This window comes from Paenibacillus sanfengchensis (assembly GCF_036864765.1).
In the GTDB taxonomy this organism is placed as follows: Bacteria; Bacillota; Bacilli; order Paenibacillales; family Paenibacillaceae; genus Fontibacillus; species Fontibacillus sanfengchensis.
Window position 1 is genome coordinate 461,373 of the sequence record NZ_JBAGJC010000003.1, and the last position, 55,869, is coordinate 517,241.

71 protein-coding genes and 2 pseudogenes (2 of these 73 running past the window's edge) are annotated in these 55,869 nt (G+C 42.9%); 10 read left to right on the forward strand and 63 right to left on the reverse strand.

The annotated features are described in order from the left end of the window. Window positions 1-162: the 5' end (the start) of a helix-turn-helix domain-containing protein gene (locus V4U84_RS08365; RefSeq protein ID WP_334073580.1), read on the reverse strand. The gene continues 648 nt to the left of window position 1, outside the view; 162 of the gene's 810 nt are visible here — the first part of the coding sequence; the start codon lies at window positions 160-162; its stop codon lies beyond the left edge, outside the window. Window positions 163-330: 168 nt separating this feature from the next. Between V4U84_RS08365 and V4U84_RS08370 the strand changes: the two genes are divergently transcribed. Continuing rightward, complete coding sequence (locus tag V4U84_RS08370; RefSeq protein WP_334073579.1) at window positions 331-855, forward strand: GNAT family N-acetyltransferase; 525 nt, start codon at window positions 331-333, stop codon at window positions 853-855. A gap of 452 nt (window positions 856-1,307) precedes the next feature. On the opposite strand, the gene V4U84_RS08375 is transcribed toward V4U84_RS08370, so the two are convergent. Beyond that, entirely contained in the window at window positions 1,308-1,862 is a 555-nt protein-coding gene (locus V4U84_RS08375; protein WP_334073578.1) for an SUKH-4 family immunity protein, read from the reverse strand. Window positions 1,863-1,911: 49 nt separating this feature from the next. Continuing rightward, window positions 1,912-2,037, reverse strand: coding sequence for a hypothetical protein (locus V4U84_RS08380; protein WP_334073577.1), 126 nt, complete (start codon window positions 2,035-2,037; stop codon window positions 1,912-1,914). 103 nt (window positions 2,038-2,140) lie between these two features. Between V4U84_RS08380 and V4U84_RS08385 the strand changes: the two genes are divergently transcribed. The 3 genes from V4U84_RS08385 to V4U84_RS08395 all read left to right on the forward strand — a co-directional run bounded on the left by V4U84_RS08385 (window position 2,141) and on the right by V4U84_RS08395 (window position 3,889). Next, complete coding sequence (locus V4U84_RS08385) at window positions 2,141-3,043, forward strand: copper amine oxidase N-terminal domain-containing protein (protein ID WP_334073576.1); 903 nt, start codon at window positions 2,141-2,143, stop codon at window positions 3,041-3,043. Between the two features lie 229 nt (window positions 3,044-3,272). Continuing rightward, the gene (locus tag V4U84_RS08390) at window positions 3,273-3,476 is read left to right on the forward strand and encodes a helix-turn-helix transcriptional regulator (protein ID WP_334073575.1); all 204 of its coding nucleotides are present in this window, start codon (window positions 3,273-3,275) and stop codon (window positions 3,474-3,476) included. Beyond that, window positions 3,473-3,889: a DUF2178 domain-containing protein gene (locus V4U84_RS08395; RefSeq protein ID WP_334073574.1), complete on the forward strand. Its 417-nt coding sequence runs from the start codon at window positions 3,473-3,475 to the stop codon at window positions 3,887-3,889. Before V4U84_RS08390 ends, V4U84_RS08395 begins: the two co-directional genes overlap by 4 nt. 125 nt (window positions 3,890-4,014) lie before the next feature. Here the strand turns inward: V4U84_RS08395 and V4U84_RS08400 are convergent, their stop codons facing one another. The 10 genes from V4U84_RS08400 to V4U84_RS08445 all read right to left on the reverse strand — a co-directional run bounded on the left by V4U84_RS08400 (window position 4,015) and on the right by V4U84_RS08445 (window position 13,160). Then, window positions 4,015-6,831 (reverse strand): alpha-amylase family glycosyl hydrolase, encoded by a 2,817-nt coding sequence (locus V4U84_RS08400; RefSeq protein ID WP_334073573.1) that lies wholly within the window; start codon window positions 6,829-6,831, stop codon window positions 4,015-4,017. 393 nt (window positions 6,832-7,224) lie between these two features. Next, window positions 7,225-8,268, reverse strand: coding sequence for a LacI family DNA-binding transcriptional regulator (locus V4U84_RS08405; protein WP_334073572.1), 1,044 nt, complete (start codon window positions 8,266-8,268; stop codon window positions 7,225-7,227). A 135-nt stretch (window positions 8,269-8,403) separates the two neighbouring features. Next, window positions 8,404-8,907: a hypothetical protein gene (locus V4U84_RS08410; protein ID WP_334073571.1), complete on the reverse strand. Its 504-nt coding sequence runs from the start codon at window positions 8,905-8,907 to the stop codon at window positions 8,404-8,406. Between the two features lie 273 nt (window positions 8,908-9,180). Then, window positions 9,181-9,627, reverse strand: a complete 447-nt coding sequence (locus V4U84_RS08415; RefSeq protein WP_334073570.1) for a DUF6630 family protein — start codon at window positions 9,625-9,627, stop codon at window positions 9,181-9,183. Window positions 9,628-9,664: 37 nt separating this feature from the next. Next, window positions 9,665-10,645 carry a hypothetical protein gene (locus V4U84_RS08420; RefSeq protein ID WP_334073569.1) on the reverse strand — a complete coding sequence of 327 codons (981 nt, stop codon included), beginning with the start codon at window positions 10,643-10,645 and terminating at the stop codon, window positions 9,665-9,667. Between the two features lie 121 nt (window positions 10,646-10,766). Then, entirely contained in the window at window positions 10,767-11,093 is a 327-nt protein-coding gene (locus V4U84_RS08425) for a DUF6572 domain-containing protein (protein ID WP_334073568.1), read from the reverse strand. A gap of 119 nt (window positions 11,094-11,212) precedes the next feature. Next, window positions 11,213-11,665, reverse strand: a complete 453-nt coding sequence (locus V4U84_RS08430; RefSeq protein WP_334073567.1) for an SUKH-3 domain-containing protein — start codon at window positions 11,663-11,665, stop codon at window positions 11,213-11,215. 133 nt (window positions 11,666-11,798) lie between these two features. After that, complete coding sequence (locus V4U84_RS08435; protein WP_334077024.1) at window positions 11,799-12,407, reverse strand: hypothetical protein; 609 nt, start codon at window positions 12,405-12,407, stop codon at window positions 11,799-11,801. Between the two features lie 4 nt (window positions 12,408-12,411). Continuing rightward, window positions 12,412-12,681, reverse strand: a complete 270-nt coding sequence (locus V4U84_RS08440) for a hypothetical protein (protein WP_334073565.1) — start codon at window positions 12,679-12,681, stop codon at window positions 12,412-12,414. After that, window positions 12,678-13,160 (reverse strand): SUKH-3 domain-containing protein, encoded by a 483-nt coding sequence (locus tag V4U84_RS08445; protein ID WP_334073564.1) that lies wholly within the window; start codon window positions 13,158-13,160, stop codon window positions 12,678-12,680. Before V4U84_RS08445 ends, V4U84_RS08440 begins: the two co-directional genes overlap by 4 nt. A gap of 105 nt (window positions 13,161-13,265) precedes the next feature. On the opposite strand from V4U84_RS08445, the gene nfi reads away from it, so the two are divergent. Further along, a complete protein-coding gene (gene nfi / locus V4U84_RS08450; RefSeq protein ID WP_334073563.1) occupies window positions 13,266-13,949 on the forward strand; it encodes a deoxyribonuclease V in 684 nt (227 codons plus the stop codon). A 27-nt stretch (window positions 13,950-13,976) separates the two neighbouring features. Here nfi and V4U84_RS08455 read toward each other — a convergent pair whose 3' ends face one another. From V4U84_RS08455 to V4U84_RS08475, 5 genes are read right to left on the reverse strand one after another with little or no spacing between them, the layout of a single operon-like run. After that, window positions 13,977-14,309: an MmcQ/YjbR family DNA-binding protein gene (locus V4U84_RS08455; protein WP_334073562.1), complete on the reverse strand. Its 333-nt coding sequence runs from the start codon at window positions 14,307-14,309 to the stop codon at window positions 13,977-13,979. Window positions 14,310-14,336: 27 nt separating this feature from the next. Continuing rightward, window positions 14,337-14,771, reverse strand: a complete 435-nt coding sequence (locus tag V4U84_RS08460) for an SUKH-3 domain-containing protein (protein WP_334073561.1) — start codon at window positions 14,769-14,771, stop codon at window positions 14,337-14,339. Window positions 14,772-14,798: 27 nt separating this feature from the next. Beyond that, on the reverse strand, window positions 14,799-15,236 hold the full coding sequence (locus V4U84_RS08465) for an ATP-binding protein (RefSeq protein ID WP_334073560.1): 438 nt from the start codon (window positions 15,234-15,236) through the stop codon (window positions 14,799-14,801). Between the two features lie 2 nt (window positions 15,237-15,238). After that, window positions 15,239-15,976, reverse strand: coding sequence for a tRNA(His) guanylyltransferase Thg1 family protein (locus V4U84_RS08470; RefSeq protein WP_334073559.1), 738 nt, complete (start codon window positions 15,974-15,976; stop codon window positions 15,239-15,241). 24 nt (window positions 15,977-16,000) lie between these two features. Beyond that, window positions 16,001-16,255 (reverse strand): DUF7660 family protein, encoded by a 255-nt coding sequence (locus V4U84_RS08475; RefSeq protein WP_334073558.1) that lies wholly within the window; start codon window positions 16,253-16,255, stop codon window positions 16,001-16,003. A gap of 649 nt (window positions 16,256-16,904) precedes the next feature. Between V4U84_RS08475 and V4U84_RS08480 the strand changes: the two genes are divergently transcribed. Then, window positions 16,905-17,927: a DcrB/PsbP domain-containing protein gene (locus V4U84_RS08480; RefSeq protein WP_334073557.1), complete on the forward strand. Its 1,023-nt coding sequence runs from the start codon at window positions 16,905-16,907 to the stop codon at window positions 17,925-17,927. Window positions 17,928-17,988: 61 nt separating this feature from the next. Here the strand turns inward: V4U84_RS08480 and V4U84_RS08485 are convergent, their stop codons facing one another. Next, on the reverse strand, window positions 17,989-18,312 hold the full coding sequence (locus V4U84_RS08485) for a hypothetical protein (protein ID WP_334073556.1): 324 nt from the start codon (window positions 18,310-18,312) through the stop codon (window positions 17,989-17,991). Between the two features lie 75 nt (window positions 18,313-18,387). Here V4U84_RS08485 and V4U84_RS08490 point away from each other — a divergent pair, with 75 nt between their 5' ends. Further along, window positions 18,388-19,059, forward strand: a complete 672-nt coding sequence (locus V4U84_RS08490) for a hypothetical protein (protein WP_334073555.1) — start codon at window positions 18,388-18,390, stop codon at window positions 19,057-19,059. Window positions 19,060-19,143: 84 nt separating this feature from the next. Here the strand turns inward: V4U84_RS08490 and V4U84_RS08495 are convergent, their stop codons facing one another. The 11 genes from V4U84_RS08495 to V4U84_RS08545 form a co-directional block, all read right to left on the reverse strand. Continuing rightward, complete coding sequence (locus tag V4U84_RS08495) at window positions 19,144-20,544, reverse strand: M56 family metallopeptidase (RefSeq protein ID WP_334073554.1); 1,401 nt, start codon at window positions 20,542-20,544, stop codon at window positions 19,144-19,146. A gap of 25 nt (window positions 20,545-20,569) precedes the next feature. After that, window positions 20,570-20,923, reverse strand: a complete 354-nt coding sequence (locus tag V4U84_RS08500) for a BlaI/MecI/CopY family transcriptional regulator (protein ID WP_276508727.1) — start codon at window positions 20,921-20,923, stop codon at window positions 20,570-20,572. A gap of 220 nt (window positions 20,924-21,143) precedes the next feature. Further along, complete coding sequence (locus V4U84_RS08505) at window positions 21,144-21,695, reverse strand: hypothetical protein (protein ID WP_334073553.1); 552 nt, start codon at window positions 21,693-21,695, stop codon at window positions 21,144-21,146. A 20-nt stretch (window positions 21,696-21,715) separates the two neighbouring features. Beyond that, complete coding sequence (locus V4U84_RS08510) at window positions 21,716-22,300, reverse strand: hypothetical protein (RefSeq protein ID WP_334073552.1); 585 nt, start codon at window positions 22,298-22,300, stop codon at window positions 21,716-21,718. A 23-nt stretch (window positions 22,301-22,323) separates the two neighbouring features. Continuing rightward, window positions 22,324-22,470 carry a hypothetical protein gene (locus V4U84_RS08515; protein ID WP_334073551.1) on the reverse strand — a complete coding sequence of 49 codons (147 nt, stop codon included), beginning with the start codon at window positions 22,468-22,470 and terminating at the stop codon, window positions 22,324-22,326. Window positions 22,471-22,553: 83 nt separating this feature from the next. Further along, the gene (locus V4U84_RS08520; RefSeq protein ID WP_334073550.1) at window positions 22,554-22,817 is read right to left on the reverse strand and encodes a hypothetical protein; all 264 of its coding nucleotides are present in this window, start codon (window positions 22,815-22,817) and stop codon (window positions 22,554-22,556) included. Between the two features lie 223 nt (window positions 22,818-23,040). Then, the gene (locus tag V4U84_RS08525; RefSeq protein ID WP_334073549.1) at window positions 23,041-23,277 is read right to left on the reverse strand and encodes a hypothetical protein; all 237 of its coding nucleotides are present in this window, start codon (window positions 23,275-23,277) and stop codon (window positions 23,041-23,043) included. Between the two features lie 271 nt (window positions 23,278-23,548). Beyond that, window positions 23,549-24,085: a 3'-5' exonuclease gene (locus V4U84_RS08530; protein WP_334073548.1), complete on the reverse strand. Its 537-nt coding sequence runs from the start codon at window positions 24,083-24,085 to the stop codon at window positions 23,549-23,551. 268 nt (window positions 24,086-24,353) lie between these two features. Further along, window positions 24,354-24,827, reverse strand: a complete 474-nt coding sequence (locus tag V4U84_RS08535) for a hypothetical protein (RefSeq protein WP_334073547.1) — start codon at window positions 24,825-24,827, stop codon at window positions 24,354-24,356. Window positions 24,828-25,022: 195 nt separating this feature from the next. Further along, window positions 25,023-25,550: a hypothetical protein gene (locus V4U84_RS08540; RefSeq protein WP_334073546.1), complete on the reverse strand. Its 528-nt coding sequence runs from the start codon at window positions 25,548-25,550 to the stop codon at window positions 25,023-25,025. 4 nt (window positions 25,551-25,554) lie between these two features. Further along, window positions 25,555-27,852: a nucleic acid/nucleotide deaminase domain-containing protein gene (locus V4U84_RS08545; RefSeq protein WP_334073545.1), complete on the reverse strand. Its 2,298-nt coding sequence runs from the start codon at window positions 27,850-27,852 to the stop codon at window positions 25,555-25,557. 191 nt (window positions 27,853-28,043) lie between these two features. On the opposite strand from V4U84_RS08545, the gene V4U84_RS08550 reads away from it, so the two are divergent. Then, window positions 28,044-28,385 carry a winged helix-turn-helix transcriptional regulator gene (locus tag V4U84_RS08550; protein ID WP_148456725.1) on the forward strand — a complete coding sequence of 114 codons (342 nt, stop codon included), beginning with the start codon at window positions 28,044-28,046 and terminating at the stop codon, window positions 28,383-28,385. Window positions 28,386-28,394: 9 nt separating this feature from the next. Here V4U84_RS08550 and V4U84_RS08555 read toward each other — a convergent pair whose 3' ends face one another. Then, the gene (locus V4U84_RS08555) at window positions 28,395-28,676 is read right to left on the reverse strand and encodes a DUF6809 family protein (RefSeq protein WP_334073544.1); all 282 of its coding nucleotides are present in this window, start codon (window positions 28,674-28,676) and stop codon (window positions 28,395-28,397) included. A gap of 180 nt (window positions 28,677-28,856) precedes the next feature. Between V4U84_RS08555 and V4U84_RS08560 the strand changes: the two genes are divergently transcribed. Then, the gene (locus V4U84_RS08560; protein WP_334073543.1) at window positions 28,857-29,060 is read left to right on the forward strand and encodes a helix-turn-helix domain-containing protein; all 204 of its coding nucleotides are present in this window, start codon (window positions 28,857-28,859) and stop codon (window positions 29,058-29,060) included. Window positions 29,061-29,714: 654 nt separating this feature from the next. Here V4U84_RS08560 and V4U84_RS08565 read toward each other — a convergent pair. The 22 genes and pseudogenes from V4U84_RS08565 to V4U84_RS08670 form a co-directional block, all read right to left on the reverse strand. Beyond that, window positions 29,715-30,008 (reverse strand): hypothetical protein, encoded by a 294-nt coding sequence (locus V4U84_RS08565; RefSeq protein ID WP_334073542.1) that lies wholly within the window; start codon window positions 30,006-30,008, stop codon window positions 29,715-29,717. Window positions 30,009-30,011: 3 nt separating this feature from the next. Further along, the gene (locus V4U84_RS08570; protein ID WP_334073541.1) at window positions 30,012-30,839 is read right to left on the reverse strand and encodes a hypothetical protein; all 828 of its coding nucleotides are present in this window, start codon (window positions 30,837-30,839) and stop codon (window positions 30,012-30,014) included. A gap of 223 nt (window positions 30,840-31,062) precedes the next feature. Next, a complete protein-coding gene (locus V4U84_RS08575; RefSeq protein ID WP_334073540.1) occupies window positions 31,063-31,632 on the reverse strand; it encodes a suppressor of fused domain protein in 570 nt (189 codons plus the stop codon). 4 nt (window positions 31,633-31,636) lie between these two features. Then, on the reverse strand, window positions 31,637-32,083 hold the full coding sequence (locus V4U84_RS08580; RefSeq protein WP_334073539.1) for a hypothetical protein: 447 nt from the start codon (window positions 32,081-32,083) through the stop codon (window positions 31,637-31,639). Window positions 32,084-32,262: 179 nt separating this feature from the next. Continuing rightward, window positions 32,263-32,514 carry a hypothetical protein gene (locus V4U84_RS08585; protein WP_334077025.1) on the reverse strand — a complete coding sequence of 84 codons (252 nt, stop codon included), beginning with the start codon at window positions 32,512-32,514 and terminating at the stop codon, window positions 32,263-32,265. Window positions 32,515-32,686: 172 nt separating this feature from the next. Then, complete coding sequence (locus tag V4U84_RS08590) at window positions 32,687-33,241, reverse strand: hypothetical protein (protein ID WP_334073537.1); 555 nt, start codon at window positions 33,239-33,241, stop codon at window positions 32,687-32,689. A gap of 92 nt (window positions 33,242-33,333) precedes the next feature. Beyond that, window positions 33,334-33,612: a hypothetical protein gene (locus V4U84_RS08595; RefSeq protein WP_334073536.1), complete on the reverse strand. Its 279-nt coding sequence runs from the start codon at window positions 33,610-33,612 to the stop codon at window positions 33,334-33,336. Between the two features lie 75 nt (window positions 33,613-33,687). Continuing rightward, window positions 33,688-34,020 carry a hypothetical protein gene (locus V4U84_RS08600; RefSeq protein WP_334073535.1) on the reverse strand — a complete coding sequence of 111 codons (333 nt, stop codon included), beginning with the start codon at window positions 34,018-34,020 and terminating at the stop codon, window positions 33,688-33,690. 86 nt (window positions 34,021-34,106) lie between these two features. Further along, entirely contained in the window at window positions 34,107-34,760 is a 654-nt protein-coding gene (locus V4U84_RS08605) for an SMI1/KNR4 family protein (protein ID WP_334073534.1), read from the reverse strand. Then, window positions 34,741-35,547 (reverse strand): SMI1/KNR4 family protein, encoded by an 807-nt coding sequence (locus V4U84_RS08610; RefSeq protein WP_334073533.1) that lies wholly within the window; start codon window positions 35,545-35,547, stop codon window positions 34,741-34,743. Before V4U84_RS08610 ends, V4U84_RS08605 begins: the two co-directional genes overlap by 20 nt. 234 nt (window positions 35,548-35,781) lie before the next feature. Next, window positions 35,782-36,285, reverse strand: coding sequence for an SMI1/KNR4 family protein (locus V4U84_RS08615; RefSeq protein WP_334073532.1), 504 nt, complete (start codon window positions 36,283-36,285; stop codon window positions 35,782-35,784). Window positions 36,286-36,497: 212 nt separating this feature from the next. Further along, on the reverse strand, window positions 36,498-37,856 hold the full coding sequence (locus V4U84_RS08620; RefSeq protein ID WP_334073531.1) for an IS4 family transposase: 1,359 nt from the start codon (window positions 37,854-37,856) through the stop codon (window positions 36,498-36,500). Between the two features lie 125 nt (window positions 37,857-37,981). Further along, window positions 37,982-38,587: an Imm3 family immunity protein gene (locus V4U84_RS08625; RefSeq protein ID WP_334077026.1), complete on the reverse strand. Its 606-nt coding sequence runs from the start codon at window positions 38,585-38,587 to the stop codon at window positions 37,982-37,984. A 157-nt stretch (window positions 38,588-38,744) separates the two neighbouring features. After that, window positions 38,745-39,022, reverse strand: a pseudogene (locus V4U84_RS08630) (transposase); the annotation flags it as partial. A 400-nt stretch (window positions 39,023-39,422) separates the two neighbouring features. Next, window positions 39,423-39,905 (reverse strand): hypothetical protein, encoded by a 483-nt coding sequence (locus tag V4U84_RS08635; RefSeq protein WP_334073529.1) that lies wholly within the window; start codon window positions 39,903-39,905, stop codon window positions 39,423-39,425. 339 nt (window positions 39,906-40,244) lie between these two features. Continuing rightward, complete coding sequence (locus V4U84_RS08640) at window positions 40,245-40,682, reverse strand: hypothetical protein (protein WP_334073527.1); 438 nt, start codon at window positions 40,680-40,682, stop codon at window positions 40,245-40,247. A gap of 20 nt (window positions 40,683-40,702) precedes the next feature. Next, window positions 40,703-40,911, reverse strand: a pseudogene (locus tag V4U84_RS08645) (ankyrin repeat domain-containing protein); the annotation flags it as partial. Between the two features lie 95 nt (window positions 40,912-41,006). Beyond that, window positions 41,007-41,279 carry a DUF6809 family protein gene (locus V4U84_RS08650; protein WP_334073960.1) on the reverse strand — a complete coding sequence of 91 codons (273 nt, stop codon included), beginning with the start codon at window positions 41,277-41,279 and terminating at the stop codon, window positions 41,007-41,009. Between the two features lie 679 nt (window positions 41,280-41,958). Beyond that, window positions 41,959-42,816, reverse strand: a complete 858-nt coding sequence (locus V4U84_RS08655) for a barstar family protein (protein ID WP_334073526.1) — start codon at window positions 42,814-42,816, stop codon at window positions 41,959-41,961. A 61-nt stretch (window positions 42,817-42,877) separates the two neighbouring features. Next, the gene (locus V4U84_RS08660; RefSeq protein ID WP_334073525.1) at window positions 42,878-43,435 is read right to left on the reverse strand and encodes a hypothetical protein; all 558 of its coding nucleotides are present in this window, start codon (window positions 43,433-43,435) and stop codon (window positions 42,878-42,880) included. Window positions 43,436-43,632: 197 nt separating this feature from the next. Then, entirely contained in the window at window positions 43,633-44,211 is a 579-nt protein-coding gene (locus V4U84_RS08665) for a hypothetical protein (RefSeq protein ID WP_334077056.1), read from the reverse strand. Beyond that, on the reverse strand, window positions 44,142-44,738 hold the full coding sequence (locus V4U84_RS08670) for a hypothetical protein (protein WP_334077027.1): 597 nt from the start codon (window positions 44,736-44,738) through the stop codon (window positions 44,142-44,144). Before V4U84_RS08670 ends, V4U84_RS08665 begins: the two co-directional genes overlap by 70 nt. Window positions 44,739-45,100: 362 nt before the next feature. Here V4U84_RS08670 and V4U84_RS08675 point away from each other — a divergent pair, with 362 nt between their 5' ends. Next, window positions 45,101-45,544 carry an IS3 family transposase gene (locus tag V4U84_RS08675; RefSeq protein WP_334073522.1) on the forward strand — a complete coding sequence of 148 codons (444 nt, stop codon included), beginning with the start codon at window positions 45,101-45,103 and terminating at the stop codon, window positions 45,542-45,544. Window positions 45,545-45,622: 78 nt separating this feature from the next. On the opposite strand, the gene V4U84_RS08680 is transcribed toward V4U84_RS08675, so the two are convergent. From V4U84_RS08680 to V4U84_RS08725, 10 genes are all read right to left on the reverse strand, one after another. Further along, window positions 45,623-46,078, reverse strand: a complete 456-nt coding sequence (locus tag V4U84_RS08680) for an SUKH-3 domain-containing protein (RefSeq protein ID WP_334073521.1) — start codon at window positions 46,076-46,078, stop codon at window positions 45,623-45,625. 14 nt (window positions 46,079-46,092) lie between these two features. Next, on the reverse strand, window positions 46,093-47,685 hold the full coding sequence (locus V4U84_RS08685) for a hypothetical protein (RefSeq protein WP_334077028.1): 1,593 nt from the start codon (window positions 47,683-47,685) through the stop codon (window positions 46,093-46,095). A gap of 243 nt (window positions 47,686-47,928) precedes the next feature. Beyond that, window positions 47,929-48,852, reverse strand: a complete 924-nt coding sequence (locus tag V4U84_RS08690) for an ankyrin repeat domain-containing protein (RefSeq protein ID WP_334073519.1) — start codon at window positions 48,850-48,852, stop codon at window positions 47,929-47,931. Between the two features lie 155 nt (window positions 48,853-49,007). Then, window positions 49,008-49,616 carry a hypothetical protein gene (locus V4U84_RS08695; protein WP_334073518.1) on the reverse strand — a complete coding sequence of 203 codons (609 nt, stop codon included), beginning with the start codon at window positions 49,614-49,616 and terminating at the stop codon, window positions 49,008-49,010. Between the two features lie 296 nt (window positions 49,617-49,912). Further along, on the reverse strand, window positions 49,913-50,596 hold the full coding sequence (locus V4U84_RS08700; protein ID WP_334073517.1) for an Imm3 family immunity protein: 684 nt from the start codon (window positions 50,594-50,596) through the stop codon (window positions 49,913-49,915). A gap of 16 nt (window positions 50,597-50,612) precedes the next feature. Next, complete coding sequence (locus V4U84_RS08705; protein WP_334073959.1) at window positions 50,613-53,591, reverse strand: deaminase domain-containing protein; 2,979 nt, start codon at window positions 53,589-53,591, stop codon at window positions 50,613-50,615. Window positions 53,592-53,653: 62 nt separating this feature from the next. After that, window positions 53,654-54,049 carry a DUF4280 domain-containing protein gene (locus V4U84_RS08710; protein WP_334073516.1) on the reverse strand — a complete coding sequence of 132 codons (396 nt, stop codon included), beginning with the start codon at window positions 54,047-54,049 and terminating at the stop codon, window positions 53,654-53,656. 29 nt (window positions 54,050-54,078) lie between these two features. Continuing rightward, the gene (locus tag V4U84_RS08715) at window positions 54,079-54,603 is read right to left on the reverse strand and encodes an imm11 family protein (RefSeq protein ID WP_334073515.1); all 525 of its coding nucleotides are present in this window, start codon (window positions 54,601-54,603) and stop codon (window positions 54,079-54,081) included. Continuing rightward, the gene (locus V4U84_RS08720) at window positions 54,603-55,241 is read right to left on the reverse strand and encodes a hypothetical protein (protein WP_334073514.1); all 639 of its coding nucleotides are present in this window, start codon (window positions 55,239-55,241) and stop codon (window positions 54,603-54,605) included. The genes V4U84_RS08715 and V4U84_RS08720 overlap by 1 nt, the downstream gene beginning before the upstream one ends. After that, window positions 55,238-55,869 carry the end of a phage baseplate assembly protein V gene (locus V4U84_RS08725; RefSeq protein ID WP_334073513.1) on the reverse strand. Its footprint extends 778 nt past the window's final position, so the window shows 632 of its 1,410 coding nt (coding positions 779-1,410); the start codon falls outside the window, past its right edge — the gene reads right to left on this strand; the stop codon is at window positions 55,238-55,240. The genes V4U84_RS08720 and V4U84_RS08725 overlap by 4 nt, the downstream gene beginning before the upstream one ends.

Consider the following 55,869-nt stretch of genomic DNA (forward strand, 5'->3'; position numbering starts at 1 on the left):
AATATGAGCCAACCGGTAAATTTCGGTCATGCCGTACATTCTATACTGATTGCTGTCGGTGTAAGCGGGTTGCAGTACTCCTTTCTCCTCAAAATAACGAATTTGATGAACTGACACATTCATCAGTTTGGCTAACTCACTAATCGTGATCTCTTTTTTCATGGGATTCACTCCTAATTGCTGAGGCTTGGCATAGGTCTACGTTACACCTTAGGTCTGACCTAAGGTCAAGCGCAAAATTTTATAAAGGAGAGCGGGGCGATTCGGGGGGAAGGGGATTGAGGTATAATAAAGACAGACAACCAAAGTAGAAAGGGAAGTTTGTTAACGATGAAGCATGACGTATTTGATCAAATTTTCGCCATCATGGAGGCTTCTTTTCCGGAAAGCGAACGAAGAACCTATGCCGGACAACAGGAATTGCTGGCCGACCCGCACTATCGGCTGATCACGGAAACGAATGACCATAACCGGGTCATTGCCTTCATGGCCATATGGGAATTTCCGTCGTTTCGCTTTGTGGAACATATTGCCGTGGATTCAGCCATCAGGGGAGGCGGCTTAGGCAAAAAGTTAATGACCGCCTATATCGGGGAATCATTCAAACCGATTCTTTTGGAGGTGGAGCCTCCCGACACGGAGCTGGCGGGGCGGAGGATCGGCTTTTACGAACGTTTGGGATTTCATCTCAATCCTTTTGAATATGTGCAGCCTCCGCTTCAGGAAGGACAGCCCGATTTGCCGCTCAAGATCATGAGCTACCCCGAACCGCTAGCAGAGGCGGCGTTTAATTTATATAAAGATGTCTTATATGAAAAGGTGTATAAACTGGCGAAGCGGGCGTTTCGGAGTTAGGCAAAAGGGCATCTAGTGTCCCATCAGACATCCAAATCCGTATTAAGCCCACGGACTATCAAGGTGCCGAGCTCACTTCCAACTCCAAAAGATGCAAATCTGCAGGTATTTTGACCGATCCACGAGGGTATGCGAAAAAAGATGCAAATCTGCAGGTATTTCTAGCGGTTTTAGAGAAACGAGCCTATTTCGTCGAAAATTCCTGCAGGAATTGCAGGAATTTTGAAATTTTTGTTCCGAACAGGAAAAAAACCTGCAGATATGCAGGAATTCTATGTTAATCAAGGATTGTCTGACGGGGCACTAGTCGAAACGACTCCGATTCAACCGGGCGGCCCAGCGAAGCGTACGCAGGGCCAAATCTCGCGGGATGGCGAACGAACCCGCCCCATGTTGTTGCATTCTCGCTCTAAATTCATAACTAATTTGACCATCCAGAGATTTACTTCCTCTCACTTCGTAAAGTCCGCAATTTCTTCTCCCCAAAATGTCCCCTCCGTTAAAGACAGTGGATCCACCTGACGAAGACGGTCGGAAACCCAATCCAGGCATTCTTTGGGGGCATTTTTGTCAAGGTAGGCGCCCCTTCCATTGATGGTATTTATTTTATTGATAAATTCCACATACACCAATAGCGATTCCGCGAGCTGCGGAATAGAGCTATTTATAAATACTCTGGCATTCTCGTTATCCCCATCTATAAAAACAACCTCGCCATTGGATTCATCGATACAAACCGGGGAGCCGCTCCCCGTAAATCCCAGATAGATGTACCGCTCGTACGCCTCGCCCAATAGGTCATTATATTGGGTTAACCGGACTCCCCCTCCCTCAGCCGTTGATTCGAACGTGAGAAATGGCGGAGCCGATTCGGGCAAACCGGCTTGAAGCAGAAAATTCCTGGTCTCCTTAGGTAAAAAGAACGGCTGCAAACTCGATTCGTCATATTGAACCAAACCGTAAATCTCACTGTTCCACTTGTCCAAAAATGCTTGCGGTGAAATCATCTGTCTCTCTCCATTCATAAATTGAATTCATTGCCCCTCCAATCACGGGCTAAAAGCCGTGCTCAAAATCTATCTTATAAAGATCTATCCAATTCACATTGATCTCTTTCAAGAACTCATCATCGGGGTTCATCATCGTTTCACCGGTAGGCCCATGATAGGTTACCAAGCTCATTCCTTTCCCTCCCTAATTGGTGTGTCATTTTCCGCGACAAAGTTCGTTTTTCTTACGTCTAAGAAATAGTATACTAAATATTCCAATAAGGAGCGTACGAATAATGAAAAGGTTGCGGGTGGTTTTATGCCTCCTGGCGGTGGTTGCTGCTTGTTCCATGGGCCATACGTCTGGGGCGGCTGGTGAGATCAGCTTGAATGTGAACGGGGAGAAGCTCGCTGAGTTTAAGCCTGTGATTGTGGACGGTTCCACTTTTGTCCCTATACGGGCGGTTTCCCTGCTCCCTGTTTTTAAACTGGACTGGGATAAGAAAACGAAAACCGTAAGCGTAACGAATACCTCCTCCAAGGAGGTCCTCAAATTAACGTTAAATAAGAACTTGGCCTACAAAGGAAACCATAAGCTAAAAATAGATGCTCCACCTCGTAACATCCATGGATCGATTTATGTTCCTTTAAGGTTTATCGGCGAATCGCTCGATGCTCATGTGGCATGGGATACGGAAACCCGCACCGCTATGATTTACAGTTTCCCCGAGAATCCGGACCTGGAAAGCCCGGACCTGGTTACCGCCCGGCAAGCCGCATTGGGACTGCCAAAGGTTTGTTTACGCGAATCTCTGGGTTACACGAATGATGTTCGGGTCACGAAGTATTATTTTCCCTATGGGCAAGCTCGGAAGTTCTTTATTCAAAAAGGGGAGTATATCGGATATTTCGAAGTGAGAGAGGGTGCCGCTTGGCAAACTTGGGAGGGAAAAATCACCTCTAAGAAAAAACAGGAACCCGATGCCATCCCTGGTCTCGTGCCTGCGATCAGCAAGGAGTGGGGAAAGCGTCCGGATTATAAAGGGGCTTATGTTTATTATTCTCATTGGTGGATGGGAGGAACCGTCAATTATGGCATTATTGAAGAAGACGGACCCACAAAGGAAACGGGAAGCATCGATAACATCTTCGACAGGGTAAAAATAACTCCCATTGATGGAGAGAAGCGCATAGACTAGAGGGCATCCTCTCAACTTATAAACCTGCCACGACAATGGAACGTGGCAGGTTTTGATTTGCACCAAATATTCTGCACCTGAATGAAAAAACACAAGAATCATCGGACTTATGAAACAGGCTGGGGGAGGGGAGGCACCTTATGGAAAGCTTGCTTGACATTAATTCAGAGCGATGCTATCTTCAATGTAAAGCAAACTTTCCATCCAGGAATTTTCCAGAGGTGATTGCGTGAAAAATAAACTGGAAGAAATACGTAAACAGCGTGGAATTAGGCAAGAGGAACTCGCTGAAGTACTCAAGGTATCGCGGCAGACGATCGGCTCGCTGGAGAACGGGAGGTATAATCCGTCGATCATGCTGGCCTTCAAAATCGCCCGTTACTTTGGGATGAGCATAGAGGATATCTTCATTTACGAGGAGGAGCCATCATGAAAAGAAACACATCGGTTTATATAGCCGCGCTGATCACGGGTATTTTTTGCATCGCGGCCAGCTTCTTTTTCAAAGGCGAGGAAGTGAAAACCATCTCCGGGGTACTGATTGGAGTTGGGGCGGGGTTGGTCGGGATGAGCGTAGCTCAACTCTATATGAAACGGGTTGAATTTAACCATCCCGAACTTGCAAAGCAGACTGAAATCGAACTCAAAGACGAGCGGAACACGATGATTCGCCATCGGGCCAAAGCGAAAGCCGGCGACATCACCCAGTGGCTCATTATGGGCATTGCTTACTTGTCGATCATCATTTCGGCTCCCTTATGGGTCACACTGGCGATTGTGGCCGTTTTTCTGGCCCATACCGTAATCGGTCTTTATTATATGAACAAGTATCAGAAGGAAATGTGAGCCGTAAGGAACGATACCTTGCTTTTGCCAAACAAAGAGCGGGAACCGCCAGAACGGAAGAAGCCCCGTACCAGCACTACGGTACAGGACTTCCTCCATAAGCGGATTTATGAGAGTCCGATCGCTTAGCGGTCCTTCCAGCGCTGTACGGTAGCTGTAACCGTATCTCCGCTGCCGGCGGTGGTCTTCGTGCGGTTGCCGATGTCGCTGCCGTTGCTGTTCACTTCGACGGAAGCCCAGCTTCCGCGGGTGAACTTGTACAAAAGCGTCGTGCCTGCCGCCAAATCAAGCTTGATTGTGTAGGTTCCATCCGCTTGACGAGTGAGCTGATAGGCCGGGTCCGCCGGATTCCACCCGTTGAAATCCCCGGCGAGATATACCGTGTCGCTTTCCGTGGTGTCGGACGGGACATTTACCGTAAAGGTCAGGCTGTCCGACTGCGGTTCGCCTTCGGCAATATTGCCGTTCACCAGCGTCCAAGTGCCTGTGGAGAAACGATAATTTTTGCCGTTATTGTTGTCCCATGTTCCGCTGCCGTTATTGAAGGCGGCCGTTATTCCCGTCGCCGTTCCCACCGGCAGATCAATCGAATAGTAGCCAGGCTGAGCCGCCGGTGTCATCGCCACGCCCGGTACCGTCGTCCATTCGTCCTGCCCATCTATTTTGTAGTGAATATAGGGGGTTGCGAACGATGTTTTGTAATAGATGGTTACGGTACTCCCTTCCGGTGTCGTCACTGTGGCGGAGTTGCTCGACCCGGATACATTCCCCGCTGCATCCTTGGCCTTTACGGTATAAGCGTACGTCGTATTCGGCTGCAGATTCGTGTCCTGATAGGAGGTTGTGTTTACCGTAGTCAATAAAACATCATCCCTATAAACCTCATACCCGGTTACCCCTACATTATCGGTGGACGCGTTCCAACTGATCTGAGCTCCATTGGAACCAGCCAAAACTGCCGTTACCTGACCGGGGACAGACGGCGCCTCCGTATCCGGAACTCCGCCAGGCGTCGTTATTTTCGCCGCATTGCTTAATGTGGATGCATTTCCGGCGGCATCTTTCGCTTTGACGGTGTAGGAATAAGTCGTGTTCGGCTGCAATCCCGTATCGTTGTATGAGGTTCCCGTTACCGATGCGATCTTGACCCCATTCCGATAAACCTCATACGCCGTAACCCCTACATTATCCGTCGAGGCGGTCCAACTGACATCCGCTCCCGTATTTCCGTTCAACACGGCCGTCACATTCCCCGGAACGGTCGGCGCTTCCGTATCCCCAGCCGCCTTCTTCGCCGCGTAGATTTTGTTGGAATTGCCGTTGACGGTGATGGTGATTTGCTTGCCGCCGACTCCTCCCGCTTGAACCGTGATCGTCTCTGAAGGATTCATCAGATTCGTTAATGTTGTTCCGACGGCCAGTGCGCTTTCCGCACGAAGCGGAATGGTCTGGGTAATCGAATTCCCCGAGTTGTTGAAAGCGGCGATGACTTCCTCACCCTTATGGGTACCGGAATCGATCTTCCGCGAGAAGGCATAGAGATTCGCAGCCGACCACATTTCCCTTTGTTTGCCGGTGCGGAGCGCCGGATAATCCTGACGAAGCTTATTCAGCTTGGCTACAAATTGGTACGTGTCCGTATTCGGATTAAAATAATCGGTGATCACGTTCCCGTTGTTGTCGCGCTTCACCATGGACCAGCGGTTCCACGTATCGGCAATACCGCCCGTGATGATGGAACCATTGCCGTTGCCCTTGTTCTGCTCCGTCCCCTGGAATACGACCGGTACACCGCGCACCGTGAAAATAAAAGTCAGCGCATTCTGCAGCTTCTGCACATTCCCTCCGACTTCCGTCAAGAAGCGGTTGCGGTCATGGTTGTCGATGAACGTAACCATATGATTCTCTTGGCCTTTGTACAGGTGATCCTGCGCCAATGTCGGCTTGATGGTGGTGTCGAAGGACTGGCCGTAAGCAAAACTGCTCAGGATCTGGAAGAACAGCGGAAAATCCAGCATCCCCCATTCGCCGTTGCTGCCTACCCAACGGGATACAAACTCCGTGTTTCCGTCAAAATTTTCGCCAAAGGAATTCACGCCGACATATTGCTCCAATTCGCGGATCACCGAAGGCTTGATCAGCTTGGCGGCATCCACGCGCATCCCGTCCGCTCCCGTATAGTCGAACCAGTCTTTAATCGACTTGAAAATGGCGTTCTTGGCGGCCGCATTGTCGTGGTCGATATCATCCAGGCCCGCCAGGTCATGATTTTCAATATAATCCTGGGCCCACTGGGTATAGTTGCCGTCCACCAAAGACCAGTCGATATCGCCGTTGTGGTGATACCAGGAAGGGTTGTTGAAGGGTGCGGCCGGCTCCAAACCGGGAATATCATAGTAATTATTTTTTCCGAACATGTAGTCGCCGATATGATTGGGAACAACGTCGATAATGACTTTAATCCCGAGATCATGGGCGCTATCGACCAGCTCTTTCAGCTTTTCCTTTGTGCCGAAATAAGGATTGGCCTTGTTGGGATCCTTCACGTTAAAACCATGATAGGCCGTGTTCCGTCCCGTCCCGTTGTTGTCGCGGCTCGTCACCTGCGGCTCGGCTACGGGCGAAATCCAAATGGCGGTATAGCCCATGCCCTTAATATATGGCAGCTTGTCGATCACACCCTGCCAGTCGCCGCCCTTCATGTAGCGGAAATCTTCTTCCGAATTTTCCCCGTAGCGAATCTTCGCCCCGGTCGCATTATTTGACTTGTCGCCATCGTGGAAACGGTCGACCATAATTTGATAGACGGTGTCGTTCTCGTCAAAACCGAGTCTCGCGGCTTCGGCTTTCCCGGCAGGCCCCGTAATCCCCCATAACAACGATACAGCTATGGCAAATGCTGCAATAAGGCTTGTTCCTTTTCTTATAGTCTTGAACTTCAACTACTATCCCTCCCAATTCGAATAGAATCGTCATTTTAGAATGAGGAAGCCCAATGAACCATTTGTCACATTTAATTGATAACGCTTACAATATAGTTATGTTTAACTCTTCCCTCCTCCCATAGGAATAATATCGTGCTTTAAAATCAACATTTTCTTTGCAACCAAACTGGAATTATCATGTGAGATTGCCAATTTCGCGTTTCCAATTGGAGGAACCGGTTTCCTAAAATAAAAATAGCATCTGTTTGTTCGGGGGTCAATCTAAATTTTCATATTTTTCAATATTTTGAAAAATGAGCTTTCCGGCCGGTGCGGCTTTTCCGTTTCGGTCCAATTTTCGATATAAAAATAAGCCCTTCGAACCATTCAGGCTCGTCGAGCTTCTTTTAATCATAACGCGCTTCCGGATTTTACGCTCGACTCTCTAACGATCAATTGAGGCTCGATCCAGGTCTGGCGGTTCTCCGCCTCCTCATCCGGCATCGTTTCCTCATCCTGAATAAGGTCCATCAGCAGTTCGGCCGCTTTCGTGCCGAGTCCGAAGGTATCTGTATGAAGACTTGTTAAAGTCGGGGAGGTATAAGGCGCTAAGGGTTCGTTGTCAAAAGTGACTATGCCCATCTCATCGGGAACGGAAATTCCCCGGTCCCTCAGGCACCGCAGAGCGCCAAAAGCAACGTAATTGTTCATGCATATGACCGCATCCGGAACAATGGGGAGCCTGAGCATTTTCTCCGCTGCGGCGTATCCGCTCTCTTCGGCACCACCTTCAGGAAAACTCCATAAAGGATTGACCCCGTAGCCCTGCCGGCGCAGCGCCTCGGAGTAACCGGAGAACCGCTGCGAGAATAAGTACTCCTTCTTCCGGCCGCCGATGAAGGCGATACGACGGTAGCCCTCCGCAAGCAAATGCTCCGTTATTTTTACCGCGCCCAACCGGTTATCGATGTCCACGCAAGGGAACTTAAGCGCCTCGCCCCAGGCGCCGAGCACCACAAAAGGGGATTTCGCCTTCAGCAAGTCGTCAGCAGCTTGTTTCTCCAGGATCGAAGTATCGATAATAAGTCCGTCCGCTTTCTGGCTTAACGCGTACCGATGGAGAAAGTCCCGGCTGTCCCCCTGCGGTACGTTGCAGATCGTCAAATCGTATCCCTTCGAGCCGACCACGCTCTCGATCCCGCCGATAATGTTATAGAAAAATTGATTTAAAAAATCGTTCCGGCGCGAAAGATCGATCATCACCGCCACATTGTTGCATTTCCGTTTAGCCAAGCCGGTTGCCATGCTGCTGGGGATATAATTCATCTCCCTCATAATGGCCCGGATACGCTCTTTCGTAGCGAGCGGGATGCTGGGCGAATCGTTCAGCACCTTTGAAACGGTCGATTTCGCTACGTTTGCGGCTTTGGCGATATCGTTTATGGTTACTTTCACAGGAATGCATACCCCTTTAGCCTTTATAAATAACGGCCTGTTCTGGCCAATCGCTACTTCTAAATTAAATTAAAAAGGCTGCATGTCGCAACCTATTCCGAAAATTTTAATTAAGCACGTTGAGCAAGCGATGGATCAATACGGCAGCCCCCTCGTCCAAGAATCCAATTCACGGATAAGCATGACCCATCCATCTTCAAGATCAACGGGTACGAGATCGAGATACTTTTTACCGAACGCATAGCCCATGAGAAAATGATCAAAGCTGCCGAAACATTTCCCCGGCGAGTCTACAGGTATGTCCCTGAAGAACATGCATACCTTTCCATCGGTTTTGTTGATGACCAGAGGCTCATACAGAATGAGTCCTATGAAGAGCCACGTTTCCGTTCCTCCGGCCAAGGTCTCTACATAAAACTGATTGCGGGAAAGCTCACGAGAAGGAAAAAGATCGATCTCCCCAAAGGACGCCCCGTCACATTCCTGCAAGAATTGAGTATATTCCGCCAAGCCCCCGTGCTTGTCCTCAATCTCTGGATGGGGATTCCCTTCATGAATCTGGCCGATGAGTATGCTGTCCGGATGAGATGCGAGTTGTTCTTTTAACTTATTTATATTTCTTTTTAGGCTTTCATTCATCTTTAGTCTCCTCGTTCAATAACATTAACGGGAAAACCTCCCGGTAATTTATCGCTCTTGGCCCTTGGAGCCGATTTAGCTGGAAAATTTCCAGCTATTTCGGGGCTCAACCGCCTATATTCGCAATTTCAGGAAAATTAGCGGGAGGTATTCCAGGTATTTTGTCTCTGCTGCAGCTTTGGCACCTCATTAGCGGGAGGAAATCCCGTTAATGTGCGACTGGGCTCAGGGCAAACAGGCGAAATCCATCCTATCATGTACTTTAGACAGATGTTATTCATAGTACTGAATGAATCGGGCTTCGAGCGGCAGCCATTCGTCGTCTTCGATCTCGACTTCCAACAACTTGGGCTTATGCTCCAGCTTGGCAATAAACAGGGCGTAAAAGTCGCCGTCGGTGGGATAGGAGAATAAGCCGTATCCTTTTGGCGAAATGAGCTGGTTGACTTCTTTGATCTTTTCCGGGACGTACTCATATTCAAATTTCCCCAGTTCCTCAAGCTCCTCCTCGGATGCCAAATCAAGGTGATGGGCAAATTCATAATCCAGAATAAAATTCACAATTTCTTGATCCTCTTCCCCGCGATGGTCGAGATAAAGGAATTGCTTCGTTTGAAACCCGTAATCCACCAGATCGGTGTAGTCGTACAGGATATCCGGGTTGCTTAATAGCTCCTGATTCCCTTCAAAAATCAGCGGGATAATGGCTCGTTCTGACATATTCATGTCCTCCTTGGAAATAATGTAGGATTTAAAATTATGACGTTTGAAACAGCTCCCCATGTTGGTTCGGAATATATTCGGCGTAATGCCGGCGGTAAAAATCGTCGATCACACACAGCAGGGGGTCCCACTCCGGGTAAGGCTCGGGACTTGCAAACTCCATTTTGGCTTCAGGGGTACTCATTAAAAAATCGTCACTATGCGCGGGAAGCGGCAGGCCTCGCTTGGTTCTGATATGCCTGAGGAATAAAATTTCATAAGGATAGAAACCGTATCGATAATCGCCAAATTCGTGGAACTTCCCGACCTCAGAAGCCTGTATCGCATGGAATAATGCCATGCTGTTGATCAACTGCGCTATCTCTGCCGGGTCAGACGACAACCACCGATCCAGTGCCTGCCGGTACATCCCCAGATCATCCGGGATCGAGCCATGCGGCAGCCCCGCTTCTTTCAACTGTTGCCACACAGCGATATGTACGTTCTGGTCGGTTCCCGCGACGGTCTTGTTCCTATACTGTAAGTACAACTCCAGCAAAAACCAGATGTGTTTGTTCTCCTCGTTACCGTCCAACATGTTGCCGCCCAAGCGGGTTACTATGAAATCAAAGAGAATATCTTCTTCCTTCTCCCACCCAAACATCGCAAAATGAATTAAGGCTACGATAACTCCACGAAAAGTGTAATTCTTTATCATTTTGGGATACCTGACTTTATAAAGATCCTGCGCCATACACTGATAGAAGACGACCACCTGCATCTGCTTCAGGCCGTCCAGCCGGTTTCCTCCGGTAATCAGCACGTCGCTTTTCCATTGGGATAAGTAATAGGAGGCGATGGAATTCAAATCAATCAGTAAAATATGATCTTTTTCCGTTTGGTTCGAATCGACGATTTCAATCACTTCTTTGTGATTCTCTTGATATCGTCTTTGAACTGTCTCAAACTTAATTCCATCTACGAAGTTTTTGCTGTATCTTCTGAACGACATGTTGAGCTTCTTGGGGTTAAGCAAGTTGTTCCTCCTCCGTGACCATCATGCCAATAATCAGGGAATCCATCCAGTATAATCTGCTCCAATTCTACAAGATTCTGCAAAACCCGTTCAGAGCCCGTCGGAGCTTGATAGACTAACACTACAGATCAACCCCAACCCGATACTCCATCCGCAAATCAGCCGTACTTTTTCTAAACACATCGATGAGCTTCAGAGCATTTTCGGTAGGAGCATATTTGAATTTCAGCTCAAAAATAAATCCGTCTACGGACTTCGCGTCCGGATATACCGCGTAAATCTGCCCGCCTTCAATAAATGAAAGGTAAGCATTCATTTTGTCCTGCAGCAGAGTTAAATGCTGAAGCTCGTCGCTCCAATCCAGGTGGTCCGCCAGCAGTAACGCTATTTTATTTTCCGTGTTGCTCTTACCGATCCCGTCTACTTGGTTTGTGTCCAATATTGACATATGTATTCTCCTTTGTCCTCCACCATCACAAAAGGAAGCTGCCTGGAGCTTTTCAACAACTCGACCAGGCTTCTTTCTGTGAGAGAAATAATTTAATGCACCTCTGATTTTTGCTATCCCTATTCCTGATGAATTAATTTAAACTCTTGGCATTCACACAAGTTACTTATGGCTTCATCTATATTGTCGCCAAACTTCCAAATATAGTAGTCGTCATGTGCGCCGTATACTTTTCCCGAATCGGACATAAATAATAACGCGTTCTCTCGGTAGACCGAACCAATGACTATCAAGTACTCTCCAATTAGAACGTCGTATCTTTTAAAGTGGACTTTTGTAACCCCTTCGCGAAATTGGCTTTCCGGAATAATAATAAAATTCTCACCCTCTCCCCCATCCAAGAATTCGCACACTAATCCCCCAAACCGCTCTAAAGCCTCCTTAACCGGAGTACTTACTTGAAAATCCCGACTTTCTAAAAAAGAGAGGGTTGCACTCACATCCACTTTTCGCTCGGGGTGCCATCCGGCTTTAGTCAATATTCCTAAGGTTCGCTCCGAAAATCTATTCACGTTGCCTCCTTCAAGGTCCTTCCAACTGCAAAAAGATGCAAATCTGCAGGTATTTAAGCCGATCCCCGAGGGAATGAAAAGAAAGATGCAAATCTGCAGGAATTCTATGTTATCCAGGTTGTCTGATGGGGCACTACTCCGATATCTCGCTCCTGACCGCTATTCTTCCAGAGCCAAAATGCTCGCGAAAAAAGCGGGGATCGAACAATTTTCCGGGAGAAGTTGTATATGTATGCACTGATTTTGTGGAGCGGGCCTGATTCGTTCTGCTGCTTTTCGTAAAGTCGTAAGGAATTGTTTCCTCGAGGTTAAAGGTTAAGGTGATTCGGGACCTGCTCTCCGCTACAATCATAATAGAGGCGTAGCTATCCTCCAGGAAAGATAGCCTTCCCCCGGATATACATACCACATCTCCTTTCCGAAGGGTGTATGGCCAGCTATGATACCGCCGACGTCCCGTATGAAAGTCACCTTCAACCATTTCAAAATCCGCCCCCTTAACGCCTTCGATCCGCACATGGATGGTTCCAAATACGAACAGCGAATCCTCCTCCGAACGAACTCCGAGGGCTTGCAGTTGATCTTTGAAATCAAAGATATTTATTACGGTGTTCATCAGTTCAAATTCATATGACCCGCTTATATCCCTGGGAAAGTTCAGAAAAATCACCGGCGAAAATTCTCCGGCATCCGCTACAATTCCATCGAACTCTTCGTGGCTTATATCCAGTGTAATAATCATAAGCTCACCCCAATTTCCAACTCCATCTTTTCGATGAACTTCCATGCTCCATTTGCCGCTCCATTGCCTCCAGCAATCTAAAGCGTTCCTGGTCAATCCCCGCATCGTATCCGCATATCTCAAAGTAGCGTTTTTTTAATTTGACGTACCAGTAATATAGGCTGTAATGGATATCTTCCTTGTAATAACGCTGCAGCTCCTCGGCGGAAATATAGTTCTGGATCGTTATTTCATGTAAAATTTGGATCTGTTCTATGCAATCTCTCCAGTTCAAGGAACTTCTTCCGGTTTTCTGAACAGACAAAGCGTATCCAGGGCTTCATAAATGCTGTCTCCGAATTTGTATAAGGAAGCTCCATTCTTCCCAAATACCTTGCCTGATTTCGAGATGAGCAAAATAAAATGACCGCGGTATGCCTCTCCAACGACAATAAGCGGCTCTTTCACGCGCTCCTCAAATTCCTCGAAATCTTCTTTTTCATAATAATCCCCTACAGCCACTTCAGGACTAAAATGAAAGGTTTCCCAACTCCCATCCGGATGCGCAAACTTAATTTCTCTCCCGCCAAAAAGGCTCAATGTCTCAAGCACAGCATCGAATACTTCATAACCCATAGCTTCCAAAAATTTTACGGTCGGAGTTATATCGATACTAGTGTCTGGACTCCAGCCTGCCTGATGAAGCATCTCTTTGGTTTTGATCGATATATTATCCATAAAGTCACTCTTAAAAGCTTCCAGTCGTTGGCTCATCTTGCCTCCTGCAATAAGAGAATTTCAAATCTGTAAAATAAGATATAATAGACTTATGTACATATAGCTGCTGAAACTATTTAAAATACATAAAAGGTGATTACAATGAAATCAAAAATCATGCATCCTTGGGAACTAAACGAAGAAGAAGCTGTCTCCATACAGCGGGAACTAGCCCAAAAGGTCATCCAGCAGGATCAATACCATGACATAACCTATGTGGCCGGTGTGGATGTAGCGTATTCGAAACAAAGCGATGTGTTGATTGCTGCCGTAGTTATTTTGGAGGCGGCTTCATTAAAGCTTGTGGAATCCGTGACCGTAGAAGACCGGGTCCAGTTCCCCTATATTCCCGGACTGTTCTCCTTTAGAGAACTCCCCCCGGTTATAAAGGCTTTCAAGCAAATCAAAACCCCGCCGGACTTGGTAGTTTGTGACGGTCAAGGCATCGCGCATCCCCGCAGATTTGGTCTAGCCAGTCATTTAGGCGTTCTTTTGGATATTCCGACGATCGGTTGCGGAAAAACGAGATTACTCGGAACCTATGATGAACCCGGGGATTCTCGCGGGAGTCATTCCCCTCTCATCGACAACGATGAGGTTGTCGGCCATGTCTTAAGAACGCAAGACCATGTTAAGCCTATATTCGTTTCTATTGGTCATAAAATCTCGTTGAATACCGCTTCAGCGTGGATCTTGAAGCTTTCGCCGCAATACCGCCTGCCCGAAACAACCCGTCAAGCGGATCATCTTGTAAAAATGGCCTTAAACAAGCTTAATCCTTCCTAAGGATCGAGCCTGCTACCAGGCCGCTGTTTATTTCTTTTTAGTCAGGAGGTAGCTTTGTTTGATCATCTCGTGTACTTCTTCCTCCGGAACGTTACCGTCAAGGATGATGGAATTCCAATGGTCCTTATTCAGATGAAAGGCCGGAACCACCGAAGAATAGGCCTGACGCCAGAACTCCAAGGCACCCGGTTCACATTTTACATTGATCCAAATATGGCCGTCCTTTTCAAAGATCCACGCAAATACTTTATTGGTGTACATATGCCGCACTACGGTCCAATTTTTATCACGAAAAGGAGTATCTTCATAGGCAGTTCCCAGACTCAAACAATAATCAATGGCTTCTTGTCTAGTTTTCAAGCAAATCCTCACCTCGCTATCCCATTCTCAAAACATTCCCCACGGCTTAAACCCATGCCCGCTTATCAGGTGATCCCAAGCTTCCATAGCGGAGTCGCCCAACTTCCCGGTACTGCAGTACACCTTTCCGCTCTCCGAAACAAACAGCAACAAGTTATCGCTGTCGATCATCCCCACTGGAACTAATTTCTCTCCCGCATATTTTTCCTCCGATTTGAAACTGCCGTGTCTATAATAGTCCGTGAACCGGATACTTGTATTATGCGTTTCTTCGTTTACCGTATCCTCGATCACCAAATCGCCAAATTCTCTTAAGAAATCCTCGACCGCCGGAAAAACAACATAACCCCGCTGCTCGAGATTTTCTTTCATTTCGGTTATATCGATCTTCCTTCCTTCATACCATCCGGAGTCTCTTAGTATTTTCAGTGTTTCTTTGGTCGGTATATCCCCATTCTTCATGCATCGGCCTCCTTTACGGACTCCGCCCTATGTTAGGCTTTCGATATCAAAGCGATCATCATGCGACCTTACCCGGTACAGTTCATCGAAGCCTTCCTGATAAGAAGGAGGCTGCAGCTTCTTCAAGGTACTTCGGATTCCCACGTCGGCAACCTTTTCCTTCCCTTGCCTCCGCTCGTTTCGCTCCACCGACAACGCATAGTCGGGTTCAAAATAATAACCCACGATCTTAAATTTATACTTTTGCGCCAACTCGATATACTTCTTCCGGTCCTCCATGGTCGGATTTGTGTTATCCACGACAAACGGGAGACTGGTTCGAAGCGAGGCCTCCAGAAACACGCCCTCCCGATGCCTGGACCTTAACATATCGAGGTTGATTCTCATATGGGTTTTAAAGAACTTTTCCTTGTAAAAGGTGGATTTCCCGGAAGCCTGGATCCCGATAAAAATGACGCACTCCATCACTATTCATCCTTCGCCAAATAGACGTATTGGTTGATGTACTCCCGATCCTGGCTAAAAATCGGCGTATGGAGATCCACATCCCACTTACTGCGTATCGCTTCACCTTTGCTGTAGGTTTGTTTTGTGATGCAGGCACCCCGCTTTTGCCAAACGGGCAGGTCATTCCAGTTGATGCCTTTCTCCAGGAACAGCTTGTCCTGAAGTTTTTTTCCGTCCAGTCCCTGTAATGCCTCATGCGGAAAATGAGCCTGGGCCACCATCGAAATGCTGTTTTTGGTCGCGTCCTGCTGTCTCCAGAGAAAATAGTTCGCCACTTCATCATGGGGCAGTACCCAAGCCCGGCTGTCAAAGGTAGCCAGCGGTTTGTCCGGGTAGGCTGGTTTAATCACCTCATTGAACTTGGCGGTAGCCATGGAGGCTGAAACGGAGACGATCTTTTGCAGATTATTTTCGAACCAGGACTGTGTGGTCAGCTTATCGTAATTGGTCAACAGGATGGAAATTTCGTCGCTTTGGTGGTAAACCAGCTTGCAGCCCATGATGTTCTGCGCCAGATATTTGCATGTCTCCCAAAACGCTTGAATTAATAATTCGTCAAACGGCTTCTTCATTTCCCGGGTAAAGGTGTGAAAATGAGAACCGTCGATCCGAATAATCACCGGGAGCCGCTGGGGCAGCGTTTGCCGGAAAATATTCTCGTACCCCTTCATGCGATTGCCAAAGTCGTCTTTTTTCATAACGTCCGCCCTCCTTATTTAAATTTACTCATATCGGCTTCCCGCAAACAACATGGCGGCGAACCGATTCCAGTCGGCATGCTCCGTCTGATCATGGTCCGAGCCAGGGAAAAGTCCGTCCGTATCTTCGACCCAAGACGCCATCCCGTGGAGAAAATCTTCAAGCGAAGTATTTTCCCATTCGTCGGTGTTTTGTTTCAGATCCTTGATCAAGCTATAGACAAAGTTGATAAAATCTTCTTTGTTCCTTACCGCTTCCGAGCTCTCTTGTATGTCCATCGTTAATTCCCCCTATCAGATAAACGCTCGAAAAAAACTCCAGCATCAGGATCTCTGATATTCTCGATTTTGTGGATGGTGGATTAGAGCATCTCTTTCACCTTTCTGTTTGATCGGTAGGGCCTTTATGGTTCCAACCGTATTTTTTCATATTCAATATGTAATCTCTTACCGGTATAAAAAAGATGGGGAAATTAAAGGGAATTCTTCCCGTTAATTTGGTGCGTATGCGGCTGCAGAGGCGAATTAGCTGGAAAACCTCCCGTTAATTCGCCTGAAATTGTGTATATCGGCAATAGGGCCGCGAATTAGATGGAGTTATTCCAGCTAAATCCGATCCAAGAGCCAAGAGCGGTACATTAACGGGAGATTTTCCTGTTAATGTGCAGACTCTGACGGGGGCGCTTTATATCTACAATTGTGGGTGTTGGCAACCTATCTCCGAAACCATTTCATGAACTTTGCCCAACGCCAATTCTTTAGTTCAACCTATTTAATTCCAAACTCGCCTCAGCCTGCGTAGCCACAGACAAATCACCTCTCCCCCTAACCATTGGTAAAAGTATCAAAAATTGATGTATGGATTCCGATTATATTGTAGAGACAACTCCAACAACCAAATATTAGCAACCCAGAAAGGTGGAATGATATGTATTCCAAGTTAATAACCTCACTCGTACTGTTTACCCTTTTGGCAGGCTGCAGTTCTTCTCCGGATTTGACCCGCAACCGGGGCTCATCCGATCTGGCCGCGTCCGGGAAATCTACGGCATCTGCAGCTACGGAACAAAAGATTTCGATCACAAAGGGGAAATATGTAACTGTCCCGGGAACCTCCTTAAGTTTTACTCTTCCAACGGATTTCCAGCCTGCGAGCGGTTTTGTAGGTTATGAGAGTCTGAAACACCAATCCAGTATCCTGATCCTTGAACTTCCCGTGCCCGATGGTTCGCAGGCTATCTCCCATTTAGACGAAATGTACACCGCCGACCGGCTAAAAACCAAAGGGATCGAGCTAGTTTCAAAAGAAACCTTAACGACTTCCCATCAAAATAAGGCTCTCCTCCTCAAATGCAGTATTAATAAGGACGGGATCACTTATACCCAATGGATTTATCTTTTGGAAAGTAACGAGCAGAAGGTGGGGCAAATTCAGGTAAGCGCTCCGGAAAAGCAATTTAAACTCATTGAGGATCAAATCATGGATATGCTATCCACCTTTCAATGGGAAAGTAAATCCCTGGAATCGGATACTTACTATGCACTCGATTTACCGACGGATTGGAAACTGGCGAAACAATTTGGTGTCATGGAACTGTACAGTAAAGGCGGCATGTTTCCCATCCCCGAAGGTGAGCCCTCCCTCGGCGTGACGAACCTGCAACAAACCGTTCCCGTCAAAAAGAGACAGGCGTACATAGAAAAGATGAACTTGAAACGAAATTACTATACCGACCTGGAAGTCATCGATTCCAAGGATGTTGAAATCCATGGATACCCCGCTAATATCTCCTATGTTTCCGGGATCGAAGTAGAGACATCAAAACCGGTGGTCAAGCAGTATTGCTACATATTTCTGGATCAAACCGTTATTTTTATTGAAGCCGATCAAACGAAAGACCTTGAAGAATCGGAATTCGAAAAGATTGCGACCTCCTGGAAATTAAAATAATTCACAAGGCTCATTCCCTCTCCTTCATTTAAGTGGAATGAGCCTCTCATGGGAACAAGGCTCATTCCATTACCGCCAAGACCTCATCCCCTGGCTCTATCTTCGTAAAATCCTCGGAATCATAAATAATAAGTCCAATATTTATACCTCCCCAGATCGAGGTGGAGATATCCATTTTTTTCACTTTAAATCTCAACTCTTCAGTGGCGGTTCTTACTATAATATACTTATCGACAAGATAAGGTATTTTTAAATGGTTTAAGGAAATCTCCGGACCCAATCCCCCTGAGATCAGAGAACCCAGTTTTGTATCAATGATAGCCATCCCGACCCGCATGATGTGTTTATATGCCGAAGGCTTAGAGCGAATATCGTGTTTTTGCATTCCATACCTTCCTTTTCACTTACTTTTCGTGTTACATGAACAAAGAAGGAACATCCAAAATTTGGAGGTTACTAAATGAAGCATCTCAAGTTACCTTTTTCACTAATCCTCATTTTGATTGTACTTGTGTGTGGTCTCGTTGGTTTATCCACGAAGAATCGTAACGCTTCTACCATCACCAATTATACCAAAAATGGGGAAATTGAACTTAAAAAAAGCGACTTCAGCAAAGTTTTTGAAAGCGACGGGCCGGTTTACTTGGGGGACAGATTGTGGGCTAAAGCATTATCCTATGAGGAATTAATTCATCAGATTGCCGCAAATCGGAATGAATCTACAGAGAAGATCAAGAAAATTTTTAGCAAGAGTAAATCATCCGATGAGATTTTTTATGTTCATTTTTATCAACCATTTGAAGTTGGATATACCGGTTGGTACCCACAGATAGATGTTTATGTGAAATGTAAAGGAGCATATAAAGATTTTGTAGGGATCGAGGATCTTCATTTGAGAAGATCCTATAATTCAGGTTCTAAAGCATTTAGCGGGAAAATCCGGGCAAAAATGGAGAGCAGCAAAAGAATCTACTGGGTCATAAATGGCGACTTTTACGATAATGGTACTACCAGGACATCATTTAGCGGAGCGGTTGGTGTGGATAATGACGCTACGCTAAGCTTTTCTATTGAAAGTCAAAAGGATCACTTCGGGTATGTTTATAAAACGGGTTATATGGACAACCGATAAAACGAAATTTTTGATAACTAATACAAAAAGGGATTCGTAGCCGATGGCTATGGATCCCTTTTGTACAATACCGCCCGAGCTGCCTTAATCTACATTTCCAAATTGCAGGCCGCCGTTATTAAGCTCAAATCCATACGTGTTACCCAGAACCTGCAGTTCGCTTTCACTCACTTCAGCTATCTTGCCGATTTTGTTGTCTTTATCCCTGACGACTTGAAAATCGGTTGCTCCGTCCCCGTCAAAATAAAATTTGGTGAATTTTCCTTTGTCTTTGGGATCCTGATCCAGAAACAACCGAACATGTTTGCCATTATACAGATATCTGTCCTTGGCTTTATCGTACGTCAGTCCATAAGCCGTGTAATCCTTTAGCTCCCCATAGTTAAAATCGGATGTTGTATCGCCTTGTTCCGATGAGGCCGAGTAAGCCCCAGAATCAGGTCCGGCGTGGTCGGCACTTTCCGCGGCGTTCATTTCTATCGCGGTTCCTGCGAAACTGCTGCTTTCTTCTCCGCTTGATTGTTCCGCAAATGCGGACACGGCCCCCAACACTAAAATGAGCGAAATAGCCGCTGTCACGATCGTCACTTTTTTCAATTTCATAATGGACACGATCCTTTCCCGGGTCGCATTTTTGCTGAACCCCTGATATAAGGGAGTGTATCTCCCTTTTTGCTCCGCTACCGACAAGAGGCATAACGCATAGTCCGCTTTGTGCTTGGCACCGAGATGGTTGATCACTCTTGCATCGCACACCATCTCCATATCCCGGCCCAGATAGAAGTACATCAGCCAAACCAGCGGATTGAACCAGTGCAGGCACAGAGCGGCAACCGCAGCCATTTTCCATACCGCGTCGAAGTGCCTGATGTGCATGTATTCATGGGTAAGAATATACTCCATTGCGGCCTCGTTGTCCGTATCCAAGGTTTTGGGCAAAATAATCTTCGGCCGCCATATCCCGCAGGTCAGCGGTGTATCAATCCGGTCATAGGTCAAGATGGAGAGCTTCCGCCGCAGGGGGTGTTTTTCCAGCCATGCTTCAATCACAGGGTGATCTCCCCGCAAAGGCAGCGCGGTCCGCAGTTCCCTTAGGCTTTTATAATAAATCACCATTACCGCCATAAGCAGCAGAACAGCGCCAGCAAGCCAAAAGGCTGTAAGATGCTCCGGCTTTGGCCGCCAATCGGAATCCGTCAAGGCCGCACTATCCGCTTTAAGCTTTCCGTTCTGCTCCACGGTATGCCCGGAAGTTTGACCGGGGCCTGGGGACACCACGGCTGAACCTGTATTTGCGTCATAACCGGAATCAAAGAATTCAATCGGCGCAGGCAACTGCGGAAGGATGGGAAGGGATACGGGAACCAGCAGTCTGGCAAGCACGATTCCCCAAAGAACGAGAAAGAGCAATCTGGGTAATCTATGGATAGCCACAGACCGCAGCAGGGCAACAAGAATAATCAGAGCACTCGCTGACAAACTCATCTGGAGAATATCCATCATCGCCGCCTCAGCTTAAGTTTTCCACAATTTTTTTCAATTTGTCGATCTCTTCTTTGCTCAAGTTCTTCTCATTGACAAACGCGGAAAAAAACATCTCCGCCGAGCCATCGAACATTTTGTTAATCAATTCCTTGGTCTCGTGCGACTGCACCTGCTCTTTGGGAATAAGCGCTTCGCAGACAAAACCCGGGTCGGATCGCCGGATGGCTCCTTTATCGATCAGCCTTTTGATCACCGTGTAAGTCGTATTCCTGTTCCAGCCCGTTTCCCGTTTTAAAACAGCCGCCAGTTCACCCGCCGCCAGCATCCCGTCCCTCCATAAAATTTCCATTACTCTTAATTCGGAATCAAACAGTTTAATTTCCGTTCACCTCTTTCCACTCAGAATGACTACTGTTGTAGTCATTTATTATACTACTCCAGTAGTCACCACTTGTCAAATATATCCTTATGTTAGGCGTATAAACAACTTTGTGCCGTGCGCGGGCCAGCGTGTTTCCGTTCCAAAGCCCGGGGAGCCGATTAGAACTGAAAAGCCCGAGCAGCGTTTCATACGCGCCCCGGCTTTTGAAAAATTGCAATTAGCTTGATCCCTTCCTCTTCCTAAGTCCCAATTTGTCTAAAATATCAACCCTCTGAACTTCCAATAGAACAGAATAATCATGATTGGGACAAATAATGGATGGATGCTTTCCTGTATCTGGACCTTGATAGATTAGGATTTCACCGCATGTTGGGCACGGTACTTTTTCACCCTTTAAAACCCTGTTGTCAATATCCTTGAATTCGTCATATTCATGGGGATTCATATCTATTACACGTTTGAATTTCATGATTTCAATCAAGAGCTCCGTATTTACGTTGTCGAGGGAAAGACTTAAAATCTCCTCAAAATCCGACTTCCTTTTTGAATTGTCCAGCCATTCATCTAGTTCGATATCTTTTAACCCTGGAGGCAAATGCTCGAAGTCGTCCCACCATTTATTCATAGCCTGAAGTAACCAACCATATTGTCTAGAGTTCTCCGAAACTTTTCTATCCAATGCGATAAATATGTATTTTAACGCCTCTCCTAACAGGGCATCTTGAATATACTGTGTATTGTCTCGATAACGGATTGCACTTTGGGCCACTTTAAATCGCCTTCTTCACTTTAGAGGTTAGTAAATGTTGAATCGGGGCTGTAATCCCAATAATCCTTACTCACCAAGCCATTGCATTCACATTCAACTGTTTTTTGAAAAAGAGGACGCATCGCTCTAATAATAGTCGGACTATCGTATTGTAAATTTCCATTTAACAATATAGCTTCGCCGGCTCCATTATTTTTGTGGAACCAGCCTTTACCCTTAAGTTCGTCATTTTGATAAAACCTTACGGATATCCAGTAACCATTTACTGAATCGGGCCAATTCATCACTTTTATATCATTTATTGATAGTAACTCAACAGTACAGGCTTCATTGGTAGGTACGAAAATATCCCCGTCTGCAGCACTTGATCCAGATTCGTCTAAGGTTGCAGGCATTACTTTTGATAAAAAAAACGCATCTTTAGCTTCGGGAGAAGGGGTGATATGCCCGCCGAAATTCAGAGCACTGACCCTTTTACCGCTTCTGATTCCCGTGTATTCCGTGATTCTCAGTTGTTCTACATCCAGCGGGATTATGGTTGATGGAGTGACTTTTTTATCTCGGAGTTTCAGAGGACGTAAGGAATGTTCAAATAAGATAAACAAACCTTATTTCTCCTTTCGAGCTGTTATAATCCAGTTTCATAGTCTTCTATTAGATGTGACCAATATCCTTCAACATCTTTCATTGCTATGGGATCAATTTGGTCATAAAGCTTGCGTAGTTCTCGCGCATATTTTTGAGTAGTATATTCACCATCTTGTCTCATTTTCATTGCCAATTCATTTCTTATTAAGTGAAACAAAAAAATGTTCGCAAGTTTTTCCGATCTCAAACGTACGGGATATAAATTGAATGCTAATAAGGACATTGGTATCCACACCATGATCTTCGAGATTCATCTCTCGAAAAACGTTCTAGATATTCCTCCTCTTCATCTAAATCAATGCTCATAGAAAAATAGGTGCAACCGACATTTACGTGTTGGGTATAGGAATCAGCCCATACTTCTACCTCATAATCAATTAATTCTACAAAAAATACTTCGCACAAGATATTGTAGAGCAACCTCCCCAATTCTTCCCTGGGCAAATTAGAACCAACTGATAAACTAAAATCCATCCTCTTCAAACCTCCAGTACGCTTTAAAAAAGGTGAATAAGCCCTGCGTGCCCACTATAGAATTACAGTTTTAATGAATCCTTCAATTCCCTATACTCATCTGTCATTAAATCATTTACGGTCACATGAGTGATATAATTCTCATAATCAACACCCATATTTACGTGTAGCATAACTTAATTCCGTATCACTATAATTCTCCGGTAAATTTCATACATAATATTTATAAGCTTATTTTTTTATCCAAACCCAAATTTTCAATCACATTATTATCTTTATAGTCAATCATTACTTTGAAATCGTTATTTGGACAAAAGACAGAAGGATGTTTCCCACTACCCAATTTATTTATAATAAGCAGTTCACCACACTTTGGACAGTACACTTCTTCCCCGGCCATAGCTCTATCAGCAATTTGTTGTAAAACTCTAATCTCCTTTATATACTCATTTTCATTCATATCTTTGCTCCTTTCTGTATGACAACTCCGGATAAAGTCAATCCACCTGATTGATGATATTCGAATTACACGTTACATTTCTTGGAAAATGTTAAGTCCAGAATAGCACAGTATATGCCCTCCTCCACCTAAGAATCTGTTCGGTGGGACCTTCAATTTGTCAGTTTCTAAAAAAGAACCAACAACATTTTGCTTCAAAGGGTACTTCTCATCTAGTACATTAAGTATTGATTTATGTAAAAACACCCTATGACAAACCTCGAATGTATTATCAGAACGTCAATTGATCAAATATTCTAACAAAAATCTTTGATATATTTTTAGCATCATCAATTCCTCGGTGATATGTTCCATCCAAAGGCAAATTAAACATCTTAAGTGCTCTTTGCATACCTATTCCTTTTTCTAAACCGATCATCTTTCCATGTTGATGTTTAATGCTAATATGCTTTTGTAACCATTCAGTGTCTATCCTATGTAATTCGCAATCTTTCTTTAATTGGCTTTTATCATAAAATCCCCAAGAGCAAAGATAATACGGTTCGCTCTTACCAATCCATTCACGAAACTTAAAGATGGCCTGTTCAAACCCTGGGGCAGCATTAACATCTTCTTGAGTGATCGAAGTGAGTTTTTTGCAGAAGTCAGATAACTGAGGGTGTAGTTTAGGTTTAATGAAAGTTTGAAACTCACTAACCATCTCAAGTTCCTCATTTAATTTAACTGCACCAATCTCAATAATTTCGTTTGGTTTTGATCGCTCATTTTCCCAACAGGTTGCTTCTAAATCAAAAATAATATAGTTCATGTTATTCTCCTATTCCTAATATTTCTGTTCGCTAAGGTCTGTAGAATTCATTGTTTTACCAAATTCCCAATTTATAACCCCCTAGCAGTTAAGCTTATACATTCTCTATCTTCACAAAATATCCTATATGAGGTCAAATTTCCTTGAAACATAAGTTTTTTACTACAGCGAGGACAGACAAGATCAGTATCTCCTTTTGTACAAATCTGTACACGAATCGAATGTTTCATCTGCGTAGCCCTCCAGTTCTGCAAGCTGAGCTACCTTTTCAGCTAGTATCTGCCTTGTTTGTTCCTTCCAGACGTTCTTCTGCATCCTGAATCATTTTCGCCGCAGCCGCCTTTGCATCTTCAAGTTCTTGTTGCTGCCGATCTAGAACTGTCTGGTTATACTGCACAAGTTTCCTGCAATCGGACGCTTCTTGCTCTAGTCTGTCTATGAGTTGTAATGCTTGCTGGCGCGGCAGTCCATCTTTCTGATTTGCTACCACATCCAAATGTTTCGCATGTTTCAACAACTGCTGAATCTCTTCGCTAATCTGAAAATCTGTACGTCCTGATCGCTGTAGCACTGCCGCCTGCTCACGTAATTCCCTTGCTTGCTGACAATAACCACGAATTTCATTCATAAACTGCTCGTATGCTGCTCGTGCCTGAGCAATAGACCTCACTTCTTTTTCTGCTTCCTGTGCTAGTTGCTGGTTCTTCAACTCTTCTGCCACTACCTGTTCACGTTTTGCCATTCGTTTCATCCTCCTTTGATTTTGGGCACGCAAAAAAGGCTCATTCCTACTCATAAAACAAGTTGGAAAGAGCTTTGAAAGTTTATCAAGTGTTTGAATCAGTTAGTGTTTGGTTTGTTGGTTGTATTGTACGATCTCGTTGTTGGGGTTGTAAAGTAAGTTACACAATATTTCTGGCACATCCTTCGTACGGTTTCATAATCCAGTTTCATAGTCTTCTATTAGATGTGACCAGTATCCATCAAGATCTTTCATTGCTACGGGATCAATTTGCTCATACAACTTCCGTAGCTCTCGTGCATATTTTTGTTCATTATATTCACTTTCTTGTTTCATTTTCATTGCTAATTCATTCCTTATTAATTCAAACAAAAAAAATGTTCTTAAGTTTTTATTTAGCATATAAATTGGTGGCTTATGATGGGATGAATTAATAAAAAGTCCATCACTACCTTTTTTTAAGTAAAGTGCATTCGGGTCAAGTATACCGTAACATGAATAATGACCAATATTAATAAATTCTACACCTTCAATTAATGTTTCTTTAAAAGTATCCCTTCCATAGAATACAAAATCATCATAATTCTCTGGTACTCCAATAGATACCATAAAGTCAGCATCATCATGACTTATACCAAGTCTCACCAATTCGTTGTAATCATAGTCTCGTAATTCAGAATCATAATACTCTCGAATTTCACAAATATCAAAATCCAAATCCATACTCTCACTCCTCCTTTAACTTTTCAAGTATTTTAGCTAATTCAGCATTTCCACGATTTCTTGAATCGGGATCCCCATACTCAACACTGTAGGTTACTTCAGCATCAGGAAATTTTGTGGCAAGTAGATCTTTACAATTATGACCACCAAGAATGCAAGGTTCCCTTTCAGTATATACACGATGAACAACATACGTCTGTCCATTTTTTTCCGAGAAAATTTTGTCCTCATATAGAACCATTTCGGAATGCACATTTCTGTCCTTTACTTTTCCACTCGGCCTTACTTCTGTTCTCTTTGTACTTTCAAAAACCTTCAAAGTACGAACGCCATCTACTTCAATCTCTGCCACTACGAGATTCCTTAAGTCAAACGCTTTATTTTCAATTCGATACTTTTTCGCCATTGCGCTTAAATCTGTTTCACCATACCCAACTTGTATCGGAGGTTTCGAATTAGCATCTCTATTACCCGTGCTATCTTTACTATCTTTACCCTTCCCACTAGTCTCCCGTGTAACATTTTCATCTCCGTATTTAGATTTAAAATATGCATCCCAATCCTCGGCGAACATGGGATTCTGAGCTCTCCTACTGCCACCATTACCCGTCCCCTCAATCCCCTTCCCCTCTACCTTATCCAACTCCGTAGTCGTGTTAACCTTAAACGCTCCACTACTTTTATTCAAATCGGGAATGGAAGGCTTGGTGGGTTTCATTTTAACCGGACTTGTAAGCATGGCCGCCAGGCCGATGCTGTTTAGCCAATGCTCCTTGGAATAGGCTTCTTCCGGATGAACGGCCCCCACAAACGTTTGATGCACCCCGGATAATAACCCGGAAGATAACCAATCTATATAGTCATAAGTTGATTCGTTCCGCTTCTCCCCTCGAGCTACATAGCCATCGTAAATCCCCTTAGGAATGCCCATGGTCAGATAGTTCAAAAAATCGCCCGGCGAATCAAACGCCTTCTGAAACCGCGCATCGGAGGCGGCCAGCATATCGGAGCCGATTTCCTTGAAGCTGTCGATGGACTTTTCAAATCCGTTTCTCGTGTCTTTCATTTTTCCCAACATGTCCGGGATATAGCACACATTAAAAAGATTAGGGGTCTGCTCGATCAGTCCCTTTTCCAAATAAATCAGGTTCAGCAGCTTGTAGTCTATTTTACCATCAACCCCAAAGCTGTGTTGCAGTTCCTTCGAAAGCCCGCTTCGGTTGAACTCCGCTTGAAAGGCCTCGATCGCTTGCAGCAGCTCGGGACTATACTCCCCCGTAATCTCACCTTGAAAAAGACCCTTCTCCGCTAAATGCTGCTGCACATACTCGATGTTCGGTTTCGGTATGCCTTCGTTATACTCTGCAATTTTCAAAGCGATTTCCTTGCGTTTGGCCTCCGCCGCGATCGCGCCTGCCTCGATCCGATCATAGCGTTCCCGCGCCCAGGCTTGATACTTGCTATGGGTCATCCCCAAAGCGATAGCAAATCGCTGCTCGCCTATGGTCGGCATCACCGAGCCATCAGTCCTGTACGGATCATACCTCAACGCATCCAAAGGCGACCCTGAATAAAGCGCCCTTAAATCGACCTTCGTGGCGTACCACTTCTCCGACACCCCTAGCTCTTTTAGCTGGGCCCGGGCCTCAACCGCCAATTGATGCACTTCATCCATATACTTGGCATTCCCGAATCTGCCATAGACCGCATATTCCGTCTGACACCGGGCGATTTGGTCAAAAGCGTTCACGATCAGCGTAAGCTGTTGTTCCGCCAATCGCTGTTCTTCCAAGGTTCCATGCTGGAGCATCTCCAAGTACGCCTTGATTTGCTCATCTTCCCTAAACCTGCTCAGTTTCGCTTGAAGCGTGAGTTCCTTGGCTTGCTGCAGGGCTAATTTGACCAGGTCGAATGGACTATATCGTTTCACTAAGTCAAAAAAGAGCTGAGATAGCTGCTTGGGTCCTATGACGAATTTCAGCGGGCTCTTCTTCACAAGATCCTGACTCTTACGCTCGACTTCTATGTACTCTTCCGCCGCCGTTTTAAGTGCATGGCCCTTATTATGTAAACGATCATGTAATTGCTTGGCGTGGTTTCGAGTGTCCGTCAGCACGGCTTCGACCTCAGCAAGCGCCGATTGCACGCCGTACTCCGGATAACCCGCCCTCACTTGAGAGGCGACATTCCTCAACTCCGTCTCCAACTTCGTTACCCGTTCCTCCACAATTTGCTCCAGACGCCTCATATCGTTGGATAACTGAAGCAGCCGATCCGGATCGACACTTTGCTTCATGCTCATTTCCTTCACCTGCTTTACGCGTTACATTTATTGACAAATGCTAAGATCAGAATAGCAGGACTGGGAAATTTTATCATGATGCAGAGGAACTAGCTCCTTTACTTCAAAGTGAAGTTAGGATAAGCTGAACACAACCGAAATAAGCAGTACCCACTTCTATGGTAGGTATTACCCGAAAGGATAGTGTAGATATGGGGATGACGGACTATAAAGGAAAGGTTAGGCGGATCGAGGACACCCCTTTTGGCTATACCCTTTCCGTGATAGGCGGCAAGTGGAAAATGGTGATCATCTATCTTTTGGCGGAGAATCAGCCGGTTCGCTTCAATGATCTGAAACGCCAAATCGGGGCGATTACCTATAAAACCTTGAGTGCGCAACTCAAAGAACTGGAAGCGGACGGCCTGGTCCTGAGAAAAGAATACCCTCAAGTTCCCCCGAAGGTGGAATACCGTCTCACCGAAAAGGCGGAAACTTTATTGCCCGTGCTGGAAGGATTATGTGAGTGGGGAGCGAAGAATCAACATACTTAAAGGGTTTTCCTAGAAAAGTTCTTCCTTTGCGGCGCATACTTCCATCATCATCAACGTTCCGAGCTGAAACCCGTGCACAAATGAAGCGGTGGCATACATTGACTCCGACTGACCGCGTAAATCGAGCAGCTTTTCAAGCTGGTCAAAGTCGTCGGGAGACAGTTTTTCTTTCCAGAAGCACATAGCATCGGATATGCTGTTGTTTATGATGCGGTACTTGGGATTTTGGGGAAGGATGGTTTCCTCTGGACGGAGGTTACCGTAAAATAACGATTCCAAAATACTCTTCATATTTTCTCCTTCCCTTCCAGCAGATTTTAACCACATTTACGATGATCACAGTTGCTAGTAGCGGATTTCCGTTACGCTGTAACGTCACAAGTTAATTATATGACGTTACAGCGTAACGGTCAATGTTTTTTTAGGATATCATGATATATTGGTCAATATATAACTGAAGGAAGGATCATAATGAGGATCAAAATTAAACTGCAGCAAATTCTGGATGAAAGAAATATTTCTCAACGCCAGTTTGCACTGATGGTTAACATGCGCCCCGGAACAATAAACGCCCTCTGTCGAGGAACAACGGACAGAATTTATATCAGCACGCTTGAGCAAATATGTAAGGCACTGAATATTCATATCCATGATCTGATCGATATGGAGGAATAGAGACACAAAACGGGACTTCAAAGTGATAACAAAACCAGGTCAATTGGATAGGCTTATCCCAATCGGCCTGGTTAAGTCAAATTTGATATAGTTTGGGCACCCCACACCCCCTTACTGGGACCAGCTTATCGTATCAGTGGGTGATTCAGAATCATCTTATGAACAAAATAACTAGTTTGAGTAGCCGTTTGGCAGCAAGAATACCACTATACGGACGGGTCAGCTCGCATTCTCGCATTATGGTATTTTTTTTGAGTTATTGTTAACAAGGCTGCTTTAATGGTAATCGGCAACGCCCTAGAACAACGGATATGTTGGGGTCATTTCTAACCGCCTGTTTAACCTCGGCTTCATGATCGGTTCGAAACCAAGCCAGTTCCTGGACTATATCGGGCTGCCACCAAGGCTCCACCCATTTGCGATTCTTAAATACCGTCCTTTCTTTTATATAAGGTATCTGTTTCGTATTTATACATCACGGCATTGAAACAAAGATAATCCCCATTTTCCAAAAAACACAGCAATATATTACTTTTAATTTTCCACAATAAATCAAACTGCTCGAGGATAAAGTAGTTACGAACCTTTTTTAATACCGGCCGAGTATTCATAGGTTGACCTCCGATCCTAATATGCCAAACACTGCATGTTACTCTACATCAGCCTTAATTTCTCGGATAGAACATCGATAACTTTTTGCACAAACACCTTATTTCTAGCTTCATCGTAATAAACTCCCGCGGTTTCAATATTAAGTTTTCTCAATTGCTCCCAGTCATCCATTGCTTGGATCGAATTCAATTCCGTTAACAATTTTTCTACATCTGTTTTATCTTCATATTCTATAAAGTTATCAATCGCCATCCCTAGTTCATTCCATCTGTAACTTATATTAAAATAGGCTGAAATAAACGACTTGTAGGTATTCAAATCCTCATATTCACTCATTCCTTACTCCTTTCCCTGCAACGAAAAAATAACCTCAAACGGATCTTTGCCTTCGAAAAAATCATCATATAATTTCCTTACTTCCGGCGAATCCAAATCTTTTTCTTGCGTATAGATTAACTCTTCGAGCCTTTCCAGAATACGTATTTCCTTTATTGACAGCACGTTTGCCTCAATCAGGGTTTCCTTTCTATTCGGAAGCAAACCTCTGGGCCAACAGTCCGCGTATACCCCCTCATAGGAGTCATACAAGAATGTAATCTGGCTGACTTCCGCATATTTCCGAACATGAGGATGCACCAATAATAAGAACTGGGCAATAATTCCGGAACGCCAGCTTATACTAGACAATTCCTTTGCCTCAGCTAACCATTCCGATCGATCCTTTGACACATTCACCGAATCATCGATTTCTAACCGTGAGAGTATTCGCAATAAATTCTCTTTACTGTCCAGATTTTCAACTAACTTTACGACAACCTCACTTTTGCTAATCCCCGCATGAAAAAAACCATACAAACATTGAATAATGTCATCGATATTGGCAGCATACTCACGCACACATAGCATATATTCATCAAGGAGTTCCAGACAGTATGTCTTATCGACTGCTTCACAACTGTAAAAACACTGGACAAGCGCTTCGATTAATCGTGCCCTATCATACTTATCCTCAATTTTAGGCAGCAATTCTATGAGGAATTGAACGAATTCTTCTCCATAAAAATCAAGTAAAGGAGGGATATTCTTAATCTTTTCGAGTAGAGTAAAAAAAGTGAGATACTCCTCCGTTTCATGATCCTGTGTTAAATAACGGAATACTTCATTCATAGCACTGACTCTTTCAGATAGACTTGCTTCCCTCTTCCACCTCATGGTACTTAAGCTCCTATAATTTGTATATTTAAAGACATACAGGTGATATCGGAAAATCCACCTAGATTATTTAGAAAATATTAACTTTCGCGTTTAAACCAAAAAGCCCACTCCAAAACTTATGGATCAAGTTGGAATGAGCCTGTTATTTTCACGAAATTCAGACTAAGATAGCCCTTTAAACTGCCGATTGTCTATTTACATTAAAGGGGTCAACGTTCTTTTCCTCTAATAAGTCCTCAAATTTTTCTGCTCCGTATTTAGCAAAATAATCGAATTCTGACTGAGAGATATAGAAGGCCGATAGTATTCTGCCAACCTCATCGTTAGTATGAGTACGAACAACACTATATTCTTCTGGAAAAGTGTAGGGTTCAGTAAAATATATTGCGCTTTTATTATATTTTTGAACAAACGTGGGATCCAGGTTTTCAATGCCTCGAATCGCTACCCCAGTACCTATTTGCATTTTGTTACCGATGCAATAAAATAAAGTGCTTGCTAGAAGATATCCAGTACTCCTAAAAGCCCCATCAACTACCATGGATACCTCAACGTTGGCCCCTACGATTTCCTCATACTTACTGAATCCAAGTGAATTGTATACCAAACACTCCTCAAAAACATTTTCATATTGCAGAATCTGTATACTTGGCATTTCATTAGTACTTTTAAACACCTCCCGGCCAATAGGCTCCCTTAAAAAATCGCTAAAATGGTCATAATAAAGTTCTCCATAATTAATCATGTTTTTATTCCTTTATAATAAGATTTTGTAGACTGCCTTGTTCAATGGAGAAGCTTCCAAGATCATCTACTATTTCTCGCATTTGTGGTGTTACTGCAAAACAATCCTCTAAATCTATTTCATCTTCCAGCAGCGCCCAATAGATAATTGTATTCCAGTGGATCATAACATCATTTGTAAGAAAGTATCTAATTTTCTGCCACGCCGCATTTTGTTCTTCGCCGTCAGATATTGCATCATTATATGAACCGACAATCACGATCATGAGGGCGAATTTTTCTTCAACGTTCAGTTCTAGACTTTCGTAATATGAAATGAATTCCGATAATCTTGTCGAATCCGCCACAATATACTCCCAGTCCTGAAAAGGAACATCATCTGGAAATTCTATTTTACTGCGGAGGCTTTTTATAGCCTCTCCGGTAACAAATTCAGGAAACGAATGTTCCATCTTTATCTTACACCCACTTTTATATACTGTTGTTATATATATTTGCGGTAAATGCCCATCATTTATTCCTCGCGATAATAAAATTAGCAAGCGCTTCTTGGCTCTGTAAGATATTGTTGCTTATAAAAAGTAGAAAATCAAATTCCTCGGGGTCAGAATCATAAATGGAGATTCCGGGATCAATATATGTAGATATTCGAACACTCGAAATTTGTATGGCTAAGTTCATGTTCTTTCTTACCTATCATAAAGAATGCATCATGATGCTTTGCAAACACACCAACTATATCGTTGTTTTCCGTAAACCCACAAATTCCATGTTCTTTTTTTGCAACAACTGTGTCTTTATCTACAGTTTTATAGCTGCTCCCATCCCAAATTATATACTTTTGATATTCTGAATAATTGCGTAAGATTATTTCATTGCTCATGGAACCAAATCCTTTCGTTAATGATTGGCCTGTATGTTTATCTAAATTTCCGCCATGGCAAAAAGGCCCACCCCTGACTCTTTGGGTCAAGCTGAAATGAGCCTGTTATTTTCAGTAAATTCAGAATGAGATTGTCCGTCTCCGAATTAGAGGATGAACCTGGATGTCAAACTCAATTACATAGTTCCAAAACGTCATAAAAAACAGCAAGCTCAACAGTTAAACTTCTATTAAAAGACTCTATACCAGGAACCTCCTCCCAATCAAAAATCGTATCACTAGAGTCATACTTATCGTAAAGTTCTATATAACCTTTTTGTTTCAACTTTTCCTTTACTTCCTTTTGGACTTCTAACATATCAAATGTTTGAGGAGCTCCCGATAAATCTAATATTCCATCTAACTTATCTTGTTTAATCCCGTAAAGATAATTCATTTGATACACTGGAATAATTTTAGATACCTGCAAATGAATCTCCTGAGTTAACAAAAACCCGCCCTCACCTTTAACATTTTGTAGTTTTAAGTAGATATCGAAAGAGGGGAAATATCCATCTCTGTTCTCGATTTTCTCAACTTTCTTTAGATCATGAAAATCACCATATAAATTACTTTGTTCCTTACAACAATTGATGTACCATTCATCCAATTCTCTCAGTATAAATAATTTATGAAATAGTTTTTCAAATTCCGGATATTCTTTTACAAATCTAATGGATTGATTCATAGTCACCTTACCTATCCTACTGTCTTCCTTGTTTTTGTGGATATTTTGCTTATGTAAATGCCCCTCCACCAAGTACCATAGCGATTTCGCCGCTATTCCGATAACTTACTTATTAGAATCTGTATAAATTCTCTGTTCCTAGCCTCATCATAATAGATCCCTGCTGTTTCAATATTTACTGAACGCAGATATTCCCAATCATCCAATTTATTTATGTAATTTACTTCTTCTAATAATCTTTCTACATTTTCTTTATCCTCAAGTTCTATAAAATCTTTAATAGTCATTTCAAGATCATCCCATTTGTAACTCATATTAAAATAGGCATCAATAAAGTATTTATAAGTATCTAAACTCACGTTCTCGTTCATTTTTTCCTCCTGATTCAACAAATTTCTGTTTTTAATCTTAAAGGTTATCTGGCACTAATTTCACCCTCTCTATCTCTACCCGTTAGCATGCTTCCATAGCATACTTTCAATCATGGCTACTATTTCTTCTTTACTCTTAGTAGAATAAGTTTCGATGGGGTTGAGCCAGTCCTTATCTTTTATTAAAGATACTTCATATCGGCCATTCGGGTCAGCTTCCGGAGACCAGCCCATGTCCAGTATGAGGCCTGTATGCTGATGAGTTAAATGCAATAATTCCGAGGTAAAGCTCAACCATTTTTGATCATTTTCAAATAATCTCTGCGGATCGATACCAATGAAACCATTATAAGTAACAATCCACGGAGAGGGTATGCGTAACGGTTGTAGATCTGGCAACCCATCCATTTTACTAACCTCCTAAAAGCTTTCGGATAAACTGCTCACCACTTGATATCATAACCAGACATTTTATAAAACCTAGCAGATGATTTTTAAATGACTGATTTAAAATGGATTCTCAATTCTTCACGAAGTGCTTTTTCCAAATATTTTTCAAAGTTGCTTGCTACAGTTACTTTTTCACCAAAATCAAAATCAACAGAAATAATTTCTGTATGAGGGGAAGCAAAACCTATGGGATTGCCGGCACCATCTAATCCAATAACAACAAAATTCTCAATTTCAACGGGAAGAATCCCCCGAAACTTCAGTGATATATCTACAAAAGATGGTGTAGAAACAAACTCCGCCTCAGTTAACCCTAGAACAATTGCTTCACCGACTGCTCCGGAACCATATCTCAAAAGAAACATTCTGAAGTCCTCTGGTAACCTCACTTTAAGCCTGTCCTCAGCCTGGTTCAACATTCTATTCGCCCAATATGAGTAGGGGTGCACCGCAACAGGATCCACTTTTTTAAATTCTTCAATCACTTCTCTTGCACATTGGTACCCTTCCAATTCGTCATCATCCACATTCGGATATTTTGACTCTATCATAGACATAATCGTTTCAAACATTACAAAATCATCATTAATTCTTGTATTACATAGTTCTTTGGTAAATCCATCATATTGGTTTGGAAGATGATTTTCTTCCCTTTCATGTTCTTTTTGGCGAAGCACTTCAATTGTTTCTATTAACATATAATTCAGCTAGTAATGTTTCACCAACATTATCTATTTGTTTATCTAAATCACCTACAATAAACCCACACAAAGCATTATTCCTACTTTCGACGTAAAAGCTAATGCCGTCTTTAAAACCTATGTGATGAGTCAAGTCACTAAACCATACTCTTTGAAAATCATATGTTTTCGAAAATTTACCAATTATGCTAAGAACATCCGATTCATTGTGCCTCTGTATTGCTTCTTTAAGCATGTCAGGTGATCCAGTAAACATTATACACTTATCATAATTTAAACTTTCATATTTACTAAATGCACATTGAAATAACAATTTTTCAAAGTTATCTGCAAAATAACTTACAAACTGGCTGTCCTCATTAGTCATAACAATTTGAGGATTATCAGTTTGGGTAAAATCAAATGATAGTTGACCATCAAATAATTCTATTTGAAAAAAATGTACATATTTATCACTTAAAGTATCTGGTTGTTCCTCATGTATCGCTTCATAAGAAGCAATTATCTCAGAAATTGATGCATATCCTGGAAGTTGAGTTTTAAGTAAACCCTTATCATCCTGCCCCATATATTTTAAATAAATCTCATATTCTTTAGGATAATGATAGTTATATTGATTGATTTGAGTTAGATTTTTCAGCGTATCTATGTCCTCTTCTTTTGCTGGTTCTATTTCATTTACCCATTTTTCATCAAATCTTGAGATATACTTTGATAATCGATCAAAAAGGTTTGTACAATCTCCTTTGGGTGGGATGTGGTTACTTTTTATTGGCATTTGCATATTTCATGTAATCCTCCATATTTTTTATATCACTACACGTTAAACATGGATTCATTGGGTTTGAATTTTCTGCATATGGGTACGGATTTTCTTTTTTAGATGTGCGCCAAGCAGTATCCATACCTGTTATTTTACTTGTTATCAATGTGCAGCATTTACGTAAGTGTCAAACAGCCGCCACCTTATCTGCGAGATGAGGGCTAAACTTCTTGAATCCTCACCGACTCAGAAATGTTAATATCTTGGAAGCTCGCCATTATATTTCTTTATCAAAAACTCAGAAAATGTATTACTAAATTTAATAAAATCACTTTGAGTATATGACTTATCATAACTTTCTTCAAAAAAGTAAACAGGTGGATTATCTCCATCATTTAAGTTAAAAAACCAGTACATATATCCTTGATGTCCCATAAAAACAAATTGTTCATCACCGATTTTTTTATTAAAACCACATTCCTCCAATACCTCCAATGCTCCTTCTTTTAATCCTTTAAATCTTTCCAAATCTTTAAAACTGTAATCAGAGCCATTAAACATAATATAACCTCTACCTGCACATTTCATAAAGGTAACATAAGCTTCTGGCAGTTTTTGTCCATTCGCAATTTCTGTTAACTGCTTCATATCATTTACATTACATGGTATAAGTTCATCATTGAAATGTCCCTTTAAAAACATAAAAAAAGAATCAATGTTGTCTTCACCTAAGTATTTTTCCCTTTTATCGCTGCTCATACAAACTCCTTAATTTGTACTCGAATAACTATAATATTTTCAAAATCTTTTTCAAACATAAAACAGTCCATATACTATAAACTTAATTTAAGTTATTCTTCCAAAACCTCTAATACCTGCTCTATTTGTAATTGAAGCTTTTGTTTCTCATCATCAGATAGTTGATTACCTACTTCATTTACGTTAAAGTTTTTCAAAGTGTTCTTAATGACTCAACTTTCGCAGCATAAAATCGGCAAACAAGCCTTGATGTAACTAGGCAAAACTGCAATCCATTGCTGGAGTTGACGCTGAATCAAAGCCGAGAGTTTTTTGCCCGCCTTCGCAGCGATTTCGTTGATGAGATCGAGTAGTTGCTTCAAAGCAACCGCCCAATCTAGCGTACCGACTTCGTCACACAGCAAATAAAACAAGCCGCCGAATGAGCGCGAGTCTGTGCTTTGTCGATGCTGCCAAGCGAGCAGAATATAGCGCGAAAACACAATTGTGGTATGGCTGACCATCAAATCATAAGAGCGACCTTGAAACTCTTTTTGTAAACGAAGTAGTGATTTGGTGCATTTGAAGAAGACCTCAATGTCCCAGCGGATCGCATAAATGCGGATGATATCCTCCACCGTAAGGGAAAGATCCGTTGTTAGAAGTGCGAGCCATTCGTTCTTCTTAGTACGGTGACGAACAAATACCACGTGAACCGGAATGTTGGGGGCCAACTCAGTCATAATGCAGCGAAGGACGCCACGTTTCTTGCTCTCGACAGAAGACGCGACCGCATACATTTCTTTTAGCGACAATTTACGGCCCTGAACCAGAAAACGCTTATTGTCATTCTTGACCATGCCGATCACGTTCAGCCCACGGGCAACGATTTCGCCAATGAGCGGTACATGCGTGAACCAGCTGTCCATCAATACGTAAGAAGCAGTAGCCCCGGCTGCCAAAGTACGATCCAGCATGGATGCGATCACTTGTGGAGCCGACTGTAGCGCTTCCTGACGGCGCTTGTAGCCATGTGTCCGCTTGTCGATGTTCTTGTTTATGCCGTTGATCGCCGAGTAATTGGAACTGAGTAGCGCGAAATCGAGCGGCAAGAAGGTGTGACCGTCCGACCAACCCATGGTAAGCATGCGAAATCCTTTGTAATACGCGCCAGTGGCATGATCTTTGAATCTGGCAAGCAATTCAACAGCTTTGCTACGATTGCGCTCGAACATCGAATCGTCAACAATGAAAACGGAGTCCCGGTCCGCAGACGTCAGAACACTGACCTTCTGTACCGTGGCGACGCTGAGCGACGTCAAAAAGCGACGCCATGCAAAGCCGGTATGATTAAGGAAACGATAAACGGCATCCTTACCAGGAAACGAGTCTCCCTTGCTGCTTTCAAGCAGACGAAACCAATTTTTCTGGTGAAACAACAGGACGAAGACAAGTTGGAAGAGCCGGAAACAGCTGAAACCAAAACGCTTGCGAAATCCAGCTTGCCGAAGATATTTCATGATGTTCAGTTCTTGAAAAGCAGACTTTAATTCGGTTGGCAGTTGATTTAGATCGTGCTGATGATCTATCATGATGGAAGACACCTCTTCTGTTTGATAGTGATTGCTGGACACTCTCACTGTACCAAACAAAGCGGTGTTTTTCTATTTTGCAAGACAAGTATCTCATTGCTTACAAAGCCAGTAGCTACATTGATTTATGCCAATTTTGGCTCTGCGAAAGTTGAGTTAATGATAATTAAGCGATCAGTATCCCTTAAATGATTTCCCAATAATCGTTCGGCTAATGTAGTATAAACTACAATCTTTTCACCAATAGTATGTTTACAATCTCGTTCAAAACGCATCAATATATCTTCTGCTAGTTCATTAGCAGATTTCGTAGGAATAAAAATTTCATTAAAGTATCTATTTACTTCATTTTTCATTTCTTCATAGTACCAGAAAGTTCTTGGGTAAAAATTCAAAGGTTTTATTTGGATTTCATTTAAAACATAGTTTTTTCTGGTAATCAAATCATGATACTGCTCGTTTGTTAGCTCTTGTTCTATTAATTCAAATGCAATTTCATTAATTTTCTCTGCCAAATATTCTTTTGACTTATAAAACAGATATGGTTGTCTCAATGCAAACTCACCATAAGAAATCAAAATGATAGCTTTCTCAAGGTCACCTCTGTCCATCAGTAATTCAAAATCATCCATAGTTCGTTCTAAAGATTCAGAGTTGTTCATCCCGTTTTGTTTATAACTTTGGTACGTTTCATTAAAGGACTCAAATAATTCTTCATATATACTACTCATATTAAAAGCTCCTTTAATGTGCTGTTGAACCATGATCATCACCATTACCCGTTCCCTAAGTTGTAATCTTAAACTTGGGAATAAAGAAGGTGCAACTCGCTCTTCCAATTACCACCATTATATCAGCTTGCTTTGCGTTAGTCAGAGTTGCCGCCCGATATTCTGTCTTGTGCTTCATCATGCTGTAGATGATGTTTACAAGCCTTCTCATGACGCATATGAGAGCTTGCTTCTTCGTCTTACCTTCTGCTAACTTCCGTTGATAGAACTCGTTAGAACAAGGGATTACGCTGTGTCTTGTTCTTTCCTTTGGCAACTTGGATTTGCTGTACGGCTAGGTTGGAAGATGGCATTCAGTACACGATTACCTTGTCCACTGGCTTGGTCTTTGCCCCTGCCGCCCGAACTAAAGCGTACAGGAGCGATTCCGGCAAAAATTGTAGGAGAGATGCAGGAAGTGTTCTCCTGTGTTGATTCTGATACGGTATTGAAATCCTCTTTCCCCAACCTTCATCCTGCCCCCATAATAGTGACGGATTCGTTCATGGAACTCATTGAAGAAGTCCTAATATACGTCTGTAAAGTCAATGACAATACGGTCTATGGATACCATTACCCACTCATGTTCCGCCCTCTCCCCGAATTTTTTCATGAATTTCGGGCTTAATTAGAGGGCAGGCGGCTAAATCCGAAGCCCATTCACCTTGGGGTAGGGGAAGTATACCCTTTTGCACCGCTTTGTTCATTTCTGGCTGGATTAAATCCCTTTTTTGTTGTCTTTAGTTGGCGGTGTGTTCATGCAGTTCTTGTATCTATAGGCTTTCGAAATTCAAAATTATATATCGTTAATATCAAATGGTTCGTTTTGTGAACGGCTTAACCAGTTACGAACTGGAAAAGATCCTACATTAGTAACATCAATAAAACCTGACCTAACTATAAAATGTACGCCCTTCTCGAATAATCTTATTATTGGATCATAAATGTCTAGATACTTTTGAACTTCTTTAATTTCATCTGATATTACTGATAATTTTAAATATGATTTAATCAAATAATATGCATACATGTTATTATTCACATATTCAAGCATTTCTCTAGAATAAAACTTCTCTGTATCTATGTTGTTATGAAAACCCAATTCATTGGCAATATCAATGACAAAAGGATTTTGAGGCATTACGTTATGGGATACAGAAAAAATAGCCATTCTTCTCAAAAACTCTGCCATTAGTTTCGAATCTTCTCGTGTACCTGCTGTACCAAAAGTTGTCCAATTTACTTTATTTATTCTTTCTATTGCAATTTTACTATACATAATTTTAACCACCCGGCTTATTTTGTATTAGTAGCCATCTGAGTTTTTTAATGCTCTGTTAAAGCTGAATTCCGGATCATTCATAATACCTACCTGGCTGTGCTGGTGCTGCAAAATGAGCGCTCTTGCTGGGATCAGGAAGATAATCGCCTGAAATAGGATCATATGTGGACACATCTTAATGGCCATCCTTGATCCATTAATACTTTCTCCCCCAATTCATGATCTGCCATTTTTCTGAACCACTCTTTCTGAGCAACAGTTAATTCTTGCTTTTGGGCGGTTTTCCATGCACACGCTAAATCAACATCTGCTTGGAAATAGCTTGTCGAATAACTCTTACCTATCATGTAAATCCAGAAAGACATGTTTTTTCATATTAATCACTTCTTGTTCTGTTAATCCTGTATTCTTTGCAACAGTAACAACATCATCTAAACCAACTTTTCTTATTTCAATATAATATTTTTCTAACAATGCTTGGTATCCATCGCCTGGTGCTGGTTCAGGTATATATTTTCTCATTCCATCAGTATAAGGAGTAAATTCACCCGTCCCCTCAACACCATCCTTATTCCCATCCCCCTGATCTTTATCCTTCTTAGGCTCTGGTTCTTGATGTTGTTCAGGCTTTTTGTCGGGTTCGGGTTCGGGATGTCGCTTAGGCGGTGGTGGATCCTTCCGATCCGGGGGATTCGGCTCATTGTTTCTTCGAGTCGGTACTTCAACTTCAATGTCCGGGCCGCCTGCGGGGACCGCTCGGGTTCGGCTGAACATGCTCTGCGCCAGCTTGCTGCCATGTTATCACCAAAATATTTTATAGTTATGTCTATATTATTCTCAACTAACAATTTAACAATCTCAAACCACCATATATTGCTGAAAACAAAGGATTTCTTTCTGGTTCACTGGTATCAATCTCAATATTATGGTTGATATTATATTCTGCAATATCTAAATGTCCTTTTGCAGTTGCTCTTTCAAGGGCATTTGTAGAGTAAATCCCCTCGGAAAATATAAAAGCTTGCTTCTACTTAAAAAAGCAGAAACAAGCTTAAAAAATTTACGTATATACATTTTTTGTTTCCAATGAATACAACCTCAACAATACTCTCCTTTAGCTTTATATACTTCAATCATCATTAACGCACCAAGCTGAAATCCGTGGGAAAAGGAAGCTGTCGTGTGCATCGATTCAACTTGGCCCCGTAAGTCAAGCATCGCCTCAAGCTGATTAAACTCATCGCCAGACAGCTTCCCTTTCCACAATTCCATCGCTTCAGATAGGCTATTGCTAATTTTGCGGTACTTTGGATTTGTTGGGACGATATTTTCCTCCGGATGAATTTCACCATGAAAAAATGCTTCCAGCATACTCTTCAATTCTCATCTTCCTTTCATCTCGACTACAACTCCTTGAAAGTAAGATCTGCGCATGATAGAGTAAATGTGCAGTCTGCTCAAGGCAGTTGCTTGGAGGAAGTGGTAAGGACTTTGTTCAGAGTGTATGCCACTTCCTTTCTTTTACTCAAGTTCATCCAGCTTCTCAATGCCCCGTCTTACAGCTTCATTTCTCGTTATTCTGTGCTTCTTAACATAACGTTCGAGAATATCACTATGCTTTTTATCAAGTCGTACCGTAAGACGTATTTCTTTAGGGTTTTCTGAAAAAGGCCGCCCTATCTTTTTATTGATGGTTCTCACCTCCCGTTTTCATTTATTGGCTGACAAAAACAACATAATAAATGTCTGCCAAAAAGTCAATAACATATATGTCACACATAGAATATTTGAGAAGGAATAATAATAAATTGTGTTCGCTAAATAGCCCCCACCTTGCAGATGGGGGCCAGAGTATAGTAAATGAAGATCATGAAACAGCAAGAGTCTAATCTAAAAGAGACCATGGCAAGAACGGCTCTAGTACGTTGGATTTCAAACTATTTTCTTTTGTTGCCCTAACAGGGAACGCACACATTCGGACAGCTTGCCCGCGCCACCAACAACACAACTCACGTCAACTAGAGAACATTTTGCATTAGTAGTACCATCATTACTCAAATAAAATAAAGACACCTTGATCTTTAATCACCTCAATTAGGGCCTCAAAAAGAGGTCTGTCACCCAATTCTTCAAATTCAGACAGTTCAAATAGCTTATCGTTTATAATCCGCTTATATTGAATTTCCTTAATCCATGAATGAGTATCTAAATACTTTCTCGCTATCAAGTGGTTTTTCCATATAAGAGTAAACGGTGCGTCTGCCCCAAAACCTCCATGTAAGCAATCGATAAGGGAAGAAATATCAAAGCCATAGTAACCTCCTGGCCCATTAATCGCCTCTCCTATTGCGCAAAAGAAAGAGGGATAGTCGGTTACATACGTTCCGTCTAAGTAATATTTAGCCTCAAGCTTAGGTTTTCCACTACATTCAAGCGGTTTGGTGAAATTGTAGTTTTTCACCACTTTCAACCAAGCCCTTCTTCCATCTTCAGAAAGTGTAGCCCATTCACTTTTTTTAAAAGGAGGGGAAACCTTCCACTGGTTCCATATTTGAATTTCAAGATCTGATATGACCTCGTCTAACGACCCTCTCCAACAAATGTCTGTTGGCTCTTCAGGAAATCCAGTTTTATGGTAATAGATATCATCATCAATTGAAAATGAGTACCGTCCTATAGTCTTCTTATTATTATCAATTATACAAATATAAACTAATCTACTTATTGATTCTTTGTGATGACAAAGATATTCTTTTAATTGCTTTGCAAAAACAAACTTTTTTAGTTCTAACTTATGAAATGATGAGTTCTCATCCGAATGAACCTCTCCGTCCAAACCTATTATTTCCTTACAGTAGCCGATATCTAATTCACTATTAGCATCAAGAATTAAAAAATTTAACTCCATTTAATTCAATCCTCCATGACCCCTTATGGTCAATGCACACACATTATACGTTAAGGATATATTAGACAAAATAGGGTAAGGGATCCTCCCAGAGATTTATAGAGAGTTTCATTTCTTGCACTTTTTTTACAGCTCGTTCGCATTCTACTGTACTTCCGATATCAATATAATAGTCATAATCGAATCGAACATACATAGCATCTGATTCCAATTCCGTCCAGATATACCCCCTTAAAGCTAAACGAGTGATGTATTCTACTTCACTGAAGGATAGCTGGGTTCCCTTTTCAATAGTTTCAAAAAAACCGAGCATTTCTTTCGACTCATCCAAGCTAAATCCCCTATTTATAAGACTTTCCTTAATCGCAGTAATACCTAAAGGCCTTTCAAGTTGCTTGATTGCTAAAGTAGATGAGTTTGAACAACTCATAAACCACTGAATAGCCTTAACAAACAAACTCTCAAAGTACAAATATTCGTTTACCGAAAATACCTTACCGTTATAGACCTTTCCAATATCGGATACAGATGTCCAAGTTGGTGTTACATCTACTCTATATAAGGGGAGTTCATCATCTTTATACTTGCAAATTTGCCAAAAGTAATTAATGCTAATCACCTATCCTACACATCAACATGACAGTAAATTCCAAACTATATGGATTTTTATTTCCAAAAAATCAGTATACAGCTCTTTAGCTTCGATTGAGTCTAAATTTCTATCCATAAGTAATAAACTACCTAATCTCACCAATAATTCTGCCTCTCTTGTAGTTATGATCTTCCTTACTATTAACATTTCCGTGCTTTTTTGAGTTAACCACGCACGATATCGTATTCTCTGTTCTTTTTGAACACGCATAGCCAAAGCCCCCAGATGGTTTGGTACCTCCCCCCAATTGGAACTCCCATTGTAACTAAAATTTCAATACCAAATTCATGATCTACGTTTTCAGCTATCTGTAGTAATATCTCATTATTTGAGTAAACTGAAGCCGTAAATGCACCTAAGCATCTTGCAGCAGCCTCAACGGTAGCAGTGCCTTTTGATAGTTGTTGCACATATTCCTCCAGTAACCTGCTCCCATTCTTAGTGTAATATGGAGACTCGACGATGGTCTCAATTAGAAGCGCCTTTAAGCTGTCATCCTTGACTAGAGGAGATATACGAATAAGATGAGAGTAGTTGTCACCCTTTAATTCTTCCAAGTTATACTCATTCTTAAGTATGTTTAGGGCAGCTCTTAAAAGTGTAGCGTCTTCATTTTTCCGGTATCCGCCTGGATTTGCATCCGGCCATAAATGGTAACTAGCCCTTTCCTTTGTCAGTTTTTTCGATAAAGTGACTCGTTTGTTTGAGTTATCTTTAACAACTCGTGAAGTATTTTTTGCCACTGTTTTGCTGTGTCTTGCTCAATATGGATCAAATCAATCATTTGATATTGAAGTACATACTCCTCAAAAGTTTGGTATTCGGTTTCATCATCTGGATAATCAGAGTCCCATTTATAAAACGGGCTGATTTCGAGATATATTTTATCCTCAATATTGTAAATAAATGTTTCATTGCTAACTTCTGTATGTGACGACCAGAGTAGAAATTCCTCGGCTGGGTCACTACGATCTGAATTATCGGTTGTCCATAGCTCATGCATATAAATATTATGGTAAAAGCCAATCCCCTTCTCAACAAAATCACTTTTTAGTTGGAGTTCATTATTCAGTGCTTTCGTAAGCAAGTTATAAAGTTGCTTTACTGCTTCGATAAAAAAATCATGCACAAACAAATCACATATCATTTTTCCATCACGCCAATATTTCAAAGATACGTCAGTAAGAAAAACAACGTCTTGCTTTTCACAAGGTAAATATAATAGAATTTCCTGTGATTTCGATATTTCAAGTCTAATCGTATGAAGCAAACTTCTCCCACCTTTACTGGTTTTTAAAATCATTGATAAGATCAATTGCCTTTTGAGTTAACTTCCCTTTCCCTCCAACTACTCTCACATAACTTGCTTCAGTAAGACTTCTTTACTGTTCCAGAGTTCTTCCCAGGAGTATCTCCCATATACTCTAAACGTTTTGAGAGATCACACGGTTCCGGTAGTCCCACTTCTCTATTACTTTAATTCCCCTATCGGGACGGTGCCATCTGCCACTTGCATCTTGATAATAACCTTAGGAACATTCCAGTCCCCTAAGTTGTAATCTTAAATTGGGAATAAAAGAAAGCCACAGCACGGCAGTGAACTGCACCCCATTTGTTGGACACAACTAACAAGTGGGGTGTATTTTTGTGGGGAAGTTTTCTGAAGAGAAGAAGTATCAAGCTGTACAAGCCTATTTAGACGGTAAAGAGTCTTTTTTACTTGTTTCTAAGATGCTAGATAGCGCGTTTGAACGATTGGATGATAAAGATACCCTTCTTATTCATTCCGACCAGGGCTGGCACTATCAAATGCGTCAGTATCAGCAAGCTTTAAAAGAGCATGGGGTCACACAGAGTATGTCACGCAAAGGAAACTGTTATGATAATGCCGTTATCGAAAGCTTCTTTGGTACCTTAAAGTCCGAATTCTTATACATGCAGGAATTTGAGAATATTGACCAGTTTAAGGCCGAATTAGATCAATATATCACGTACTACAATCACAAACGGATTAAAACAAGACTGAAGGGCATGAGCCCGGTACAGTACCGGACTCACGCCCTCAATGTCGCCTAATAATATTAGTGCTAACTTTTTGGGGTCACTTCACACGGAAGTTAGCTCGCATTGTGGCATTGTTTAAGAGGCTGTTATCTAATCTGCTGTTTCATGAATAAGTTTAAACTCCCTACATTCACATAAGTTATTTACAGCTTCATAAATACTGTCCCCGAACTTCCAAATGTAATAGTCATCATGAAATCCATATACCTTGCCAAGTTTATCCATAAAGATTGTTGCATTATCGCCATATGCCGTACCTATCACAACTAAATTCTTACCCAAGATCACCTCATATCTTTTATAATGTTTTCTTTCCAAATCTCCTAAACCTTCTTGAGGAATAATGGAGAATTGGCCTTGGTCATCTTTATCCAAGTATCTGAATGTTAGTCCATTAAATTCTTCAAGAGCATCCTTTACAGATTCAAAAACTTCATAACCCTTTTTCTCTAGATACTCCACAGTAGAATTGATATCTACTCTCCTCCCACTATACCATCCTGCCTTTTCTAGTATGCTTACGGTTTTTGACGAAAGTTTCCCCATATAATTTCCTCCCATTATTTTAAAGGAACATCGACTACAAAGTCCTCAAATGTTACTTTACAATTCTTGCACATCTCTTTATATTTTCCGTTTTTAGTCGATATTGTACTTAATAGCATATTCTCAATGTTAACTCCATCCCTAAATGCTTGATTAACCGCTTGTATTTCTGCACAATTCTCTACCTCCCATGTTTGAAAACTATTTTTTCCCGTACTATCCATCGCTCTTTGCTTCGTTTTTTCTATTAAAGGTATTATATTATCGTGTAGTTCGAATTGCGTAGGATTAAATCTTGGATTACCAGTAACTAGATCTTTACCAATACCATTATACCCAAGGTAATATTTCCCCGTCTTTACATCAACAACAACGGTTATTACACGAGGAACATAAATCTCATTTGTATTTGGATCAATGTACTTTCCAGCAATTAGTTCTGCTCTCTCGGCTTCACGTATTTCTCTTGCCAATTGAACAGCTTCTTCATGTGTCAGAGCATTACCCGTCCCCTCACCACCATCCTTATTCCCGTTCCCCTGATCGTTATCCTTCTTAGGCTCTGGTTCATGATGTTGATCAGGCTTCTTGTCGGGTTCGGGATGTCGCTTAGGCGGTGGTGGATCCTTCCGATCCGGGGGATTCGGCTCATTGTTTCTTCGAGTCGGTACTTCAACTTCAATGTCCGGGCCGCCTGCAGGTACCGCTCTATTCCGACTGAACATGCTCTGCGCCAACGTGCTGCCCGTCTCTGCCAATTGCTCCAGCGATTGGCTTGCTTTGCGCCGCGCTGCCTCGACACCGTTGGCGATCCATGGCGCCACTTGGTCCAGCCCGGTTTTCGCGCCTGTTCTCCTTCCGGCATCCACTACTTGATCCATGGCTTTCCCAAGCTTGCTTCCGACCGCATCCAAACCGCCCTGCACCCATTGGCTCGCCTTGTCCAGATTGTTGCCCATGACTTTGCTCAAAGCTTTGTTGGTTCCTTGCCCCAGGGCTCCTCCGAGGTTCTTCGCGATTTTTGAGTCCAGGGCTCCGGCCGTCAGTGTCCCGACACCCGTATCGATCAGCAGCGTCTTGAAGCTGAAGCTGCCTTCCATCAATTGGCTCATGACGCTCTCTGCCGCGCTCTCCGCCGCATTAAACGCCGTTTTCCCGACAAATCCCGCCGCTCCTCCAAACGGACCGAATACCGCTCCGGTCACAGCCCCGATCGAGGAGTCCTTAAAGGCGGCCCACATATAATCGCCCGTGTCCGAGACTTCTCCCTTGGCAATGTCCGAGATGGCCATCGTCGCCACGGCTGCCGTTCCCGCCATCGCCGCTCCGACCACGACTGCCCCCGCGCCCAAGGTCGCTACCGTAAATGCCGCTGCCACTGTCACCAAGGCCACGACCGCCAACCCTGCCATGACGTTCCCGAACAATTTTCCCCAACTGAACTTCTTCTTCTCTTCTTTCGGCGGTGTCCAGGTTGCCGGCTCGTCATCAAATTTCGGATAGGTCGTCCGGTCGCTCCCGTACTGCTGAACCTGATCCCCAAAAATTTGATACTCGTTTTCGATCGTAAAGCCGCTCTGCTTGCTTAACTTTTTCACCAGGATCAAGTTCGTCGTCCGGATCACGATCCGTTTCGGCGTGTACAGCGAAATATCCTCCGCCGCCTGGAAGGTCAGCTTCCGGTGAGCGACGCCAATCTTCGTTTTACTTTGAAAAAAAGCTTATTCCTGCTCCTAATTCAAGAGGAAATAAGCTTATCACCCGAGCTTCTGTTGACGAATCAGGTTCGGTCGAAATGAATCGATAAGGCTGTTATCATCGTCATACGAAAAATGTTGCTGCTTTTGGATTTATATATATCCGGCAATCAATCGAGCAATATCTTCTTGCTTACAGTTTTTCGCCAGAGTTAATGCATCCATATTTTTCATAAATTCATTTGTATATTTCACATTTACGTCTATTCCATTTTCCAACAATAGATAAGAAGCTTCATAATTCCCTTTACGAATAGCAGTAAAAAGGGGATTTCGTTTTGGACTGCTCACATCAATCATAATATTTTTTGATAACAACAATTTAACTAATTGATTTCCCGATTCAAATACTGCATTGTTCAATTCAATTCCACTGAACTTATCTAAATCAACACCTAATAAAACTAAATCTTCTGCCAACTCAAAATTTCTTGTTTTTATAGCAACATTTAATAACGAGCCATCTCGTGTAATTATGTTACGAAAATCAGGATTGTCATGTATTAATTTTCTATCATTACTTATAACACCGTGTCTTAGTTTTTCTGAAATAACTACCGTTTCATCTGGTTCCCCCCATAAACATTCCATATTGTATCTTTTTTCGTATGCTTGATACTCGTACGAACCTGGCTTTGGTCCATCTATTACTGCCCTTATGAAATCAGATGGAGGACAATAGTTATGTTCAATTACATAATGAAGTACCATACTTGGAGCAGCATATTTCTCTTTTCCATCTTCACTTATAACTCGAATTTCTGATGATCCTAATGTAGCAAAGTCAGTTAAACTAGATTTTTCGGGAATTGTACTGTCAGCACAACATATAAAACAACTCCTGTTTTCCCTAGTTTCATTAAAAGGATTCTTCACATACATCCATAATTTGTCAACAAATTCGTTTGTTACATTCCCCTTATCATAATTCTTTGTTCCATAAATCCATCCTATATTTTGGGCATTTTCAAAATGGTGAAGAGAATAAAAGGTAAAATCTCTGTAATATTCCGTCATTTATAACTCTCCGTTCATTCTTAATATGTAAACAATTAAAATCAAGCGCTTTTAAATACTTTCGTACAAAAAGGCTCATTCCTTCCTACTCACATAGGTGAAATGAGCCTGTTTACCATCTTTTATCATGATAAATGTATTCTTAATACGTTCCATTAAAAAGTCATTAATAGTCCCTTTTTGTTATCATTGGCCTCCTTGTAAAGTTGAGTCAATTCATCATATGCCTCAATTAACTCCGGAAAAGTATATTCATATAAAGAATCGTCCATTTCTGAAAATTCACTATTTATAAATTGGTTCCTCAACTCAATAAGGTTTCTAAAAATAATCGGAACATCTTCTGTCCGAACAATTCCAGTGCCCATTCCCCCTGGATCAAGTCTGAATTTTTCTGATTCTACTGGATAACCAAGAACACAATACTCTGGATGAAATGGTGTTGGGAATTGTTTCAGTGCTTCCAACAAAGAATCCCATGAATAAGAAAGTCCAAGTTCTTCTTCTGGAGAATAAAACTTAGTCAAAGCTAAATCTGCGAGCTCTTGGACATTTCCCTGTTCCAGTTCATCTTCCCAAACATCATCTAGAAATTCCCCAGTGTACGGGGATCGAATTTTCCCGATATTATTCATATTATATTGTATTAATAACCTAGGTTCGTCTTTTTCACCAGAAGCAATTACGATTTCGCAAAGTTCTAGTTCAAAACCTTTTGTATCGAAGAGAAAGGATTTATGCTCCATGATTTTTCTCCATTTCATGTTTCCTCCACATCATCATAAGAAAGTGAGAAAGTGGGCCTCCGATGTTTACCCCGACCTATGCTTTCTGGATGAACCGAATCGAATGCCATTTTGGACCGCTTCAGAAGTTTGTCCTAGAAGGCAGTGACTTTGCCAAAACACCAAAATCTCGGATTAGCGTATCAGGCGTATTTACGCTGGTGAAACAAAACAAACGTAAGGCCATTTTTACGTGAGCAGAATAAGAACAAGGTTGTCTGAAAAGGCACTAGTTTACATAAAAAGCCCATATACTATAGACTTAACTTAAGTTATTATTCCAAACCCTCTAATACCCGCTCTATTTGTAATTGAAGCTTTTGTTTCTCTTCATCTGATAGTTGATTACCTACTTCATTAACGTTAAAGTTTTTCAAGGTGTTCTTAATGATAATTAAGCTATCAGTATCCCTTAAATGATTTTCCAATAATCGTTGGGCTAATGTAGTATAAACTACAATCTTTTCACCTATAGTATGTTTACAATCTCGTTCAAAACGCACCAATACGTCTTCTGCTAGCTCCTTAACAGATTTCGTAGGAACAAAAATTTCATCAAAGTATCTATTTACTTCATCCTTCATTTCTTCATAGTACCAAAAAGTTCTTGGGTAAAAATTCAAAGGTTTTATTTCAATTTCATTTAGAACATAATTTTTTCTGGTAATCAAATCATGATACTGCTCGTTTGTTAGCTCTTGTTCTATTAATTCAAATGCAATTTCATTAAATTTTTCTACCAAATAATCCTTTGACTTATAAAATAGATATGGTTGTCTCAATGCAAACTCACCGTAAGAAATCAAAATGATAGCTTTCTCAAGGTCACCTCTGTTCATCAGCAATTCAAAATCATCCATAGTTCGTTCTAAAGATTCAGAGTTGTTCATCCCTTTTTGTTTATAACCTTGATACGTCTCATTAAAGGACTCAAATAATTCTTCGTATATACTGCTCATATTAAAAGCTCCTTTATTATCTAATAGGTGTAATTTCAATTTTTCGGTTGTGAACAACTTCAATTTCTATATTTGGATACTTCTCTTTAAATTGACTTATTATATAATTACAACTGCCGCATGTATCTTTTTCGGTAAATAAGGTGATTTTTCCTTTAATTTCAGGTTTATCTCCTAAATCTTTAGCAATATTGTTTAATATTTTGAACTCTGTGTCATCATCTCTTAATGTTTCCCTTCCTCGTGAATTCGGAGCTTCTGTTGCTTTAAATATTGGGTTATCAGGATATTCAGATATATCTTTTATATTGGGATTACCTGAATGTTTTGTGACTTGGCTATGAGCAAAGTATTCATTTTTCGGTAATTCAACTTCCAGTTCAACTCGAGTATAACAAAAGTTACCTTTCCCGCTCTTTAATACTGTATTTGACAACCTCCCCTTATATTTAGCGGCACTTTCTAGTAATTCCTTATCTCTAATAGGATCAGCTGCCCTTGTTGTTACCCATTCGAAGTCTATTAATTCACCAGTTACAGGATCACGTGCATACCTATGCTCATGTGCTGTTGAACCATGATCATCACCGTTCCCCTGATCATTATCCTTTTTAGGCTCTGGTTCATGATGTTGATCAGGCTTTTTGTCGGGTTCGGGTTCGGGATGTCGCTTAGGCGGTGGTGGATCCTTCCGATCCGGGGGATCCAGCTCATTATTTCTTCGAGTCGGTACTTCAACTTCAATGTCCGGGCCGCCTGCAGGTACCGCTCTATTCCGACTGAACATGCTCTGCGCCAACGCGCTGCCCGTCTCTGCCAATTGCTCCAGCGATTGGCTTGCTTTGCGCCGCGCTGCCTCGACACCGTTGGCGATCCATGGCGCCACTTGGTCCAGCCCGGTTTTCGCGCCTGTTCTCCTTCCCGCATCCACTACTTGATCCATGGCTTTCCCAAGCTTGCTTCCGACCGCATCCAAACCGCCCTGCACCCATCGGCTGGCCTTGTCCAGATTGTTGCCCATGACTTTGCTCAAGGCCTTGTTTGTTCCTTGTCCCAGGGCTCCTCCGATGTTTTTCGCGATTTTTGAGTCCAGTGCTCCGGCTGTCAGTGTCCCGATGCCCGTATCGATCAGCAGCGTTTTGAGGCTGAAGCTGCCTTCCATCAATTGGCTCATGACGCTCTCTGCCGCGCTCTCCGCCGCATTAAACGCCGTCTTCCCGACAAATCCCGCCGCTCCACCAAACGGACCGAATACCGCTCCGGTCACAGCTCCGATCGAGGAGTCCCTAAAGGCGGCCCACATGTAATCGCCCGTGTCCGAGACTTCTCCCCGGGCAATATCCGAGATGGCCATCGTCGCCACGGCTGCCGTCCCCGCCATCGCAGCTCCCGCAACCACCGCCCCGACCACGACTGCCCCCGCGCCCATGGTCGCTACCGTAAATGCCGCTGCCACCGTCACCAAGGCCACGACCGCCAACCCTGCCATGACATTCCCGAACAATTTTCCCCAACTGAATTTCTTCTTCTCTTCTTTCGGCGGTGTCCAGGTTGCCGGCTCGTCATCAAATTTCGGATAGGTGGTCCGGTCGCTTCCGTACTGCAGAACCTGATCCCCCAAAATTTGATACTCGTTTTCGATCGTAAATCCGCTCTGCTTGCTTAACTTTTTCGCCAGGATCAAGTTCGTCGTCCGGATCACGATCCGTTTCGGCGTGTACAGCGAAATATCCTCCGCCGCCTGAAAAGTCAGCTTCCGGTGGCTCGTCAAAATGACGCCCGTGGCGTCGTCAAAACTGATCTTCAGCGGCTCCTTCGACCCGCTCATCACGTTGATCGCCGTTGGCGTGATCTCCAGCTCGCTTCCATGCTCGGTACCGAAATAGCGGTTATTCGGATTGCCGGTTTTGCCACAGGCCTCTCCGTTGGTCCGCACACAACCGATGACCCGCGCGTTGCCTCCCTGATCATCCGGGAAATAAAGACTGGCCTCCGTCCCCACCACGGGCATGCTGTACATCGCGTTTCCCGTAGGCGGAGCAAAGGGGAACCAATACGCCAACCCTTGCGGCTGCTTCCCGTCGATCTCCAGATGCAGCTTCACCTGCTCGCCTTGGACCTCCAACACTTTTCCCTGAATAGAAACGCCTGTCATTTGCTGATTATGTATGATGGTTTGGCGTAGGCCTTCCCTTCGCGCCAAGCGATAAGTATACCGAAAAATCCCTTTGGTGATCGAAGCCTTGACTTCGCTAACCACTAACGATTTACCTCGGAATTCAGCCGCATCTCCCAAGTTCAAGCGCTGGTCGCTTTCAATGTCGTAGCGAAAATAATCCGTATGATGAAGCCCCGCACCGCTTCCGCTCGCCCGGGTATAGTCCAACAGATCCTTACTCGCCCGATAGGGAATCTCGGAGGGAATCGTTACAGGATTCCGTTTGGGCATACCCACATATATTCTTGGCTTTGCTTCCAATATATCACTTAGAATAACGCTTTGAAAATGACTCGCAATCCGCTTGAGAAACTCCCAATCCGTTTCGTCATACTGGACGATCGGTTCCCCGATCCGCTTTTCGCTCCCCTCAACCTGAATCACATCATGTCCGGGATAGTCCGCCATCACCGTTTGGATCAGCGCCTGATAGGTCATCTCTTTATTTTGAAAAGAGCGGCGCTTTTTGCCGAGATCCATAAAGACTGTCGCCGACATCGCCTCAAGTTCAAGCAGAAATGTTCCGTTGCGATGCACCGTTTGCGCCTTGGAAATCACCCCATGAAAAATCTTGTATTCCCCCGCCTTATCGCTGACGATCACCTGAATCGTCTCTTCCATGGATGCCTTAAGGGCTGCGCTTATTTGAGCCGTTTCGTCCACGAACCCTCGAACCGTCAGCTTCCCATGCTCATTGGGCTTCCATTCGAGCGAGATATCTTCAAGGATTTTTATCGGATAAGGCGACACGATGCTTACTTGTTCGTAACCGACCACATTCGTCAAGCCTCCATTCGCATAACTGTCATGCTGTCCATTACCTCCGCCTATGCTTTTTTTTATTCGCTCTGCTGCCCATTGCTGGCAAACTTTATGATTCCTCCCAATTTGCAATACATCTCGGAATCCGTTGTCAATGCGCTCTCTCCGTCCACTTTCACTTTGGATTTGGTCTTCGTCCAGGTGTCCCCCAGCAGTTGCGGACAACAAGGCTTGCCCTGAATTTGCTGATTGTCCATAGAAATCAAATAGATGGTCTCGCCGCTTTGGTTCTTCTCGCTATAGCAAATGCCAAAACTCGAAATGTTCTCCTCTACCTTGCAGTCCTTTTCATTCATCATCGGTTTATCGCCCACAAAACTCCCGTGGCTGACCGGCAGATTCAGCTTCCTCATATGGGACCCGCAATCACAATAGACTTCGGCCCCCCGGACCACATAGTAATATTTGTCCACAACAACCCCTCCCTCAAGTTAGCTTAGGCTTACTCCATGTCGACTCGTTTCAGAGAAATCCCCACCGGATCCCGGCGCAAAATGCTCTCGGCTACTTCCAAACGTACGACAATTAACGGCTTTACGCTTTCGGCCACCCTAAAAATGCGTTTCCCCTGCAGCTTGTCTTCCTGTAAAACCAACTTCTTAATGACACTCCGATCTACTGTTAGTTCACTCTGCGGGCTTAATGCTTCAACCTCTTGAAAAATCGGCAAATAGTAGATAGCTTGCTTGTTGTGAATCATATCGATCAAAGGAATCAGCTTGAACAAACAATCCGGTTCATACATTTCAATCAAGGGCTTAAGTCGTTCGGACACCAGAAAGAGCTGAGAACTCAGAACGTCCAAATATTCCGCATCCGCTTCTGCCTGCACATGAAACAAGGTTGTATCCGGGAGGTGATGCGGCTGAATCCGGTTGATATGCCGAAAATCGATTTTCTTATGCAATTCCTTTAGGATAGGAAAGCTGGTATAACGTTCGTCCTGCTGCAGCGTAAAATACTCCATCACATTCCCCCCGCTTCACTCCGGTCCGAATCGTGATCCGGCTCTAGTGGGCCAAACAAAACCTCACTTTGATCCTGATATTCCCCTGCCAACACAAGAAAATCAGGCCTTTTCCGCATGACACCAAAGCCATCGCTCTGTAAAAGATCCGCAACCATGGTACGTATGAATTCCACCGCAAAGGAATGGTAGTACACCGCGACAATCTGCAGAATTCGGTCCACGTCCATGACAGAAATTTTGCGGGCATACTCGCGCCGGACGGATTCCAATTCGGTCATACGCCGAAATAACGGATCAAATATAAAATCCGCCTCCCACCGTGCCGAGCACTCTACCCGGTCCAGATACCAGCGATGGTCATAGACATCGATCCGGTAGCAAGCCTTTCGTTCCAGTAAACTCGTTCTTAAAAAAGTAAAGTACAGATATTGAATATCCCCTTTAAGCTGTTGTCCCTGCAGCAAGGCCGCTTTTCTGCACACTTCGTCCGCCACTTTTAGTAAACCGGCCTCAATATCGGTCCGTTTTTGTTCGTAGACCTGGCTGATCAGAGGAATGTCCTCTTCCCAACGACCAATCACGTGTTTTTCCAAAAAGTCGTCGATAGCCGCCTCGCGATCCATATACGGTTTCATTCGATGTTCACCCGGCCTCCGCTCATGGTGACCTGGTCCTCAATTTTCATGGAAGCATTGGCCTGGTTGAGTTCAATACCCGCCTCACCTTGGAGAACGATTTTGGCTCCGCCAATAATTTCGATATCCTCCTGGGCATTCAGGGATATTTTTTTGTCACTATTAATCTCAATGCCCCCATCATCCGTCAAACGCATCAACAATTGACCGCTTCCGATAATCTCTACGGCTCCCGGCTTGAACACAATTTGCTTCCCGTATTTGGTGGAAATACTTTTGACCGCCGGATCGCTTCTTTTTTGCGGGTCGGAGGACTCCACATCCACAGAACTCGCGGCAAACGCGTTCTTCTCCTCCTTATCCGGAAAGTAAAGCCGCACTTCGTCGCCGACCTCGGGCATACAGTACCATCCGCTTCCGTCCGGCGAAGAGTATACCGTTGAATAGGGGAACCACATCGCTCCTTCCGTCTGGCCATGGTCCATATGGAGGGCTAGTTTTACTTTGTCCTTGGCTACATCCGTGATCTTCCCAAACAGTGAAGTCCCGGCCAGGGCGGAATTGTATTCCGTGGGATAGCGCAATCCGGTTTCGCTTTTGAGTTCATAGGTATGCGTCAACACATCGT

Bases quoted from the DNA above. Each gene is read 5' to 3' on its own strand.
- V4U84_RS08370 (WP_334073579.1), top strand. From the start codon at position 331: ATGAAGCATGACGTATTTGATCAAATTTTCGCCATCATGGAGGCTTCT.
- V4U84_RS08375 (WP_334073578.1), bottom strand. From the start codon at position 1,862: ATGATTTCACCGCAAGCATTTTTGGACAAGTGGAACAGTGAGATTTAC.
- V4U84_RS08380 (WP_334073577.1), bottom strand. From the start codon at position 2,037: ATGAGCTTGGTAACCTATCATGGGCCTACCGGTGAAACGATGATGAAC.
- V4U84_RS08385 (WP_334073576.1), top strand. From the start codon at position 2,141: ATGAAAAGGTTGCGGGTGGTTTTATGCCTCCTGGCGGTGGTTGCTGCT.
- V4U84_RS08395 (WP_334073574.1), top strand. From the start codon at position 3,473: ATGAAAAGAAACACATCGGTTTATATAGCCGCGCTGATCACGGGTATT.
- V4U84_RS08410 (WP_334073571.1), bottom strand. From the start codon at position 8,907: ATGAATGAAAGCCTAAAAAGAAATATAAATAAGTTAAAAGAACAACTC.
- V4U84_RS08415 (WP_334073570.1), bottom strand. From the start codon at position 9,627: ATGTCAGAACGAGCCATTATCCCGCTGATTTTTGAAGGGAATCAGGAG.
- V4U84_RS08425 (WP_334073568.1), bottom strand. From the start codon at position 11,093: ATGTCAATATTGGACACAAACCAAGTAGACGGGATCGGTAAGAGCAAC.
- V4U84_RS08435 (WP_334077024.1), bottom strand. From the start codon at position 12,407: ATGATTATTACACTGGATATAAGCCACGAAGAGTTCGATGGAATTGTA.
- V4U84_RS08445 (WP_334073564.1), bottom strand. From the start codon at position 13,160: ATGAGCCAACGACTGGAAGCTTTTAAGAGTGACTTTATGGATAATATA.
- nfi (WP_334073563.1), top strand. From the start codon at position 13,266: ATGAAATCAAAAATCATGCATCCTTGGGAACTAAACGAAGAAGAAGCT.
- V4U84_RS08460 (WP_334073561.1), bottom strand. From the start codon at position 14,771: ATGAAGAATGGGGATATACCGACCAAAGAAACACTGAAAATACTAAGA.
- V4U84_RS08465 (WP_334073560.1), bottom strand. From the start codon at position 15,236: ATGGAGTGCGTCATTTTTATCGGGATCCAGGCTTCCGGGAAATCCACC.
- V4U84_RS08470 (WP_334073559.1), bottom strand. From the start codon at position 15,976: ATGAAAAAAGACGACTTTGGCAATCGCATGAAGGGGTACGAGAATATT.
- V4U84_RS08475 (WP_334073558.1), bottom strand. From the start codon at position 16,255: ATGGACATACAAGAGAGCTCGGAAGCGGTAAGGAACAAAGAAGATTTT.
- V4U84_RS08480 (WP_334073557.1), top strand. From the start codon at position 16,905: ATGTATTCCAAGTTAATAACCTCACTCGTACTGTTTACCCTTTTGGCA.
- V4U84_RS08485 (WP_334073556.1), bottom strand. From the start codon at position 18,312: ATGCAAAAACACGATATTCGCTCTAAGCCTTCGGCATATAAACACATC.
- V4U84_RS08490 (WP_334073555.1), top strand. From the start codon at position 18,388: ATGAAGCATCTCAAGTTACCTTTTTCACTAATCCTCATTTTGATTGTA.
- V4U84_RS08495 (WP_334073554.1), bottom strand. From the start codon at position 20,544: ATGAGTTTGTCAGCGAGTGCTCTGATTATTCTTGTTGCCCTGCTGCGG.
- V4U84_RS08515 (WP_334073551.1), bottom strand. From the start codon at position 22,470: ATGAAAATGAGACAAGATGGTGAATATACTACTCAAAAATATGCGCGA.
- V4U84_RS08520 (WP_334073550.1), bottom strand. From the start codon at position 22,817: ATGGATTTTAGTTTATCAGTTGGTTCTAATTTGCCCAGGGAAGAATTG.
- V4U84_RS08525 (WP_334073549.1), bottom strand. From the start codon at position 23,277: ATGAATGAAAATGAGTATATAAAGGAGATTAGAGTTTTACAACAAATT.
- V4U84_RS08530 (WP_334073548.1), bottom strand. From the start codon at position 24,085: ATGAACTATATTATTTTTGATTTAGAAGCAACCTGTTGGGAAAATGAG.
- V4U84_RS08535 (WP_334073547.1), bottom strand. From the start codon at position 24,827: ATGGCAAAACGTGAACAGGTAGTGGCAGAAGAGTTGAAGAACCAGCAA.
- V4U84_RS08540 (WP_334073546.1), bottom strand. From the start codon at position 25,550: ATGGATTTGGATTTTGATATTTGTGAAATTCGAGAGTATTATGATTCT.
- V4U84_RS08545 (WP_334073545.1), bottom strand. From the start codon at position 27,852: ATGAGCATGAAGCAAAGTGTCGATCCGGATCGGCTGCTTCAGTTATCC.
- V4U84_RS08550 (WP_148456725.1), top strand. From the start codon at position 28,044: ATGGGGATGACGGACTATAAAGGAAAGGTTAGGCGGATCGAGGACACC.
- V4U84_RS08555 (WP_334073544.1), bottom strand. From the start codon at position 28,676: ATGAAGAGTATTTTGGAATCGTTATTTTACGGTAACCTCCGTCCAGAG.
- V4U84_RS08560 (WP_334073543.1), top strand. From the start codon at position 28,857: ATGAGGATCAAAATTAAACTGCAGCAAATTCTGGATGAAAGAAATATT.
- V4U84_RS08565 (WP_334073542.1), bottom strand. From the start codon at position 30,008: ATGAGTGAATATGAGGATTTGAATACCTACAAGTCGTTTATTTCAGCC.
- V4U84_RS08570 (WP_334073541.1), bottom strand. From the start codon at position 30,839: ATGAATGAAGTATTCCGTTATTTAACACAGGATCATGAAACGGAGGAG.
- V4U84_RS08575 (WP_334073540.1), bottom strand. From the start codon at position 31,632: ATGATTAATTATGGAGAACTTTATTATGACCATTTTAGCGATTTTTTA.
- V4U84_RS08580 (WP_334073539.1), bottom strand. From the start codon at position 32,083: ATGGAACATTCGTTTCCTGAATTTGTTACCGGAGAGGCTATAAAAAGC.
- V4U84_RS08585 (WP_334077025.1), bottom strand. From the start codon at position 32,514: ATGAGCAATGAAATAATCTTACGCAATTATTCAGAATATCAAAAGTAT.
- V4U84_RS08590 (WP_334073537.1), bottom strand. From the start codon at position 33,241: ATGAATCAATCCATTAGATTTGTAAAAGAATATCCGGAATTTGAAAAA.
- V4U84_RS08595 (WP_334073536.1), bottom strand. From the start codon at position 33,612: ATGAACGAGAACGTGAGTTTAGATACTTATAAATACTTTATTGATGCC.
- V4U84_RS08600 (WP_334073535.1), bottom strand. From the start codon at position 34,020: ATGGATGGGTTGCCAGATCTACAACCGTTACGCATACCCTCTCCGTGG.
- V4U84_RS08605 (WP_334073534.1), bottom strand. From the start codon at position 34,760: ATGTTAATAGAAACAATTGAAGTGCTTCGCCAAAAAGAACATGAAAGG.
- V4U84_RS08610 (WP_334073533.1), bottom strand. From the start codon at position 35,547: ATGCAAATGCCAATAAAAAGTAACCACATCCCACCCAAAGGAGATTGT.
- V4U84_RS08615 (WP_334073532.1), bottom strand. From the start codon at position 36,285: ATGAGCAGCGATAAAAGGGAAAAATACTTAGGTGAAGACAACATTGAT.
- V4U84_RS08620 (WP_334073531.1), bottom strand. From the start codon at position 37,856: ATGATAGATCATCAGCACGATCTAAATCAACTGCCAACCGAATTAAAG.
- V4U84_RS08625 (WP_334077026.1), bottom strand. From the start codon at position 38,587: ATGAGTAGTATATATGAAGAATTATTTGAGTCCTTTAATGAAACGTAC.
- V4U84_RS08635 (WP_334073529.1), bottom strand. From the start codon at position 39,905: ATGTATAGTAAAATTGCAATAGAAAGAATAAATAAAGTAAATTGGACA.
- V4U84_RS08640 (WP_334073527.1), bottom strand. From the start codon at position 40,682: ATGTTCAGCCGAACCCGAGCGGTCCCCGCAGGCGGCCCGGACATTGAA.
- V4U84_RS08650 (WP_334073960.1), bottom strand. From the start codon at position 41,279: ATGCTGGAAGCATTTTTTCATGGTGAAATTCATCCGGAGGAAAATATC.
- V4U84_RS08655 (WP_334073526.1), bottom strand. From the start codon at position 42,816: ATGGAGTTAAATTTTTTAATTCTTGATGCTAATAGTGAATTAGATATC.
- V4U84_RS08680 (WP_334073521.1), bottom strand. From the start codon at position 46,078: ATGGGGAAACTTTCGTCAAAAACCGTAAGCATACTAGAAAAGGCAGGA.
- V4U84_RS08690 (WP_334073519.1), bottom strand. From the start codon at position 48,852: ATGACGGAATATTACAGAGATTTTACCTTTTATTCTCTTCACCATTTT.
- V4U84_RS08695 (WP_334073518.1), bottom strand. From the start codon at position 49,616: ATGAAATGGAGAAAAATCATGGAGCATAAATCCTTTCTCTTCGATACA.
- V4U84_RS08700 (WP_334073517.1), bottom strand. From the start codon at position 50,596: ATGAGCAGTATATACGAAGAATTATTTGAGTCCTTTAATGAGACGTAT.
- V4U84_RS08715 (WP_334073515.1), bottom strand. From the start codon at position 54,603: ATGGAGTATTTTACGCTGCAGCAGGACGAACGTTATACCAGCTTTCCT.
- V4U84_RS08720 (WP_334073514.1), bottom strand. From the start codon at position 55,241: ATGAAACCGTATATGGATCGCGAGGCGGCTATCGACGACTTTTTGGAA.